Here is a 57,671-nt window from a genome sequence, read left to right as displayed (position 1 = left end):
CTTGTCCATTCTCGTCTAGCTGAACCACTATATCCTGCCCTTGTATGATGGGGCCGGAGCTATTGAATTCAACCTTGTACACTTCAATTTCGGTAATTAACCCACTTGAAAAGCTATAATATGTGCTGGAAGTATTAATACCGGTAAGTGCTTTTAGTGCAGTTGAAGACCTGTAGCCACTTCCGTCTACAGAGTTATAGCTATGCACATTGAAGTAACCACCATCCATGGTGCTGTTAATAAAAATGTCGTGCCCTCCGCCAAAAGTCGGACCATAAGAGCTGGAAGTATAGATGCTGTACTGTGGGTAATAGGTACTCGCCCGTTGGTTGGTAGTCAGGTTGAAGAGAAAAGCATCTTGATTGTGCCGGTAGCCACCGGACGAACTAGACCATGATTCTGGAGAGTAGCCTCCAAAAACGGTTCCATTGTTCAGTTTAAAAATCACCAGAGTAGGCCCCTGACCGTCTACCCTGTTGTGGAAAACAGTCGAGTTCGCCCCATCACGAGATCTTCTGTAGAGCAGTGTACCGGAGGGTGCTATTCCCAGGTCGTCCAGCCAACCTCTGAGTACGGCATTATCGTCTGAGTCAGACATTACAGAACCCGGAAGAATTGGGAAGGTAGTTTGTGCATTAACGTATAAAGCCGATGAGCAAATCATCAGCAGAATTAGATTCAGTTGTATAATTCTTTTCATGGCCTTAGTTGTTAATGGTCAGTTCAAATGCTTTGATGTAATCCGAAAAAGCCACGGGATAGTCATCGTCCTTTTGCTGATTCAGGATTATCCTGGGTGCTTCGTCACATTTATCGAGAAGGGTTGTGCCCGGTGCTAGATTCAAAGAATGCAGTTCATTACTGCTGTTTTTAGTCACTTTAGAAAAAGTTACCGATCTGTTGGAGCTGTTGGAGTTGACAAACTTCAGCTTCAGTGTCTGATGGCCAAACCCGATGGTTGCGGCCTGAAGCGGATCGGGAACCGACTGGCTCTGACAAGCCTCTGGCTGATAAAACACTTTTACCCCGTCACTTTCTTTGAGCAGGGTCCAGTTGTCTTCTTGAGCTTGGGTGGAAATGGAGATGAGCATAAGAGAAAAAATGCCCAATACACCTCGTAAAAAATAAGTAAAGCGATGATCCGATGCCTGTGTGCAAGCACGGTTCGCCCTCCTTAGTGATAAGGGAGAGTTCATATACTACATGTTTTGGTTGCGATGAATTACATCTGAAGTAGAGACAGAAGGGCCACTACGAGTGCTCAGGCGAAGCAAGAATAAATCTAGCCTATATTATTGTGTAGAAAGGATTTATTGTTGTGAACTACCGATGTTTGTATGTGAACTACATTGTCGAGAAATGAGCTATTGATTGAAACGTGTAAATATTTCGGCCTTTTTCGATCGGCCGATAGGAATCTTTTCTCCCTTCAATTCCAGATGATCACTCCCTACTCCGTCCACCATTCCCATATTTACTATGTACGATCGATGAACTCTTAAAAAGGTCTCTTCCGGAAGTAATTCATTAATCTCAGATAGACCAATACGTTGTACATACTTTTTTTGCTCAGTCTTTATTTCAGTATACACGTTGTCGGCCTTTAACCACATAATGTCCTGATGCCTAATCTTAATAAGGTTATAGCCATCTTTTAGCTTCAAGAAGTTTCCTTTACTCTTGGCCAGTTTTATGCGGGCAATGTTGAGGGTTTTATGTACCTCCTCTTCGGTAAAAGGTTTGAGTATGTAAGCAACCGGGTCGAAGCGCATGGCGCTTTCAATGGTTTTGGTATCGGAGTATGAGGTAAGGTATATAAACGGAACCCCCCTCTGCTGGCACATACCGGCCAAATCTATACCGCTCTTTTCGGAATCCAGGTTGATATCGAGAAATACCAAATCGGGCTTGTAGTCTTCCAGATGCTTCGCGAAGTCGTCATTGCCGGAGAAAAGCACATTTACCTCGTGCCCTTTCTTTTCCAGAATGCTCCGAAGATATTCAGCTATGATAATCTCATCCTCTACAAGAGTGATGCTCATGCCAGCAGCCATTACAGTGTTTTGGTTGATAGAAGTAAATATAATTTCTTTTTTTACATTTCAGTCTGCCAGCACATTTGCCCTATGAAAGCCCATAGTAAGAGAAAAATTACCACCTACTTAAACTTTAAAAAGTTCTATTTAATACTTCCCTCTATTTTCACACTCACTACACTAACATCATCTATATCAACGAGTTACAATTCAAACACTCAAGAGGAGTCACTGAGAAAAGAAATAATTGAAAGTAATACTGAAACTGAAAAAACTCTAAAAAATCTGGAGAGGGCTATTGAGCTCACTGACTACGGCAACTACAAAGAAGCCTCGAATTATTATCAGATACTAGATACTTCTGCAGTGATTCAATCGAATGATTCACTGCGAATGGTCATGTTGGAATCGCGGTCTTTTATGAATAAAGTGCTGCAGCGATTTAGCAAGTCGCTGGAAGACCTGTTGGCCATGCTCGATTACTACACCAAGCAAAACGACATGAACAACATAGCAAAAACGGAGACTCTCCTTGCCGAGTTTTACAGGGCCAGAAACCTGAAAGAGCTGGCATTTAAACACCTGGGTTATGCCGAAGAAATTATTGCTCAGGGAGGTGTAGACCCTTGCAATATTGCCTATTGGTTTAGCCGAAGGGCTGCCTGCGAAACACAGTTTCAGCCCAATACAGACAATATTGTTTTCTTCTGTAACAAGGCTCTTGAAATTACCAACACAGAATGCTCAAGCTACACCGAAGCACTGATTTACAATGAGTTAGGATTTACTTACGGTCATACGGAATTTGACAATGAAGAAAAGGTTATCTCCTATTATAAGAAGGCACTGGAAATACTGGAAGAAAGCAACCGCATGCGCGATGTAGCTACGGTAATTCACAATCTAACCACCTACTATGCCCGAAGAGGCTATTTTGACAAAGCATTGGAAGAAGCAGCTCCCATTATTGAACTGGCCGAAACCAATAACTGGCATGGTGTATTGGAAGATTTATACCTTCTTAAAATGACCATTCTCAATGGGCTTGGGCGTTACAAAGAGGCTTATGACTTATCGCGAAAATCGTATCTCTCCAAAGTTCAACTAATGAACGACCAATATGCCATAGATGTAGAAGAGCTACAGGCCGTTCACGACAAAGAGCTGGCCGAAAAGGCCCTTAAAGAGGTACAAATTAAGGCAGAGGCCAACGAAAGGGCACTAGCATACACCGTGGTGAGTAGTGTTCTTTTAGGAGCTTCTACCCTCACCGTGGTGCTACTTTTTTTACGGGTACGAAGAAAAAACCAACAGCTCAACTTACAACAGGCGGCTATTGAAAGTACCAACGAACAGCTATCTCATTCGCTGGAAGAGAAAGAGTTGCTTTACAGGGAACTCAACCATAGAGTAAAAAACAATCTGATGGTTCTCTCGGGCCTCATTTACCTGCAGCAAGAAGAAGACCCTGACGGAAACAATGAGTTATACACAGCTTTAAGAAATCGTATTCAAACCATGGCCATTGTCCATGAAAAGCTATATGGCATTAATAGCTCTAAGAATATTAATTTTCAGGACTACCTGGTGGAGTTGGTCCCTCTGGTGTTTAATAGCTTAAAGAAAGGCAATGGCCACATGCCGTTTACCATTCAGTGCAAGGCACTTTTTCTACCCATAGACAAGGCCATACCTTTGGCTCTCATTTTTAATGAACTCATCACTAACTCCATAAAACACTCTACTCCACAGTCCTTAGAAAAGGGCATTGTTATTCAGTGTAGAAAGGAAAACAACCTGACCATTATTGAATACTCCGATTTTGGCCCTGGTATTAAAGGAAGTGGCCAAAGTGGGGCCACAGGAAGTATGGGAATGCGTATTATTAAGCTCATGGTCATGCAGTTGAAAGCCACTCTAAAGCGGCTCCCAACGCATGAAGGTCTTTCTTTCGAAATCAGGTTTTAGTTTCCTTTTTTAAGAGGTCTTTTCCAGCGAACCGGAGCCGGTGGCTCGGGCTTCAGGATTACGCCCTCTGTTTCTAAGAGCCTAAGAGCTTCTTTTACTGCAGCTTCCAGCTGCGGGTCTTTTCCATCAATAACCAATTTAGGCAGTTGTTCCACATAAATATCAGGAGCTACTCCTACTCCCTCTACATCCCACTCTCCCTCAGTATTGTAGAAACCTCCGCGGGGAGCTACCATACGTCCGTTGTCAATGAACCTTGGTGTATCCCAGGTGCCAACCAGCCCACCCCAGGTTCGGGTACCCACCAGTGGGCCTATCTTCATTTGGCGGAACATAAAGGGCAGCAAATCTCCACCCGATCCGGCCCTCTCATTGATAATCATAACCTTTGGTCCCCAAATACCAGCTCCGGGCGATGGAAAGGGGGTGTTACCCTCTACCCTGCTATTGAAATAGCCATGCAACTCACGAGCCATTACATCTACCATATAGTCGGCTGCGGAACCTCCACCATTGTTCCGTTCGTCAATTACAGCCCCTTTCTTGTGTTGTTGAGCAAAGTAATATCTGTTAAAATATGTATAACCAGGATTACTGGTATTGGGTACATATACATACGCCAACTTGCCTCCCGATAGTTCATCAACCAGCCTTCTATTGCCCTCAATCCAGTCGAACTGGCGCAGGCCATTTTCATTGCTTATGGCCTGTACCAAAACTGTGCGAGCTCCATCTTTTGTGGGCTTATCATTTACCAGCAAAGTCAACTGCCGGTTGGCAAGTCCTTCAAAGTAACTGAAGAAGTTCTGTTTCAAAGAAACATCCTGACCATTGACCTGTAAAATATAGTCTCCCTCCTTAATCTCTATACCGGGCATTGCCAACGGAGCTGTCAGGTTAGGGTTCCAGCTTTCACCGGTATATATTTTTTCAATTTTAAAGCCATGTCGATCGCGCACTATATCGGCTCCTAAAAGTCCAACCCTGTCACTGGTTAGGTCAGGATAGTCTCCACCCGACACATAAGAGTGACCCACGGCAATTTCTCCGCTTATAATGTCTACTATGTAGTTAAGGTCAGAACGATGCCTCACATGCTCTACCCAAGGGGCGTACCACTTCCATACATCGTCCCAGGGAGCACCGTGGGTATTGTCTACATAAAGAAAGTCACGCATAAATCTCCAACCCTCTTTCAGGATTTGTCGGGCTTCTTCCGTAGGGTCTATCTTTGTGCGTATACCCGATATATCAAGTCGTCCATCACCCACTTTCTTTTCCCCTCCTTTGGTAGAAACTATGCCCCAGGTGCTTCCACTTCTATAGAGCAAGTTTTCTCTATCGGCCGAAACCACCCCCTGGGAAATCCCGGATAAGAAGGTAATGGCCTTTTGTTCAGTAAGGCTGTAGCGCTGTAACCTGTTTCCCTGCTGAGGAACAGACTCTATATAAAAGAAATAGCCTTCCGGACCGGGCAACAATTCGGTGTAGTTTCTTGCCGGAACATCTACCGCTACAATACGACTGGCAATTCCGTCAAGGTCAATTTTCACTTCTACCTTCTCCTTGGCTTCTTTTTTATCGCTATCACCCTCCGGCTCTTCGTCACTTTTGGGCAAGAAGGGAGATTTACCATCTTTTTGAAGTACAATCAGGTAAGGCGTATAACTCAACGGTACGTTGTAGGAGCTCATATCGAGCCAACCGCTATTAAGACCATAGTCTGTTGAAGCCAGGAAATAGAGGAATTTACCACTTGCATCCCACACAGGCGATATGGCATCGGCCATGGCATCGGTGAGCAAGTGTGTTTTTCCGGTAGGCACATGATACACTTTCACCGCTTTAAACTGGTTAGGCTGAAGCTGCACATAAGCAATCCATTGACTATCTGGCGACCATTCCGGATTCATGGAGCGATTGGGGTGAGCAAACAAGTCGGTATCAATTTTTCTCGCCTCACCGGTTTCCACATCCACATACCACATATTATAATCTGTATCGGTATAGGCTATGTACTGACCATTGGGCGACCATTGAGGCTTAAAATAAAAGGTAGGGTTGGGCAAGCTTATGAGCTTGGGGCTTTGCAACCCTTTCTGATCTGAAATCATTAACTGATACTCTCCCGACTGATCGGTAAACCAGGCCACCTTGTCTCCTTTGGGCGACCATACCGGAGACCGATCGGCATACAAACTCGTATTGGTCAGGTTTCTCCAGGCACCCTCTTCTTTGGGCACCGTAATAATATCGCCCCTGAACTCAAAGATAGCCCGCTGACCTGTGGGTGATATTTGAGCATTTTGAAGGTCGAAAGCACTCGCTTCTACCCATCGTGGACGTCCCCAATTCATATCTCCGGTCACATGAATTTCGAGTGCCTTCGTGGTTCCGGTAGCCGGATTGAGTAAATGAAGTCTCCCACCTTGTTCATAAACAATTCGGTTGCCACCGGCATCCAGGTTTTTCACATCGAAATCGGTATGAAAGGTCAGTTGCTTTTCTTCTCCCGTCTTGGGGTTGAATTTCCAAATGTTGTTGGCAAAGTCTCTTTCGGATAGGTAATAGACTTCTCCATTCAACCATACAGGGCTGGTGTGTCTTTCGCTATCCGGTTGCGGAGTCATTTTAAGGTCATAGTTCTTTAGGTCAACAATCCATATAGGCTTGGCCTGCCCTCCGCGGTGATTTCTCCACTCAGGATCCCAAAAAGAAATCTGTTGGTAAGCAATCCACCGGCCATCAGCCGATATTTCTCCATCTACTGCTCTGGGTATGGGCAATTCACGCGGGTGGCCACCCTCCGGTGAAACGGCAAAAAACTTAGATTCCTTAGTCGGATGCCCCTTTCTGCCAGAAGTAAAAAGAACCTCTCCTTCTGGGGTCCACCCTGTTACGTTATCAGCCGAAGGGTGCCATGTCAGGCGTTTGGGCTCTCCCCCCTGTGCAGGAATTACGTAGACATCCTGATTGCCATCGTACTGCCCTGAAAAGGCAATTAGTTTACCATCGGGAGAAAAGTGAGGGTTAGTTTCTCCTCCAATGTTGGAGGTGAGCCTGCTGGCCTGACCACCATCCATGCCAACAATCCATAAGTCGTTGGCATAAACAAATGCAATATGCGTATCGGATATGGTGGGTTCTCGGAGCAGCATAGTCCCCTGAGCCCGGGCCTGATCAAAAACCAACCATACCAAACAAAAGGTAAGCACTAATCTTTTCATAGTTTCTTGGATTGAATGTTTGGTTAAAATATGAAAAATAGATTGTCAATCATTGTCGAATCATTCCAACGGATGTATCATTTTTTTAGACATTTTCCATACATTGTACCCCGCAAATTGGAATTGTAGAAGATGCAAAAAATCAAGAAGGTTTGTGTGTATTGCGCTTCGAGCGAAAAAATTGACACGAAGTATTTCGAAGCTACCAAAGTGGTGGCCAAAGCCTTGGTGAAAAACAACACTACAGTGGTTTATGGCGGTGGTGCCCGGGGGCTTATGGGTCAATTGGCCGATACTATTCTGGAAGAAAAAGGCAGAGTAATTGGTATTATGCCTCATTTTATGAAAGAGGTAGAGTTTCATCACAAAGATGTGAATGAGTTTATTTTTACTGCCGATATGCACGAGCGCAAAAAACAGTTTATGGTTGGTGTAGATGCACTCATTACCTTACCCGGAGGTTGTGGAACCTTTGAGGAACTCATGGAGGCCATAACCCTAAAACGCCTGGGCATTTTTACAAAACCAATAGTCATTCTCAACCTGGACGGGTACTACGATCCCTTGCTTAACATGCTTAACAAGGCTATTGAGGAAGGTTTTATGGGAGAAAGACATAGAGAAATCTGGACTGAATTTACAGACCCGGCTAAAGTGCTGGAAGCTATTCAAAGCAGCGCACCCTGGTCGAACGATGCAATTAAATTTGCGCAAGCATAATTTGTGCAATTGCTTCATCTTAAAATTCATAATTGTAATTTGCAGGCCAGAAAGAATCTAGCACTTTACTAGATCTATTGATGAGGTTAGTCAAATTACTGTACTTAATTACATTCATGCTACTATGGGGGGCTTCAACCCCTTTAATAGGCGAGCCGGCTTTTTTCAATAACCTCCACATTTTTAATGAGCACAAAAGCCAGACACTGGATCCACAGCGTATTTTGGTCTACACCGATGAAACCAATAGCCTGGATATTGACGATATCCGGAACATGGCCCCCGAAGACTTTCTGGAAAGCAGTTTTATTACACGCTTTAATAAAGAAGGTACTTACTGGCTGTATTATCAGGTGCAAAACCGATCGAACGAACGGTTGAGTCACTTACTGCGAGGGGGAAGCAATCCTTTCGAAACCTATTACATTCTCATAGACAGTGTAATGACTGAGCAGCGAACGGGCTATAAGTTTGCTGCCAAAAGCAGAAGCATACCACAAGGTTATACCACCAAGGTACTGTTGGACATTCCCCCGCAAAAAACTGCTCATGTGTATGTGAAAGTGCAGAGTGCCGATAACATGCCCATAGACCTTAGGGCCAGCCTTGAGCCTTATTTGGAATGGACCAGGAAGAAAGAAAGCATTAACCTTTTCGAAGGGATGTTTAGCGGATTGTTGCTGGTAATCATGCTCATCTCCTGCTTTCTTTTTGGCTACACCAAGCAAAACGTCTTCATCTACTTTGCCTTCTATGCCCTGCTCAATTTTATCTATTTTCTGCAGGTATATGGTATTATAGAAATTTGGTTTCACCCGGAAACGCCAGACCCACTACCCATTTTGTGGGTGCTACCTATACTGAGCGCAGCAGCCTATTTTATGTTTGCTAAAGAGTTTCTCGAACTCCGAAAAACACACCCGCAATGGAACAACACCCTCATATGGGTGAGCCGGACTGCTTCCCTGGCCTTTATTTTGGTGTGCGTCTATTTTTGGATAACCAGAGACATTCACAACAGCGTTGAGATAATGATCTACGCCATGATAGTGTTGGCCGTTTTTGGCATTGTGTTCCTCATTGCCATTAACAGAAAGTCTACACTCATTATCAGGTACTTTACTCTTGGCACTTTTCTTATGTTATTAGGAGTACTTATTTCGGCTATTTCTCGAGCCACCGGTATCTCTAACGATGTGCCGGTTTATGTTCAGGCAGGGCTTATTGTAGAACTCATTGCTTTCTCGCTGGGCATAAGTCATAAACTGAAACGCGATTACGAAAACCATGAAATAACTCAGCGGTCGCTTATTTTACAATTAAAGAACAACGAACGCCTACAACTCAACATCAATCAGGAACTCACCGAATTGGTAGCTGCCCGAACTCAGGTAATCAAAAAACAAAACAAGGCACTGGAAATTGCTCGCGAAGAGGCAGAAAGAGCCACTAAGGCTAAGTCGGAATTTCTTTCTGTAATGAGCCATGAAATTAGAACCCCGCTCAATGCCATTATCAGCCTGAGCCACATCATGGAAATGGATAATGAAGATGCAGAAATGCAGGAATACATCGATGCACTGAAATTTTCTGCCGAAGGCTTGCATTCACTCATCAACGATGTGCTCGATTATAATAAGATTGAAGCCAACAAACTGGTGTTGGAGTCTATTGAGTTCTCCATAATAGACCTACTACGCAACATTCGCGATAGCTTTAAATACAAAGCGAGAAGCCAGGGAATAGACTTACTCGTAGAAATTGGTGAGCATATGCCGGACAGGGTGATTGGCGACCCCACGCGCCTTACTCAAATCTTTAACAACCTTATTGGTAATGCCATCAAATTCACGCATGAGGGGCACGTACACATTAAAGCCAGCCTGGAAGGCCTGAAAGACGATGTGGCCACCGTAAACTTTGAGGTTAATGATACGGGTATTGGGATACCCAAAGACAAGCTGAAAACGATCTTCGAAGAATATGAACAGGCTGGTAATGAAACCACAAGACAGTATGGCGGTACAGGTTTAGGACTTTCCATTACTCAAAAATTGCTTCGCCTCATGCAAAGCGAAATACGTATTGAATCGGCCGAAGAAGAAGGCACCCAGCTCTCCTTTAGTGTGTCCTTTAAAATCAATCAGGCTTTTGACATGGTCAATCTTCAGGATCAAACCCGCGACAAAGACCTAAAACAGAAGAAGGTTTTGGTAGTGGATGATAACGACATGAACAGGCTGGTACTTAAAAGGCTGTTGGTTAACTGGAACGCCCAGTTTGAGGAGGCCAGCGATGGACAAATAGCCGTAGAGAAGTGTAAGCAAAACGAGTACGACCTGGTGCTAATGGACATAGAAATGAAACCTCTTTCGGGTTTTGCTGCGGCCGAGCTTATCCGAAAGATTGAGATTAAGAACAGCGCCACCCCACTCATTGCCATGAGTGGCTACCTTACTTCAGAGTTTGAAGAAGAGTTCTCCAATTCGCCCTTTCTTACTCTTGTACAAAAACCATTCGAACCCAACGAGTTGTACCGAAAGATTTTAAAACACATTGTAAATAAGTCATGAGTAAAAGAACAAACTACAGCAGTGGAAGCCCCTGGGAAGACGTTGTAGGCTACTCCAGAGCTGTGCGGGTGGGCAACGTAGTTGAAGTTACCGGCACTGTAGCCGATGACAAAGGCGAATTGGTTGGCGGAAACGATCCTTACTTACAAGCCAAATTTGCCCTGCAAAAGATACGAGGCGTTTTAGAACAAGCCGGTGCCCGTATGGAAGACGTGGTGCGTACGCGCATGTTTGTTACCGATATTACACAATGGGAAGCCATCGGAAGGGCACATCAGGAAGCATTCGGCCATATAAAACCCTGCACCACCATGGTTCAGGTTTCACGGTTTATTGATGACAAGTACCTGGTTGAAATAGAAGCCACAGCCATTATTTCCGAATAAGCTGCTCCATTATTGCGGCTAGTTCACTAAGCATCATAGCCGTGGCACCCCATACCACCTCGCCATGCACATCGTAGTAGGGAGAATGAATGGTGAATGGTGGGAATTTCATGGTTTTAACTTTCCGCTGTTCCTCGTTGTACAGTACATCCAGCGACATGGGCAACACGCGCGCCACCTCTATGGGATCAGGAATGAAGTTTGGTTTTTCGTATACCACCCCAATGGTTGGCAAAACTTTAAAGTTACTGGCAATAATAAACAACTCAGACAAGTGCCCCAGTACTTCAATTGCCGATTGCGGAATACCAATTTCCTCTTCTGTTTCTCGGAGTGCCGTGTGCGTTAGGTCTATGTCCATAGGTTCCCAGGCTCCACCCGGAAAACTTACCTGGCCGCTATGGGTGCCATTATATACCGGCCTTTTCATTAAAGGAACATGAATTCTTCCTTCATCAGGGTACAGAAGCACCATTACTCCACCCTTTCTGGGTGGCCTTTCCGGATTTTCATTAAAGCGTCTTTCGTCTATGGGCCGCGGGGCCATTTCTACTTGCGCCTTTTTGCCCGGCAGAGGTTCGGCCAACCGCAGTTTCAATTGCTCCACAAAACTTTCAAAACCTTTACGGGTCACTTCCTAAACTATTACTGGTTTTTGATGCTGTAAAATAATAAACTGTACCTCTAATTAATCGTTCCAAGTAAAGACAACTCCAAAAATTCATGCAAAAGACAATTGGTCTTCTTTTTATCCTTCTATTGAGTGTTAATGCCCATGGGCAATCAGAGCCACTCAAAATAGCAAAACTTCAATATGGAGGTGGTGGCGACTGGTATGCCAATAAAACGGCTCTGCCCAATTTGGCCAAATTTTGTAATGAACAACTGGGTACCAACATCGATGAGCGCGATGCGGTAGTGCAAGTTGGCAGCCCCGAACTCTTCGACTATTCATTTATATATATGACCGGGCATGGCAATGTAGTTTTTAGTGCTTCAGAAGCCGAAAACCTCCGAAAATACCTTACCTCGGGGGGCTTTCTCCATATTGATGATAATTATGGTCTTAATGCCTACATCAGACTAGAGATGAAAAAGGTATTTCCAGAGCTTGAATTTGTGGAACTACCACACGACCACCCGGTGTATAAGCAAAAGTTTGAGTTTCCGCAGGGGCTACCCAAAATTCACGAGCACGATAACAAACCCGCCCAGGGCTTTGGCTTGATTTATGAGGGCAAACTGGTGTGCTTCTATTCCTACGAGTCGGATTTAGGCAATGGCTGGGAAGACCAACGGATTCATAACGACCCGGAAGAAGTAAGAAGAAAAGCCCTGCAAATGGGAGCCAATCTTATAGCTTATGCCTTTACTCAACTCTGAAAAAAATAAACTAACCTATTAGTTTGAAAACTACTCGGATAGTTGTATAATTGATCATTATGTATGTAATAATGTTTGCGATATGAAGGAATTAACTAAGGCTGAAGAGCAAGTGATGCAGATACTGTGGGAAATAGAACAAGGCTTTGTAAAAGACGTTTTGGCCAAAATGCCTGAACCCAAGCCCGCATACAACACGGTATCTACCATAATAAGAATATTAGAAAAGAAAGGATTTGTAGGCTACAAAGCTTATGGAAAAACCCATGAGTACTTTCCTATAGTAGACAAGAAGTCTTATAGTAACTTCTACTTAAAGAACTTTTTAGGAGGCTACTTTGGAGGATCGTTCCAAAAATTGGTGTCCTTCTTTGCCAAAGAAAATGAAATGGATATTCAAGACTTTGAGTCTTTGATGAAGCACGTAAAAAGTGATTTAGACACTGAAGAGCAAGAACAATAAATGAAAAAGCACCCAACAGTAGAACTATTGGAATCGCTCAATGAAGGAGTGATCTACCTGATTGAATCAGCCACTTGTCTGGCTATTCTCTATCTGCTATATCATTTCTTTTTCAGAAACGATAAAAGCTTTCAATACAACCGGTTCTATCTGTTGGCTGCCCTATTCTTGTCAGTGTCTTTCCCTCTCATGGAATTTTCTTACGACCCTGCAACCACTCCGGGGTTCTTCAATTCCATTCATCAGTTTGGCAACGGAGTAGGTAGCGAACCAATCATTGAAGCCGAAAAGGCCTACTCCTATACAATTACGGCCCAATCGGAAAGGCCCTTCTTACTATGGTGGGAAGCACTGCTTATGCTCTATGTTACAGGCGTTGTATACGGCTTGCTGAAACTCTTTATTCAAATACGCTCTTTCAAAGAGGTAATTTGGTATAAACGACACAACACTCGGTTTAAAGACAACTATTTTCTGGTGAGCACCGATGGCACTATGCCCACCTTCTCTTTCTTCAATTACCTTTTCTGGGACAATTCTCAGGAGCATACCGAGGAGCAAAAAGAGCAAATAATCGCTCACGAAAGAGCTCATATTGACCAAAAACACTCCTTTGACATCATATTCATTGAGGTATTAAAGATTATTTTTTGGTTCAACCCGCTTGTATATCTGTACAAGCAACTGCTAGAGGAAGTTCATGAGTATGCGGCAGACCATGCTGTGGTAAGCAAAACCGGTCATAGCCAGTACGCGCACTTGCTGGTTTCTACGGTGTTCAATAAAATGGGACTTAAATACGGTAGCTACTTCGGTAAAAATAAAACCCTCAAGCGGTTAGACATGATGAAGAAAGTAGCCCGAACCAACTACATGAAACTGCTCATCCCCGTACCAGTGATGGCCTTGTTGTTCTTTATTTTCTCTTTTGAGGCACTGCCTGTAGAACAGGTAAATGTAAAAAACTACACCATAGAACCATTAGCCAATAGCATGCAGGAAGTTCCTATGCCCGAAATTGGCATTGAAAACTGGAAGCAGATGCTGGAAGAAAGCATTGAGTATCCTGAAGCAGCCAAGGTAGCCAACACTGAAGGAGAAGTTTTAGTATCGTTTGAGGTAAACCAATTGGGTGCTATTCAAAACCTTAAATTCCACAACCGCCTGGGCTTCGATACTGAAAAAGCTATTATTAATGCGCTCCAGCGCTCCAGCCGATGGAAACCCGCTAAAGCCAACGGCAATGCCGTTACTTCAGTGATCAAACTGCCAATTGAGTTTAAAAAGTCTTAGTGGTACTTTCTTCGGAATATTTCTGAAGCTACAAAGGCCTTCTTTACATCGTCCAGGTTTTCAAACATAGTAGCATAAGAAGACTCCGTTTGTTCCTCTTCTTCCTCTAACTCATATCCTTTTAGATGATCGCTGGTTTTTGATTGTATGCGCTGAACCTCTAATTCAGCTTCCCTCTTCCTTTGAGCAGACTTTTCCTGGGCAATTTCATAAACCGAACGCCTGCTTTGCGAAGCATTTTCTACAACCACGGGCTTTACCGGCTCAACTATTGGTTCAGGATCTTTCTGAGGCTGCTGGCCTGTAAACTCGGCCAATAATTCCTCGAAAGTAGGTCTTCGCTTATTCGATTCCCTGGGCTCATAGGCCTCTTGCTCACCTCTTTGGTTTGAACGCTTCTTCTTGTTTTTACTGCCCGACTGAACAATAAAATAGATTACCGCCAAAACAATGTAAAGTAAGGTGCCGAAGTCGAAATCCATGACAATAGCAAAGCTAGCAAATTGGGGCAAATATGCCAGAGACAACTACAAAAGCCATGCAGCAGACAATGCCACCCTGGCCAACGAAACTCTCTGCATTTTTTTACGCATTACCACTGAATTGTCGGTGTTAATTTTAATTTTGCTAGCTACTCTAATTTTTTGAGGCATATCAGTTCATGCAACTTACCAAGCTAGAAATAAAAGGGTTTAAAAGTTTTGGCGATAAGGTCATCATTAACTTCGATGAAGGCATTACCGGCATTGTTGGCCCCAATGGCTGCGGTAAATCCAACGTGGTAGACTCAATTCGGTGGGTTTTGGGCGAGCAAAAAACCCGGATGCTCCGTTCAGAAAAGATGGAGAACATCATTTTCAATGGCACAAAAAAACGCAAGCCCACGCAGCTGGCAGAAGTATCTCTCACATTTAAAAACACAAAAAACCTTCTTCCTACTGAATATACCGAAGTTACGATTACCAGGCGATACTATCGCTCAGGAGAAAGTGAGTACCTTCTTAACGGTATAAGCTGCCGCCTCAAAGACATTACCAATCTGTTCATGGACACCGGTATAGCATCCAATAGCTATGCAATCATTGAACTGAAAATGGTAGACGACATTCTGAACGACAAAGACAACTCTCGCAGAGCTCTTTTCGAAGAAGCAGCCGGTATCTCCAAGTTCAAAACCAGAAAGAAAGAAACCCTCAAAAAACTGAAGGATACTGACGATGACCTGGACAGGGTTGAAGACTTGCTTTTTGAAATAGAGAAAAACCTTAAGTCGTTGGAAAAGCAGGCCAAGCAGGCCGAGAAGTACTATCGGCTTAAAGATGAATACAAAATTGAGAGCGTTGCGCTGGCTAGAAAAACGGTAGCAGAAAAATCGAACCGCTTCAAACAACTGGAAAAAACCATTCAGCAAGAGCAAGACCGAAAGCTGGAAATCAATCAAATGATCGCCAGCCAGGAAGCTCAGATAGAAAAAGGCAAAACCGACCTCATAACCAAAGAAAAACTACTTGCTTCACGGCAGCGTACCCTCAACGAACATGTCAATAAAATCAGACAGTTTGAGAGCGAGCGCAAGATTAAAAACGAGAGGCTCACTTTTCTGGAAGACAAAAGTGATAACCTCCGAGAGCAACTCGAAGCCGACAAGAAAAGCAACGACAGGGCCTCTTTTAGTCTCGAAAGCCTCCAAAACGAACTGGAAGTAGCCAGTAAAGAACTGGGCATCATTGAGCAAGAGGTGCGTTCGCTGGAAAAGATATATGCCGAACAGAAAGAAGTGGCCCAAAATGCTCAACTCGCTTTCGAAGAACAACGCAAGAGTTTCACCTCCAAGAGAGAGCGCCTGTTCAATCTTAAGAAAGACATTGAGATCAAGGAAATTCAGCTCCAAACACTGAAATCGGAGTTTGAAAAGACCGAAACCGATAGTTCGGAACAATCTGAAACGCTCGACCGCTTTGACGAGAAGCTGACCCTACTGGAAGAACAGCGCGATGAAAAAGGAGCCCTCTTGCAAAAGCGTAAAGCCGAAGAAGAAAGACACCTGAAGGCCATCCAAGACACCAGCGAAACCATAGACATGGTGCGCGATGAAATGACTCAGGTAGGCCGTAAACTCGATAGTAAACGCAACGAATACAACCTTACCAAATCGTTGGTAGAAAATCTGGAAGGTTTTCCGGAAGCCATCAAGTTTCTCAAAAAGAAAGCAAACTGGAATAAGAATGCTCCCCTACTCTCCGACATCATTGCCTGTGACGATAAGTATAGGGTAACCATTGAGAACTATCTGGAGGGCTACATGAACTACTACATAGTAGACACTGAGCGTCAGGCTTTCGAAGCAGTAAATATTCTTAGCGATGCATCAAAAGGCAAAGCCAACTTCTTTGTGCTCGATGCATTCGATAAATATGAAGCTCCTCCTTCCAGACTTTACGATAATGCCATACCGGCTACCGAAATCGTTGAATATGATCCCAAATACAGGCGGCTTATAGGCTACATTCTGGAAAATGTATACATAGTAAAAGGTGGCCCCGGAGATATTCCTATGGATGAGCACGCTATTTTTATTACAGAAAGCGGCAAGTACACCAAAAGAAGATTCAGCGTTTCAGGAGGTTCGGTAGGCCTCTTTGAAGGAAAAAGAATAGGTAGAGCCAAAAACCTTGAAAAGCTTCAAAAAACAATTAAAGAGCTCGAAGCAAAAAGCGTTGATATCAAAGATCGGCTCGACCAAAAACAGCAGGAACTGGCCAGACTTAAATCCAACTCTTTTAAATCAGAAATAGAAGAACTTCAGCGCGAATTCAACCTAATCAATGAAGAGTATATTTCCGTAAAAACACGGAAAGAACAGCTCTCTCAAATGCTCTCCAGCCATGCCAATCGCAAAGAAGAAATAGTCAAGGGCATTGAACGACTAACCACCCAGTTAGAAGACCTGCGTCCACAAGTGGAAGATGAAGAAGCTGTTTTTGAGGAAATAGAGGCAAGTATTGCCGAGTTGGAAGCAAGAGCCAAAACAGAGTCTCAACGACTGTCTGAAAAATCACAGGCCTTTAACGATAAGAACATCGTTTTTCATCAAAAGCAAAACCGGGTAGAATCCATAAAGCAGGAAATAAGTTACAAACAAACTGCTTTTGAAAGCAGCAAGCAGCGCATTGCCAAAAACCAGGAAGAGCTGGAGAAAAACGAACTGGAGATAAGAAAACTCATCGATACTTCAGAAAACAATGAGGATGAGCTCATTGCCATGTATGATGAAAAAGAGGCTATAGAAAAAGGAGTAAATGAGGCCGAAAAAGACTACTACGCACAACGAGGCGATATTGATGTAGCCGAAAAAACACTGAGAGAACTACGCCATAAAAGAGAGCTGGCCGATACGCTCATTATGGAACAGCAAAACAAGCTCAATGAAACCAAACTTGAGCTGAGTGCTGTAAAGGAACGACTGTCGGTAGAGTTTAAAGTAGACCTTGATGCTGTGCTGAGAGAAGAGGCCGAACCTGATGACCGCGCGGTTGAAGAAATTGAACAGGGAGTGCTCAAACTACGCGAAAAAATTGAACGCATTGGCCCAATCAACCCTATGGCCATGGAAGCCTACGATGAAATTAAAGAGCGTCACACCTTCATAACCGAACAAAAGAATGATCTGATTGAGGCCAAAGATTCGTTGTTGCAGACCATTGATGAAATTGACACAGTTGCCCGTGACACCTTCTTGGATGCCTTTGGCAAGATCAAAGAAAACTTTGTCAACGTTTTCCGCTCACTGTTTACTGAAGAAGACGATTGTGACCTGAAACTGGTAGACCCTTCCAACCCGCTGGAGTCTGAAATAGAAATTATGGCTAAGCCAAAAGGCAAACGCCCTCTTACTATCAACCAGTTGTCGGGAGGAGAAAAAACACTAACAGCCACCTCGCTTCTCTTCTCTATTTACCTCCTTAAACCGGCCCCTTTCTGTATTTTCGATGAGGTAGATGCCCCTCTGGACGATGCGAACATTGATAAGTTCAACAATATCATCAAGAAATTTTCAGCCGAATCGCAGTTTATTATTGTAACCCACAACAAACGGACGATGGCTGCTACCGATATCATCTATGGTATTACCATGATTGAACAAGGTGTTTCAAAAGTCGTTCCTGTAGACCTTAGAGAACTGGCCGATTAACAACAAAGGATCAAACCGCCTATGAAAAGTATTTCACTCTGTATAATAGCCTTATTTATGGTCACTGGCTCAACCTTTACCCCCATGAAGAATCAAGAATCTCAACTCCACTATTTGGCCCTTGGCGACTCTTACACTATTGGAGAAAGTGTAGATGAAAACCAACGCTGGCCGGTACAATTGACAAAACGCCTTAATGAGAACGGATTTACCCTTGCCCCACCAAAAATAATTGCCACCACAGGCTGGAGAACCGATGAACTGAAAGCGGCTATTGAAAAAGACGCTGAGCTTTTACCTCAATACGACATGGTTTCGCTGCTAATTGGGGTAAACAATCAATACCAGGGCCGCAGTGTAGAAAGCTTTGCTCCTGAGTTTGAAGAACTACTACAAATGGCCATTGAGCTGGCCGGAGGTAAGAAAAAGCGCGTTTTCGTTCTTTCTATCCCCGATTATGGCAAAACACCTTTTGGGGCTGCCAAAGCTGAGCAAATTGCACGGGAGTTGGATGCCTACAACGAAGTATCTCAACAGATATGCAAGAAATACGGAGTAAAGTATTTCAACATTACTCCTATTTCCAGAAAAGCCGACAAAGACAAGGAACTGGTTGCACCGGATAACCTCCACCCTTCCGGAAAAATGTATAGCCAATGGGTAGACCTGATTGAAAAGGACGTTAAGAAATTGTTGAAGAAATGAGGCGCACTCTGCTCTATGTGTTAGCCCTTAGTGCTTGCCTGCATTTAGTTGGCCAAACCACCGGGCCTGAAAAAGGCCACCTGATTATTGCCGGAGGAGCCCTTGCCGATACCTCCGTATATAATAAGTTTATTGCACTGGCCGGTGGCTCAAAAGCTCATATAGTGGTTATTCCAACCGCAGGAGGCTATGATGTAGACCAAGCGGCTAAAGAGAGAATTACCGCCCAATGGCAACGCAGAGGTGTAGGCAAGGTGAGTATACTCCACACCACCGACCCTAAAATAGCCGATACCGAAGACTTTGCAGCCGTGTTAGATGAGGCAACCGGGGTATACTTTCCGGGAGGACGGCAATGGAGGCTGGCCGATGCTTACCTTGGCACTAAGGTAGAAGGTAAACTGCATGCACTGCTCGACCGCGGAGGCGTCATAGCCGGTTCATCGGCTGGAGCTACCATACAAGGCTCCTACCTTGCCCGAGGAGATAGCAAAACCAATACTATAATGATGGGTGACCATGAAAAAGGCTTTGCCTTTATTGAAAACGTAGCCATCGATCAGCATACGTTGGCGAGAAACCGACAGTTCGACATGTTTGAAATTCTGAAACAATACCCTGATTTACTGGGGCTTTCTATTGATGAAAATACGGCTATATGGGTTCATGGCAATACATTTGAAGTGCTGGGCCAAAGCTATGTATTGGTGTATGACGGCACACATTGGAATCAGAAGGAAGGCCGATTTGTGAAAAACGCCAACGGGCAAGAGCGGTTTCACCTGCTCAGAAAAGGTGCCCGTTACCATATGTTGAACCGAAGAGTGGAAGGTAACTAAAACATGTGTTGAGCTCCACTGGAAATGTTCATCTCGTAAAAAGCTTTCAATATACTTTTGGCTCCGCCTTCTTTTATCACCTCACCAAAATGGAGATCGTCTAGTTTTACATAATCTTCCAACTGGCAAAGATCTTCGTCATGTACCTCTTTGAAGGCCATGGCCCAAGCGCCAAACTCACGCTCTTCAATATCTTCTTCAAAAAGAATAGTCACATTGCGATGACGAACGTCTTTACATATCCTTTTGAACAATCCTTCAACCTCCTTTTTATCGCCCTCAATTACCTGAAGAAAAGTACCATCATGATAAATGAGCAATCCGGAGATTTGTCTTGAATTGTTGTATCGAACACTTTCTTTTAAAATGCTTTTTAATACTTCCTCATTTATCGCGGTATTAGCCGAGCTAGTATAAACCACGCTTTTTAACATAACCCTGAAAATTAATAAACCCTAAAAAGTCTGAATGGCTGAATGCGGAAGAGGTGAATTACAAAGAGAGCGATAGAATGCGAGAATCTTATAGGTGTTTCACCTAATCATTACCAGAATAATTAAAATTTTAGTAGTAAAGGCAAATGCTCACCTCAAGAGTCTCTCTCAATTTAATGAGTCCGAAAAGTTTTTTAGGAGGGCTAAGTTCAAAACTGCTTGTACTAAGCTTAAACTCAGATTTTAAATAAGTATTTCCATGCTTATCAATCTTAATAAAACGCAATTCTAAAAGCTCAGACACTTTTCCGCCCAAAGTCAAGCTTACAGTGCTCAGATAATAGTTTTCTATTTTTCGAAAATTGTCTACACTGATTCCAATACTCGGATGTTCTGCTGCTCTAAGGGTTTCACGGAAATCTTTATTGAGTATTTTATTTCCGCAGTCAAAATCTTCAATCGGCAATTCTAAAAAAAGTACAGGAATTGGGTTGGCGCCATTTCTTATAAAAGCGGCTTTAGGCTGGTGTATTTCGGAGTATGTGCAGGCAAATTTACCGAGCGAAGTTTGCCCCTGAATGGTAATGGATTTCCCGGTTATCAACAGGCTATCTTGAGCACTGACGGACAACGGGGAAACCCACACTAATGCTAAGACCAATAGTCTCATGGTCATTGAGAACGCTTGGTTTTAGAAGCCAATAACCGCCTCCAACACTATACCATTGAACTGTCCGTCCTGGAATCGACTATTGGCAAAACCGGCTCCACTATACTCCTGATTCATATATTCCAACTTAACCAAAACATTGTTGGTCATGAACCACCCTCCGCCAATATTGACCCGGCTAATTTCACGGGTTGATCCGGCACTGGTGGTTTCGCCAGACACAGTGTTGTACCGACCACCAAAATACCACTGCTCTGCATTACCAAAGCGGTACAAGCCCTCCAAACCCAATTGGGTAAAATCTCCTCCTACAGCATCGTTGCCATTAGAAACAAACTCCATCAACCCAAAAAATTCAAAGCCACTAATCTTTATAAACGGATTGATTTGTATGGCTGTTTGGTAAGCAAACCGTGGGTTATATCGGGGATCAAAATCGGAACCGCCATTGGCTACGGTGGCCAACGTTCCGTAGTAGCGTCCTCCTGCCCGGTCTCCGCCATAGAGGTAGTCTCTGGTTCCTTTGTCAGAACTGCTATACAAAGAGCCGGTTAACCGTAGGCGTAAGTCATCATTCACTTGCTTGTCCCATCCTACCTTACTAAAAAACACAAATCCGTCATCGCCTTTTAGTGGGCTTTGGTTGAGTCGTCCATTGGTAAGGCCCACCACAAAAATCCAGTCAGAAGGCATGAGAGTAAGCTCCACAAAAGGCTCGGTGGTAAAAGCATCCATGATGTAATTGCCCACAAAGGGATTATATATGGCCATAGCGTTGTCAGAACGTCTAAACTGTGCATCGCCATAGTTTATCTGGTCCATACCCACTCTAATAGTAGCTATATCCATTAGACCGGAGAGTAATCCCTCCTGAATAAAATCCAACCTGTCGAATTGCAGATAGCCTCCCTTTACATAAGCCTCTGTGTGGTGTCTCGATGAGAGGTAAGTACGCAAATGCATGCGAAGCCCATCGGCCAACTGTGCGTCTATGTTTAAATTGGCTGTGGGCAAATTGAAATTGGAGCCCAGATCTACCAATGGATCTCCAGTTATGGAGTTCTCATGACTAAGCCCCTGAAACTGAAGGGCAAAGTCTCCCCCTACACGCACATGGAACCCCTGGAATTTCACGGTGTCTTTTTTTGAGGTTTCAAAGACGTTAACTCCTTGCTTACCGGGTATTCTATAGTATTGCATTAGCTTTCGCTCATCGGTTTGGGCCAGCGCCACTACACCGGAGAACAGAAATAGAATGAGAAAAGTAAACCTCAGATTTTTCATGGTTATAGAGTTTTGAAAGTTGTGTTGAATTCAATGGTGACATCATCACCTGTTTTTATGGTGCCCATGAGTGCTGTGGGCGGTTCTATGTTGAAATCCGTAAGACGGAAGGCCGTGCGGCCTGTAACTTCTAATATTCCCTCGGTGTATTGCAGCTCTACAGTGAATGATACCTCCCGGCTGGTGCCAGCCAGAAACAGTGTACCCAGTGCTTTGCCTCTGCCTGTTTCATCGATAGAAAGATTTTGGAGCCTAAACTCTATGATTGGGTACTTTTCGGCATAAAGAGCCTTATAGGCGTTTTTATCCATCCCCTTCTTTCCACTCTTCAGGTCTTTGGCCTTAAGCGTTACCCTAGCCTCTTTTATCGTAGGATATTCCCCTTCATTGGCAAGGCACTCCAGAAATCCTTCAGCCACCGAAGTTTCCATGTGCCAGTCGTGTAACGTAGAAGTACCGAGTACTTTAAACTGCGACCGGGCTTGTAAAACAAGGCGTTTTTCCTGGGCCCACAGGGCAGTGCTTTGCATTAGCCAAGCAGCCAGTAGCACACAAAAAACGTAGATAAATCTGCTCATCATGACCTCCTCTTTGAATAACTCAAAGGTACCTTGAGCTAATGGCTCAGCGGCTGATGTGCGTCAACTCAGAAAATGACTTATAGTGGTAAAAAAAGCTGATATAGATCAGTATTAGTCAAAGAGAAACTGGTTCATAAAAATGACTGAAATGGGCAAGCAAATGGGCAACAGATTCCGGCCTTTGGGGCTATTATAAGAAAGTGCATTGACCCACTCCAGAAAAAAGACAGACTCCGAAAAAATCAGTCTTGCCCCCTGTATTCGCGCAGAAGTTGGGCCAAGCGCTCACAATCCTCTATTATGGATGGAACCATTGGACGCTCTTCTTCATGGGCCATAGACTGAATGCATTGCTCTATTCGCTCGGTAAGATCGTTTTGGCCACACATGCGGAAGGTGGTTCTCATTTTGTGCAGTATAAAGTTGGCCGAAGACTCGTCTTTGTTCTTAATGTAGCCGGGAAACTGCTGCACAAATTCTTCCAGATTGAGGATGAAGCTACCCAAAAGGCTATTGGTAAAACGCTCATCACTTACAGAATATGACTTAAGCGATGCCTTTATACTGTCCAAACTTACGTTTACCTGACGGGAGACTTTTTCGCTGGCAACAGGCTCTACCGGACTGGCACTACCTTTTATACTGGCTATAATTTTTTTGTGAAGCTCAGAAGGCATAAAGGGTTTTACCACAATATCGTTCATACCAAACTCCCTGATTCTGTTCATGGTACCGGCATCGGAAGAAGCAGTGAGAGCCAGAATAGGCACTTTCTGAAAATACTCCTCTTCCATTTGTCTAATTTCTTTGCTGGCCGTCAGACCATCTTTCTGCGGCATTTGCAAATCCATCAACACCAAATCGAAGGCTTTCGACTTGATAAGATCAATGGCTTCATTTCCATTTTGCGCAAGGCTCACTTTCACCCCCCACTTTTCTAAAAACTTAGTGGCCACAAATTGATTGGCCTGGTTGTCTTCTACCAACAACACATGAATATTGAGGCTATTGATATCTTTTTGAGATTCATAGTTACCTCCCAAGTCTACCTGGTTTTCGCTTTGTTCTTTGTATGGCACTTTTAATACAAATGAGAAGGTAGAACCTTCGTTTACTTTACTCTTCACTTTTATCTCCCCTCCCATTATTTCTACCAACCGTTTAGTAATTGAAAGTCCTAGCCCGGTTCCGCCAAAACTTCTGGTTATATATGATTCGGCCTGAACAAACCTGTCGAAGATTTTGGCCAGGTTTTCTTCTGATATGCCAATACCCGTATCTCTAATTTCGAATTGCAGCTCTATTTCATCTTTGGTTCGGCTCAACTCTTCTACCTTAATCCGAACACTTCCTTCTCTAGTAAACTTAATGGCATTACTTAGAAGGTTATTCAAAACCTGAGATAAACGCGAGGGGTCACCAATGATAGAACTCGGGATGTCCTTATCGTAAAGCAGCTTCAGCATGATAGACTTTTCATCTGCTTTGTAGGCATGCGTGTGTTTAATGTTATTTACCAGCTCTTCGAGGCTGAATTCTATATTTTCCAAATCTATTTTTCCTGCTTCTATTTTATTATAATCAAGTATATCGTTCACAAGGCTGAGCAGGTTTTCACCGGAAAAGCGAATGAGCTTCAGGCCGTGCAATTGATCTTCTCTTGGATCTTCTTGCATGAGCAAATGAGACATGCCAATGACCGCATTGAGCGGTGTGCGAATTTCATGCGACATTACAGAAAGGAAATTGGCTTTGGCCTGCGAAGCTATCTCCGCTTTTTCCTTGGCCTCTCTCAATTCAATTTCCTGTTCCTTTATTTTGGTAACATCATCGGTGAGCATTATCACTCCACCTATATCTCCTTTTCTATTGTACCATGGCCTCACCTCCCACTTAATCCACTGTATGGAGCCATCTTCCCGCTCAAACCGGTCTTCATCTTTCCTATGGGTTTTACCCTGAAGGCATTCGCTGTGAATTTTTTTCCAGTCATCTCCAATCTCAGGGAATATTTCATAATGGCTCACCCCAATAATATCTCTGCCCTCCAAACCATAAGTTTTAAGCCATTGGCTACTATAGGCCAGATACTTCATTTCAGTATCGAACATGGCTACCGGAGCGGGCGTAGCCAAAACAAACGACTCTAACCGCGACCGTTGATTGTTAATAATGGCCTCTTGCTCCTTACGGATCTGTATGTTGCGGGTAGAAGATCTCAAAGACACTACCTTACCTTCTTCATCTTCTATGGCCGTGGAGATAGACTCGAACCAAAGGTATCGGCCATCTTTATGCCGCAGTCTATACTCAAAGTAGTTTTCCTTCTCTCCCTCTAAAAGGGGTTGATGTGCTTCTTTTTGGGCCCGTTCAATATCTTCCGGATGCATGAGGTCGTAAGGAGAAGTACCGAGTATTTCTTCGGGTGTATAGCCGAGGTTATCGACTACCGAAGGAGAAACGTAAGTATATTCTCCCTTGAGGTTGTGCATACATACCAAATCCTGGGCCGATTCTGAGATGAGCTTATAGAGTTCAGCATTTTCATCGAACTTTCGCTGAAGCTGCACCTCGCGGGTTATGTTTCTCGAAATGGCCGTTACTTTTAGCAGTTCACCTTCCTCATAGATGAGCTTGGACTTTTGCCCAACAATTAGCTCAACCTCCGGATTGCTTTTTATCAGTACCCTAAACTCTATGTAACAATCGTCTGCCCCATTGGCTATCTGCTCCCGATAAAACTCTTTCACTCTGTGCCTGTCATCCGGATGCACCAGATCAGTGTAGTGCATGGTTAGCAACTCTTCGCTGCTAAAGCCCATTTCTTCAGACATTAAAGGGTTGCAATAGGTAAACATGCCCTTGGCGTTAGCCTCAAACACAAAGTCATCTACATTTTCAATAAGGGTTTGGTACTGTCTACGGGCTTTCTCTAAAACCTTATTCTTCTTTCTGAGCTCCAATTGACTTACTACCTGACGCGAAAGTGCTGCAAGTGATTTTTTTTGTTCTTCAGAGAGTTTTTTGCTTACCCTGTCAATTACACATAGGGTTCCCAACAAATGCCCTTCGGGCGAAACCAAAGGTGATCCGGCATAAAAAACTATCCTCGGATCTTCAGTAACTAATGGATTATCATGAAAGCGCTCATCTTTTCGGGCATCGGTAATCTCAAAAATATGCTCCGGGTCGTGTATGGCATGGGCACAAAAACTTACGTCCCGAGAAGTTTGCGGTGCTTCTAATCCCACTCTCGATTTGAACCACTGACGGTCTTTATCTATTAAGCTAATGAGAGCAATTGGTGTGTTGCATATAACCGAAGCAATCTGTGTGATATCGTCAAAATCTCTCTCCGGAAGGGTATCTAATATCTCATACTCTTCTAAGGCTTTTTGCCTCTCTCTTTCGTTGTGTGGAAAGTCCGGTTTAATCATTTTGAGCTTCGGGGCGAAAGGTGAAAATCAAGCACTTAGACACTCTTTTCAAGTCTTGATTTTGCAAGCACGCAAGATACTATTTAATTGACGCATTTTTATGTAGCAAGGTTATTTTTTACCCAAATCGGGAGCTTCTGTCCCATATTGGGATGAATTTGTGACGAACAACATTTATAAGTATCTGAATATCAATGGAAGTTCTCTGAGGCGCGATGATTGTACCATTTTGGTCCATGAAGTGTTCATCGCTCCTCAAACTTTTCTGTCTTCTCCTTTTTGCACTCAATTTTTACGGATGCTCAGGTCTGTATCATCAAACCAACAGACCAGGACTTTTTGGCAAATCTCCAGAAATTGAATTGACAGGAATCGAGGGTAAATGGAGCGGTATTCGACAAGACTATCCAATTGAGAGTTTTCAGTACTATGAGTTTTCCCAAGATGACGAGGGTTGGAAACTTTTGCTCAATAACAAGGAAATGCATACTGAAAGCTTTAGCCGTGTGAATGACCTCACATTTGTAATACGCTATGTAGACCAGCAAGGCATGCCCAACAGTATTCTGGCTCAATTTAAGAGCTACGAAAAATCGGTGCTCAATCTCTTCCATCTTACAGAAATAAGTACCGAGGCTCAAGACATTCGCGCTGTTTCCTTAAAAAAAGACTTCAATAAACATCAGTTAGATCAAGTGGTTGTAGCAACGCGGCTTAAAGGTACCCTCAATAAAATTGACTATTGAGTACCTTTGGCAGCATGCCCAAAAGCGGAGGTGTTCTCAAAAGCTAGGTCAGCGTCACCCTAAACTTGCCTATCGATAGACAAGTTGAGATGACGAATTTTAAGGCTTTTGAGATACCTCTTTTTGTGTTTCATTAACTGGCCCTTCAGTAGCAACCCTACCGCTTTACCGGTGCACGAAGAAATATGTTTAACTTTCTTCAAACTATTTTCTCTCGCTGTTCATCGTAGAACAGGAAGCACAAAGCAATGCGGGAATTCAACCTAATGCCACAAACCAACTTCTTAGTAAAGGCAGCCCAACAAGGCGATGTAATAGCACTTAATCAGCTGGTTAAACAGTGGCAAAAGCGTATATACAACTTCGCCTTCAAATACTTTGGCGATTATGACCAAGCCATGGAGGTAACTCAGAAAACGTTTATTTCCATGAGCAAAAATCTTGGCAGCCTTAAAGACGAATCGAGTTTTAAGCCATGGATTTACCGCATTGCCTCTAATTATTGCCACGAAGAAATTCGTAGGCAAAACAGAAAATGGGTTTTCCCCTTTTTAAAAGTGCAAACCAAAGACGATCAGCGCACCATTGCCGATACTTTTTCCGACTCTAAATCGGATAACCCGGAAAAAGCCTTCGGCAACAAGGAACTCAAAAATGTGCTCACCAAAGCATTGGCTACTTTACCCGAGGAGCAACGTATGGTGGTGATAATGAAAGAGTACGAGGGGCTGAAAATAAGAGAAATAGCAGAGGTGATGGATATCTCTGAAAACACCGTAAAGTCTAGGCTTTATTATGCACTCGGTAGCCTTAGAAAGCTACTGGAGGAGTGGAACATTACGAAAGAAACGGTACACTATGAATTATAAACCGACCAGGGAAATGCTTATCGATTACTTATACGATGAGCTTCCCGAAGAAGAAAAACAGGCCATAGAGGCCTACCTGAAGGAGCATCCGGAGGAGCGAGCAAAGCTGGAAGAAATGCAAGAAACCAGCTTGTTGTTCAGTGAGTTAGAAGATGAAGAAATGCCTCAGCCAATGGCCTTTATTACGCCATCGAAAAACGAAGAATGGCTGTATTGGCGCAAGTACGTGGCTGTTGCGGCCACTTTGCTCCTGGTTTGTGCCTTTGCCTGGTTGAGTAACTTTAGAGTAGAGAAAACGAATGACGGATGGGGGATGGCCTTTGGGCCTGCCCAGTATGGTATGTCTGAAGAAGAGGTAACCGACCTCATTTATCAGGACAGGCTAATGGTTTTGGACTACATGAACACCAGCTTGCGCAACCGCAACGATAGCATCAATCGCAAATTCAGCGCATTACAAGCCAGCCTGAATGATGACACCTTTCTGAAAGAAGCATTTAACAGAGAAAGAGAAGCACTGCTCAATGAGCTGACTGTATTTTCCGAAAAGGTAGGTGAAGATTATCGCGAAATTCTTCATCAAATAGTACTGAACTTCTCAAACAATTTAGAAACACAGCGCATCGAAGATTTAAGAAACATTCAGGCAGCCTTTAGCGCTCTGGAAGACGCCACTGTTAATAGGCAAATTGATATGGAAGAAGCTATCATTGACTTAACAGAACGTGTGAATGCGGTAGCTGCCAACTTATCTAACAACAAATAAAATGGTCAAAAACTCAAATTATCTACTCACTGCCTTTGCACTGGTGTTTCTAACCATAAACACCAGCCAGGCACAAATGAAAAACGGAAAGTTCAGTCCGGTAGAAAGGGATCTGGAAATTAGCCGGGTAACACTGGAGAATTTTCTAAAAAAATGGGAAGGTGCTCCACTGCTCAACCGTATTCAAAAAACGGAAAGTAGCTATACCGAAGGTCAGGGAGCAACTATCTTTATTGAAGCCCCGAATGCACGCATATTTCTTGATGGCCGTATGAATTGGAGCCGAGAACTAGATACGGACTTAATGGATACGTTCTACGACAACGAGATTGTGGCTTTACAACAGCAAAGGCTCAAGAGCAGTCTGGCCCACTTCCTGCATCAGTTTAGTAATTACCTGCCCGGAGTAAAGGCCAACGAATCTATAATCTTTCACTTCGACATTCACGACCCTGTAATTAACCAAGAGGAAGACCCGGCCACAAGCCCAAAACAACCCGAAAGAACCTATCAAATCAGTTTTTCAATAGCACAGACTGATGTATTGAACATTGAAAGTAACAAGCTCTCTGTTGAGCAAATCGAAAACAGAATAAAAACATCTAAAAAATAAATATCTGAATTATGAAAAAGACAACACGAAACATCTTAGTAGCTCTGCTGGCTCTCTTTATTGCCAGTCCGGCAATGGCCCAGCAGTTTGTAGACGTTGCACAGGCTACTGTTAGCGGCTACAGCCACCAAACACAAGACCTTTCCAAACTACCCAAAATGGAAAAAGACATTGTGATTCTTCAAAACGTATTGGGCGACTTATTTAGCGATAGTGAAAACTCCTTCTATTCTTCGCGCAGTGCCAAAGGCATGTACATTCCTGGTAGCGGAGTTATTTTCTCTATGGGCAACTCTTTCTATGGCCGTGTCTTTTTTGGTGTACTGAAAGGAAAAACCGAAGACGATGGTGGCGAAAAAGCTGATGAACTTTCGGCCGAAGAAATGAACAAACAGAATGCAGACCGACTCCGGAAACTATCGAAGGAGTTTTTGGCCAACTATGGGAGTTTGCTCACCGAATTAAAGCCAGGGGAAAAAATAATGCTCAATCTGGACTATACAGACATCATCACGGAAGAGAAGGTAAATACTTCGGCCAACCGTATCTCCTATGCAAGGCCTACCACCCAGAAAAAGAGAATGCAAAGCAGCATATCTCAAAAAACGCTGAGTGATTTCACTTCAGGCAAACTGAGCCTGGAACAGGCCATGAATGCCATTGAAGTAAAAATTAATGAAGATGTTGAAAAAGAAATGACCGATGCAAAAATTCTGGCAGGTATTCTTGATGACTTGCTTCAAAGCAGCATGGACGGAAAGTTTAGAAGAAGAGGCCGAACTAACTGGACATACTTTGATGGTTTCGGACTTATGTTCAACATTCAGTTAAGCACTAGTGTTTCCGGCAACGTGGCGATTCTTAGCCAGACAATTGGCAGCGGCACACGAGTTGTATCTAAAAACTCCGAAGACAAGCAAAAGGAAATTGAAGAAGCCATGAAGGCTGTTGAAGAAGCCTATCCCGATTTTGAAAACATGCTTAAAGAAAATGTAATTCAGTATGGCAGAACCCTAAGAAGCCTTGGCAGCAACGAAAGTGTCATTATCAATGTAGACCTTGGCTCAGCTTACCGAAATACTAATATTCCCAGAAGCATACGTATGGTTATACCCAAGAGCACAATAGATGCCTATGCCAAAGGGCAGAAGTCGCTGGATCAGGTGAAAAACGAAATCGATGTCACTAAAATGCAAACCAGCCTATCCGGCAGCAGTCACTTATGGTCTGTGCAAGATGTAGACTTCTTCCCAACTGTAATAGAAGCGGTTCCATCGCCCCCCGCTCCATTAAAAGGAGCGGTCGGAACATCGAGCAAATCAAACCGCTAAAATTCGCGACTTTAGCAAAAAGCCCGGTTGGTCACCGGGCTTTTTTATTGGCATAGTCATAAACATCTTCACCAAACAAACGATAATTAATAACTTGTGCCAAAATTCAACCCTATGAAGAAAATACTCAAATATATTCTGCTCGTGTTGGTCGTTGGCCTGGTGGTCATCCAGTTTATAAACCGACCGGAGAGAATAAATGAACCGATTACTGACAACGACCTTATAGAAACCCTTCAGGTGAATGCTCAAATGACCGATTTTCTAAAGTCGGCCTGCTACGATTGCCACAGCAACCAGCCACGATACCCCTGGTATGCCAGCATTGCTCCCTTTAGCTGGTCTATTGCCGAACATATAGAGCACGGTCGTGAAGAGCTAAATTTTTCTGAATGGGCCACCTATTCTGCCAGAAGAAGAGATCATAAACTGGAAGAAATGGTAGAAGAGGTAGAAGAGGGCCATATGCCTCTCCCCGGCTACCTTTGGCTGCACAGCGATGCGAAAATAACGGAAGAACGCCTGGAAATGCTCAAAACCTGGGTAGAACAAGAAAGAGCAAAAATTAGTCAAGAGGCCAATTAGTTACTGGCTTAGCCTTTGTTGTCTAAAGCATTGAAGCTACCAATTCTTTAAGAGTGGGTAGCTTTTTTTTGTCAATATCCTACTCAAGCTCAACGCCAAACCGTCTTGTTACGAGTAAAAAAGCCACAAACAACTAAATGTTTCGTTTTGATTTATGAATTATTATTCTACATTTGTAGAAATACATTTACAAAAGTAGAATGAACTTACCTAAGTCAGAAGAGCAACTCATGCAGTACCTCTGGGAAATGGAAAGGGCCTTTATGAAAGACCTGATAGACCGATACCCCGAGCCCAAGCCTGCCTCAACCACAGTAGCCACCTTACTGAAACGCCTACAGAAAAAGAAGGCTGTTCATTTCGAAAGATATGGAAGTGTAAGAGAGTACTTTCCTTTAATCAGCAAAGAGGTCTATTTTTCCAAACAAATGAATGGGGTTATAAAGAACTTCTTCAACAACTCAGTTTCGCAGTTCGCCTCTTTCTTTACCTCAGAAGAGAACCTTAGCGATGAACAATTGAAAGAGCTTCAGCAAATAGTAGAACAACAAATAAACGCACGAAAGAAATGATCGAATACCTCCAGAAATTTATGCTGAGTAGCCTGATGCTTTATAGTATCTACTACTTTTTTTTAAGAAACGATAAAACCTTTCGTTTCAATAGGTTCTACCTGCTTCTTATTCTTCCTCTGTCTCTCACCATTCCGTTAATCACTGTTCAAACGAGCTATATTTATATTCCTATAATACCTCAAAACTCTGCCGACATTCCATTGGAGGACACGTTGTTGTATCATCCTATGGCACCGAATGATGGACAAGAGCAATCCATCACTACAGAAATAGTGTGGAATCAAATACTCACTTACACCTATTCATTGATTTGCCTTATGTTCATAGGCAGGTTTATCATAAACCTTTACAGGCTACATCAATTCAAACGGCAAGGACAAATTATAAAGCTAGAGGGGTATCAGGTATGTCTAAAAGAAAACTTAAAAAGCTCATTTACCTTCCTGAGTACTATTTATACCAATAAAGCCAGATATCTGGTAGGTCTACTCCCTCCAGCAATCCTAGAACATGAAATGGCACATGTATCCCAAAAACATAGCTATGATATAATTGTGATAGAGCTTCTCAGCTCCATTCTATGGTTCAATCCTTTGGTTTACATGGTCAAAAGATCAATTAAGCTGAATCATGAGTTCCTAGCCGATGAAGCGGCTTGCAAAAACTCTTCCTCATTGGCCGATTACCAAAAGACATTAATAAACTATTCCAAAATTAATTCACATAATGAGCCGATGTTGTCTAGTAGGCTAACATTTGGCGAAACCAAAAAACGATTAAACATGATGGTCAAAACAACACACAAAACCACTCAGCGGCTAAAGCAGTCATTAGGTTTGATAGCTATTGCAACCACTGTACTTGCTTTCGGAAATCAGAAAGTCACTGCCAAAGAATTAGGCTCAAATTTAGACCTATCGCAAAATCAACCTTACGAAAATTCAACTTTAGTTGACCAGAAAGCAGTCCCAATAAATCAGCTTTCAACTGATACCAAAGTGAGATTTGTTCAATCGGATGGAGAAACTATTTCGAAACGGCTTGGCGACCTTGAAGAGGAAGAGAGAATTCGATTTATAGATCCTTTATCAAAAGGGGAACTCTTTATAGAAATAGCAAAGACTGACCAGCTCAGTAATAGTGACTGGAACCTTCTACTTGACAAGGAAAAATATGGCATATGGCTTAATGGAGATAGAGTAGACAATCTAAAGCTGCTGAACTACGAACCTTCAGACATCTACAGGTTCAGTATGAGAAAAATGACAACATACACGAGCAACTTAGGCAACTTTGAATATCAATTCTTTGCCCTTACAAAGGAATACGTAGACAAGAAATATAAAATAGGTAATGCCAGAGGTTTTTGGCTGAATTACAACACATATAGAAGAGTTGCTGAGAATATTGAGTTAGTCACTCAAAAAAAAGACACTGTACCAGGGGGTGTTAGATCAATCCATTTAAAACCTAACATATTGGTAAGGTTTCTCAATAAAGACGGAAACACAGTTGAAAAAATCTTTAGAGATCTAAGCCAATCAGAGCTAGAACGGTTCAGACAAAATGAGGCCAGACCTGCTTATTATTCACCGCGACCAGCCAAAATGGATATACCAGAAAATTTTGCTAATATATTTGCTAATGAAAACGAGTATGGAATTTGGCTTGACGGAAGGAGAATTAAAAACTCGGAACTCAAGAATTATTCAGCCAGCGAAATTTATTCTTACCGGAAGAGCAAATTACTCGCCAATGCCAAAAATTATGGGGTTCATACCTTCCAACTAAATATGTACACCACTAAATACTATGAAGGGAAACCGGATGGTCACTGGATTAATTTATTAAACCTTCGTGAGATTGAGGAAGAGGCTAAAAACACACCCTAAATCTACCACAAACAAGCTGTAGCGAATTCAACACAGCAAGAGCACAATGTGTTGTAGCAACAACTTCCTTGACTCAGTCCATCTTTTTGAATTGTAAGCTCTTGTCTTAGAAAGCAGTATTAACCAAGCAATCTATATAATACTCCACAGAGCACCAGTGTTGGTAGAAAAGTACTTCGAAACGTATTGGCTATCTAGTCTATTATAGAGTGAAAGCCACCTGCTCCGATCAATGCTGTTTTAAACTAAAGTGTTACCGGTTTTTAAAGAACCGGTAGCTTTTTTTTTGATTAGGTTTTGGATGGTTTATCCCGCCAAAGCCTTGTGAGCAATCCGGCTGGCAGAATAGTAGGTAATAGAAATAAAAAACCCCGACCATTGGCCGGGGCTCCACTCTACTTTTTAAGGGCTACCGATCGATTGACCCGGTAACACGTTTCATAAATTCATTGAGGGCTTCTTTCTTAGGTTTCCCTTTTCGGATGGACTCATTTACCTCTATGGCGCCATAGAGGTTCGAAATAAGCTCCCCTATCACGTCCAGTTCTTCATCTTTAAGGTTTTCACACTCGGTAAGGTTTTCGAGTGTTTCTATAGCCTCCAAAACAAAGTCCTGATCGTTTTGCTCAATGAATTCTGTAATATGCTTAATTAGCGGCAACCTCATCGACAAGTGCTTTTAGCGATTCGAACTTATTGGTTTGCACCTGATTTACCAGCTTACCACCTTCATAGGCTGCAAAAGTTGGCAGATTGTTCACGTTGGCCAGTTTCCTTGACTCAGGGAATTTCTCCGCATCAACGATCACAAATCGGGCATCTTCTCGTTCTGAAGCCAGCTTTTTAAACTTTGGCTTCATAATTCGGCAGTTTCCACACCAAGAGGCAGAAAACTGAACGAACACCTTTGAGTTCTCGTTGAGAACTTCCTGAAGGTTATCTTCACTCAATTCAACGACCATCGTTCAATCTCTTTTTAATTGTTGCTTAGATAAGAAGTAACCCCTTCTCTGTTGGCTGTCATAGCCTGTTTTCCTTCTTCCCAGTTGGCCGGGCAAACCTCACCATGCTGTTGCACATGGGCGTAAGCATCAATAAGCCTCAAGTATTCTTTCACATTTCTACCTACGGGCATATGGTTGACCCCTTCGTGGAATACAGTACCTTCTTCATCAATCAGGTAAGTAGCTCTGTAAGTCACATTGTCGCCCTCTAACAACTCTACTCCTGTTTCTTCGTCATAGCTCACACCAGTGATATCAAGAATATCCAGTGTTCTGGCGAGGTTTCTATTGCTATCGGCAATCAGGCTGTAGGTTACTCCTTCTATACCTCCGTTGTCTTTCGATGTATTCAACCAGGCAAAGTGCACCTCGGCCGTATCGCAAGAAGCACCAATTACAATAGTGTTTCTCTTTTCAAACTCAGGTAAAGCTTCCTGAAAAGCGTGAAGCTCAGTAGGACATACAAAAGTGAAGTCTTTAGGGTACCAGAAAAGCACTACTTTTTTGTTGTTTTTTCTGGCTTCTTCCAGCACGTTCAACTTAAAAGTATCGCCCATTTCGTTCATGGCGTCCACGGTAATGTTTGGAAATTTTCTACCTACGTAGCTCATATTGAATTTTAGTTTTATAGTGAAATGTATGTTCTGTTAAATAATGCTGCGAAGGTAACCTTCAACAATGAATTAAAGCCTATCCGGCAGATTGGTTTTTTGAATTTCTTATTGACGTTATCAATAAGAAGTAACCAGCTATTTTTGATGAAAATACATTAGCCACTGAGCACTAATCAGTTAAGAACCGATCCGCTCACTAGATGTGAGATGAGATAAAAAAGATTAATTGAGCCATTTTTAGTAGCTTTTCGCCAGGCACAAGACCAAATTGCATATTTCCGAATCTTTGATTACACCTAATACATTCTGCCACACAATCCATTCAATAATTTACCTAATACAAAAGTAAATTTTGTATTTCTATAGATTTCATCAATAAGAATTCGCCTCTCTCACAAAGCACCGCACAAAACCACTGCCCTTTTAAGTTTTAACTAACTTGCCCTAAAGAACAGGAATGAAAGTTATAGAGGACGAAACCATTACGGGTAAAAATCTGAACAACTGGCTAAAGCAGGGTATGCAGTTTGAATACTGCACATTTAAGGGAGCCGATTTTTCCAAGAGCAACCTATCCGGTTTTAGCTTCTTGGAGTGTGAATTTACCGACTGCGACCTTTCGGGTATAGAACTAGTTGATACTGGCTTAAAATCGGTTCGTTTCGACTCCTGCAAACTCATGGGACTCCGGTTTAGCCAATGTAATCCTTTTCTACTCTCCATGCATTTTAAGCGCTGTAAACTCGATTTTTCCAGCTTTTACAACCTTCAGCTCAAAGAAAGTTCTTTTGTTGAATGTAGTTGTCTTGATTGTGATTTTGCCGAGGCAAACCTAACAGGCACCAATTTTAACAAGGCTAATTTACAAGGGGCTGTATTTGTGGGATGTAACCTGCAAAACGCCAATTTTCAGGAAGCTTCGGGGCTAGACATAGACCCCAATAAAAACACCCTAAAGGGTGCTCAATTTGAACTTACGCAACTCCCGGGGCTTCTCAATCAACATCAAATTATAGTCATTTAGGGTCAGTAAGACTTAGCCCTCTTTTCCAACGCCATTCAAACTCACTCTCAAAAACACTTGAAACTAAGAATTGACCAAAAACAAACATTCCCGAAGACCTTGGTTTTCCATGCCTTCGGGAATGCCCTGTATCTATCAGGTGAGAGTATCTAGTTTTGTCCCTTACCCTTTTCCAGTTTAAGGCTGGCTCCTTCGTTTATTTTTTCTTCTGTCTGTTCGTCCACAAGCTCATATCTGAGAGTTCGACCTTTTAGTGTAGCCGGTAGACCATAGGCCATCCATTCCGGCATTGGAGCATCTTTCAGGTAATGATCAAAGAATTGTCCCATGCGCACAGAAAGGTCTTTTCTGTTCTTACGCTCTCTCAGGTTATGGGCTTCATCATTGTACACCACCATCCAGCTGGGTTTTTGTAGCCTTCTCAAAGCCATGTAGAACTCAATACCCTGATACCATGGCACTGCTCCATCGGCATCGTTGTGCATAATAAACAATGGGGTATTAATATTGGGCACACCAAACAAAGGTGAGTTTTCTACATAGAGATCGAATTTATCCCAAAGTGTACCTCCTATTCGAGACTGCGTTTTCTCATACTGGAACATTCGGCTCATACCCGACCCCCAACGTACGCCACCGTAGGCAGAGGTCATGTTGGACACGGGAGCCCCGGCTCCTGCAGCCGCATACATATCGGTCTTGGTCACAATGTAGGCCACCTGATAGCCTCCCCAGCTTTGTCCCTGAATGGCCATTCGCTTTTCGTCTACAAAACCTTTGGCCATTACCGCCTTGGTGGCCGGCACTACATGGTCCATAGCACTTTTGCCCGGATGTCCGATTTCGTATTTAATATCTGGCACCAATACCAGGTAGTCATTACTGACAAAGTAAGGAATATTCACCGTGCTGGCACTTGGCGCAGGACTTGGGTGGCTATGCAATGAGTTAGACCTTCTTTCGTAGAAGTATACAATCATAGGATACTTCTTATTAGGGTCGAAGTTTTCGGGTTTGTAAAGAATGGCCTGCATTACTTCACCATCAAAGCCCGACTCAAACTCTACTAACTCTGCGGTACCCCACTTGTAAGGGTCTTCTTGAGCGTCCATATCCGTTAGCTTGGTCAAACCATCCATTTGCAACGAATTGGCCATATACACCTCAGGATACTCCTCGTAGGTAGACATACGCACCAATACTCTTTCGGCATCTTCAGCTTTTTCTAAACCAAACACGCTCATGTCTTTCATTACAATTACCTCCGGAACTCCCGCACTGGCCATTGAAGCATAGGCATAACCTGAGGCTTTGGTCCACTCATTAAAGACACTTACAACAGCTTTGCCGGAAGTATTCACATATTCTTCCTCACGGTCCATTCGCTGATAACGGTACACCAATTGATTGGCTCTTCCATGCCCCTGAGTCATATTCTGTGCAGCTGAGCGGTTCTCCGGATCGAATTTCCAAATATCATAGCGATCGTACAGATAGAACGCCTCATCACCTTCTGACCAACCCGGGCTACCATAGCTACCGGCCAATGAAGGGCTGTCGTGAAGTTCATCGGCAAAAGACACTTCCATATCGGCTGTAAGGTTGGTTATTTTTCCTGAGGTCACATTCATGGTATAATAATTACCATCCTCCTGATTGAACCATGACAAGTACTTTCCTCCGGGCGATAGTGATGCATAACCAACGGTGCTTTCCAGCAACAACTCTACCCGACCGGTGAGCGCATCTACCTTATAGTAGTCTCTGGGCAATTGAGTATCCCAGGTATACTGCGTTCTGAACCGCTGGTCGTCCATGGCCAGATAAAAACTTCTGTCGTTGTCGGTATCTACATAAACAGATTCAAGGTCGGTTCCTTCCAATTGAACCAAACGCCTGTTGTTTATATGAAAAACGGCCTCATAGGTTCTGTTGCGTTCCCTACCGGCCTGCAATTTTTGCATAGGCTGAATGTATGGATCGTTGTAAGACCACACGTCCACCTCAGGACGCTCCTCTTTGAGTATAGTGGTATCGCTTTCGTATGCATACTTCATGGGCTTGGGAGCCGTACCAAAGTACATGCGCTGGCCCGACTCGGAGAATCGGATGCTGCTATTGTCTCCAACCATCCAGCCTTCCGGTATACCTCGGTTGGTAGAATCTATCCATATTTGAGCCTGTGAGTCTCCGGCCTTCCAGCCCATAATGCTCCAAAACTTTTCTTCATCCTTTTTATCGCTTGCCGTGGCAAAGAAGGCCAGCATATTGCCGTCTTCATGAATGGCCACTTTTTTATAATCGGTCATTCCGGTACTTAGCGTAACCGTTTCTCCGGTCTGTGTATTGTAAGCATAAAGGCCTGATGGATTCAGCGAATCTATTTCATCGAACTCATAAACCAGCAGATTGCCCTTTTCAGAGAAATCGTACTCCATCACCCCTTCAAAGCTCTTCATTTCTCCGGTGCGCATATTAAAAAGCACCAACTCTGTGCCCTTAGACTTGGCCCTTGGATCTTCAACTTCTTCGGGTTCTGGAGTTTCTTTTGGTTCCGGCTGCTTCTTTTTGTTCTTTTTCTTCCTCTTGTTTTTAGCGCCTTCTTCCTCGTTATTCGGCTCTTCCTTCTTTTCTACTTTCTTTTTCTCAGGCAAAGGCTTTTCATATTGCCAGGCCACCCACTCGCTCGATTCGCGCGGAAGCTGATAATTCTTTACCCTTGCAAATTTTTTGATTTCTCCGTTGCTCAAGGAAACAATAAACAAAGAGTCCTTTGGCATTTTACTCGAAGGAGTTTTCTTTAGTTTCAGTGTTCTTTCCTCCTCGTAGGCAGGCTTAATTTCTCCCACCACAAACTCGCTATTGTTAGAAAAAGCATACCTGGAAACCCTGTCGATGACAATGCTATTTGAATTATTCAGGTTGCGCAATTCAAGTTGTGCATCGCCCACTTGTGGAGCAATTCGCCACCCGGCCCAATTGCCATCGTTGCTGATGCTCACTGACTGTATACCTTTCCAGTCATCATAAACATCGTGGGTAAGTGGTTTTTTCTGTGCCCAGGCAATGGACACCAGTACACTAAAAAGTACTGTTAATCTGATTCGTATGGTTGACATGTTCTGATGGTTTAATTATGAAGCCCCACAAATATAATTGTCTAGTCGTCTTAGCAAAGACTTCTTATATTGATGGGAATCATTCAGATAAAACTAAAGCTTCATGAATAAACGATTTTTTCTCATTCTGGTCCTTATGATAGGCTGGCAGGCAGTAAAGGCCCAGAAAAGTATAGAAGAGGCCACTCAAGGCACAGAAAAGAAAGAAGGATTTTTTACCTATTACTGGGACGAAAAGAACGGAAAGGTTTGGCTGGAAATAGACAAACTGGGCACGGAATTTCTCTACGTAAACTCCTTAGCTGCCGGAGTAGGCTCTAACGACATTGGCCTGGACAGAGGGCAACTTGGTGGTACACAAATAGTAGAGTTTAGGCGGGTTGGCCCAAAAATCCTTATGGTACAGCCTAATTATTCATACCGGGCCATTTCAGAAAATGCCGATGAAGTGAGGGCGGTAAAAGAGGCCTTTGCCGAATCAGTACTTCACGGTTTCACGGTGGCGGCCGAATCGGAGGGTAGTGTTTTGGTAGACCTTACTCCCTTGTTGCTCTCCGATGCCCATGGGGTAGCCAATACGCTTAGCCGATCCAGACAAGGCAACTTCAGACCCGATGCAAGCCGGTCGGCCATATACCCACCCATGCTCAAAAATTTTCCAAAAAACTCTGAGTTTGAAGCCACTATTACTTTTACCGGAAGTGGCGCAGGAGGCTATCTTAGAAGTGTAACTCCGTCTTCAGACGCTGTAACAGTGCGCATGCACCACTCTTTTATAGAGCTACCAGACAATGGCTATGAGCCGCGTAAGGCAGACCCCCGTTCGGGCTATGGCACCATCCGATACATGGATTACGCCACCCCCATTCAGGAAAACATTGTCAAGCAGTTTACCCGAAGGCATCGATTGGCTAAGAAAAATCCAAAGGCCAAAGTAAGCGAGCCGGTAGAACCTATTCGCTATTATGTAGACCGTGGCGCACCAGAGCCTATCAAGTCGGCTTTAATTGAAGGTGCCCGATGGTGGAACCAGGCTTTTGAAGCTGCCGGCTATAAAAATGCCTTTATCGTTGAAGAAATGCCTGAAGGAGCCGATCCGCTGGATGTACGCTACAATGTAATTCAATGGGTGCACCGCTCTACCAGAGGTTGGTCGTATGGTTCCTCGGTAACTGATCCCCGAACAGGCGAAATTATTAAGGGCCATGTAAGTCTTGGTTCGCTACGGGTGAGGCAGGATTTTCTGATTGCACAGGGACTTTTAACCCCCTACGAAAACGGCACTACTCCTGACCCACGACTACTGGAAATGGCCCTGGCAAGACTTCGCCAACTTTCAGCCCATGAAGTAGGCCATACCATTGGCTTAATGCACAACTATATTTCCAGCACCAATGGCCGTGCTTCGGTTATGGACTATCCACACCCACTCATTGAATTGCAGAACGGGCAGATTTCGCTTAAAAATGCCTACGATGCAGGTATTGGCGAATGGGACAAAGCAGCGGTAACCTGGGGCTATCAGGACTTTCCAGACAATGTAGATGAAGGCAAGGCGCTGGATCAGCTAATTGAAGATCAATTCAAAAAAGGCCTTCAGTTTATTACTGATTCTGATTCACGCCCCATTGGTAGCAGCCATCCAAGTTCTCACCTGTGGGATAATGGCAAAAGCGCTGTAGAAGAACTCAACCGTTTGTTAGAGGTTAGAAACCATGTACTTAAAAACTTCTCTGAAAAAAACATTCCTGTTGGAGCCCCATTGGCCACTTTAGAAGAGGTGCTTGTGCCCATGTACATGCTCCACCGATACCAACTGGAGGGTGCTGTGAAAGTTTTGGGAGGCACGTATTATAACTACAAACTCCGTGGAGACTCCCAGCCCCTGCCTTCAACCGTATCGAAAGAAGAGCAAGAGGCTGCCCTCAATGCACTTTTGCGGGTAGTGAGCCCGACCCAGTTGGCCTTCCCGGAACATATTCTGAAAATCATTCCTCCCCGACCTCCCGGTTTTGGCCGTTCGCGCGAAACCTTTAACGGACGTACGGGAATAGACTTTGACCCGGTTGCTCCCGGAGAAACTGTTGCCGGAGCTGTGATGAGTTACATCTTCAATGCTCAGCGCGCTACCCGACTGGCTCAGCAGAAGGCTATGAATCCTGAGCAAATTGGCTTAACCGATGTTATCAACACCATCTTTTCTTCTCTTTTTAACGTTACTTACGCCAACCCATACTATCTGCAGCTTAACCATGCAACGCAAAACCAAATGGTGGCTGCTTTGATGGATCTATACAAAAGTAACAGTGCCTCTACCCAAGCCCGGGCCGAAGCTCTCAATGGTTTGCTCAAAATCAAGCAATTTGCAGGCAACAATGCCAACGGCAGCGAAGCAAGCTCCAATGCTCACTACCGATATCTCAATCATTTGATAGAGCTGTTTATTATGAATCCGCAAGAGCTTGAAGTTCAAAATGCTCTTTCTCCACCCGATGGCTCGCCCATTGGTATGGAAGCCGAAAGCTGGTGTAGCTTTAGCGATAATTAATTAACAGTATACAATATCCATCAACCTCAGGGGTTCTTTCATGTGAAATACCCTTGAGGTTGTTTTTTAAAGCCTTTCCAAGTCCGTGTTACCTTTGTTTACTTTGAATCGTCTTGCACAAGAATATAACCTATGAACATCAGAAACATAATTGCCCTGGTATTGATTGTGGTATCGCTAATATGCCTTTATCCCGGGCTCACCTTGCCTATTATTAATATTAACATTGGGGCCAACATACCATTATTGGGTAAATTCGAACTGTACGACCGCACGCAAAGTGTAATTAGCGGCATTAAGTTACTCTATGAATACGACAATCATTTGGTTGCTTCACTCATCCTTTTTTTCTCGGTAATTGTACCAATTCTCAAGGCTGTTCTGTTGTTTATGGTATTGGCTTTCAGGCAATGGAAGTTGCGCCTGAGGGTCTATCAATTTGTGGCTTTAATTGGCAAATGGTCTATGGCAGATGTGTTTGTGGTGGGCGTGTTCCTGATGTACCTGGCCACTTCTTCTGAAGAAAATATTTCTTCCAGCATTTTAGACGGCTTTTACTATTTTACAGCCTACTGTATAATTTCCATAGCTGCCATTCAAGTAATGAGCCTCAAAGACATTACCTCTCAACCCGGCACAAAGTCGGTCGATCCTATTCAGTAATTAGGCCGGCTTGTTCCTAAAAATCAATTGACGCAGAGAGTTGTAGCCTTGAAAATTTAATCTGATCTTACCAAGAAACACAGGTTATGGATCAGTTGAAGGAACTACTGGCTTCTACCCCTAGGTGGGTATATATATTGCTGCTTTTGTTGATCGTGTTTGCGCGAGACATTCTTCAGAAGAAGCATACCATTAGTCACAATTTCCCCATTGTAGGGCACCTGAGGTATTTGCTGGAAAGAATTGGTCCAGAACTACGGCAGTATATTGTAGCCAATAACCGCGAAGAGCTTCCTTTTAACCGAAGTCAGCGCTCATGGATTTACGCCAGTTCAAAGAAACAAAACAACTATCAAGGTTTTGGAACCGATCAAGACCAGAGCGCAGCGGGCTATGTATTTATTAACCCGGCCTTGTTTCCTTACACTCCTAAGCCAGACCACCCCAACGTAATGCACAAAGATCTTGTGCCTTGTGCCAAACTTATGGGTGGGTACAATCAGCGCAAAAGACCTTTCAGACCCCGTTCCATTGTCAATATTTCTGCCATGAGTTTTGGTTCACTGTCGGCCAGGGCCATAGAGTCGCTCAACAGAGGCGCCTACGCTGCCGGAGCTTTTCATAACACAGGCGAAGGAGGCTACTCTCCCTATCATCAGAAGGGAGCCGATACTGTTTTGCAAATTGGTACCGGATACTTTGGGGTTCGCGATGAAAATGGAAACTTCGATCTAAACAAACTCATTGAACTGACCACGGCACATCCTCAAATCAGAGCCATTGAAATAAAACTATCGCAGGGAGCAAAACCGGGAAAGGGAGGTGTTCTTCCGGCTTCTAAAATAACTCGCGAAATAGCGGAAATTCGGCACATTCCCATGGGACAAGATGTGGTTTCTCCCTCCAATCACTCGGCCTTTAGCACGCCCGCGCAACTCTTGGATTTTATAGAATTGTTAGCCGCAGAAACCGGCCTTCCGGTGGGTTTCAAAGCCGCTGTTGGTAAGCTAGAACTTTGGGAAGAGCTTACCGACCTGATGCTAGAGAAAAACATAGGCCCTGATTTTATTGCCATAGATGGTGGCGAAGGAGGCACGGGAGCAGCTCCCCCATCTTTTGCCAACCATGTAGCACTGCCTTTTGTATTTGCCTTTGCGGCCGTTTACAAAATTTTTCAGAAGAAAGGACTCACCAACCGGGTGGTATTTATTGCTTCCGGTAAATTAGGGTTTCCCTCCAATGCACTCATGGCCTTTGCTATGGGGGCCGACCTTATAAATGTGGCCAGAGAGGCCATGATGTCGGTAGGCTGTATTCAGGCGCAATCCTGCCACACCAATACCTGTCCTGCAGGAGTAGCTACTCAAAACAAGTGGCTGCAAAGTGGTATAGATGTTAAGGATAAATCGGCCAGATCTGCTCAATACCTTAAAACCCTTCGAAAAGAAATTTTAGAAATTACCCATGCAGCCGGCTATGAACACCCTTGCCAAATGACAATGGACGATGTAGATGTGGGCATGGGAGATAACAACTATACTACAACACTTACACAGGCTTATAAATACCAAAAAGAACCGGTTCCATTTAGCGGGATGAACAGTCTTATCGAATGCCCACACCTTGGAGCCATCAAGACGGAAAACTAAGCACAGGGCTCTAAGCCCCGGCAATGCCAGGGTATAGAAAGGAGCCTACATACTCCAAATCAGAGACTTGTCGTAAAATTCAGGTTTCGAAGAACTTTCTTTTTAGCTATCTTCCATTCAACCAAAGAATTATGAAGAAGCTATTTTTACTAATTGGCACCTTATTTTTTGCCTGCTCTCCCAACACCGAAAAGTTCGATATTCTTATTCTTAACGGTTCTATATACGATGCCGAGAACCAAAGCTTTTACGAAGCAGACCTGGGGATTAAGGGCGATAAGATTGCGAAAATTGGAGATCTTAAAGACGCTGCAGCCCGCCAAACCATAGATGCTACAGGCCATGTAGTAAGCCCGGGATTTATTGATGTACACTCCCACATAGAAGCTATAATGCGCATGCCCGATGCAGAAAATTTTGTTCGGCAAGGCGTTACCACAGTGCTGGCCGGGCCTGACGGCCGGGGTCCCTCTCCTATGCAGCCCTTTCTTGATTCGTTGAGCACTTACAAACTTGGCCTTAATACGGCCTGGCTTGTGGGACATAATACCATACGAAGGAACATTATGGGTACGGAAAACCGCGCCCCTACCGAAGAGGAACTGGAAGACATGAAGAGTGCCGTAGCCGAGGCCATGCAAAGTGGGGCATACGGACTATCGACCGGACTTAAGTATGTGCCGGGTTCCTTCTCCAACATAGAAGAGGTAATAGCACTTTCCAAAGTAGCTGCCCAGCAAGGAGGCATATATACCTCTCACCTGCGAGAGGAAGGCCTGGGACTGATTGAGGGCGTTCAGGAAGCCATACAAATTGGTAAAGAAGCGGGAATTCCCATTGTGCTTACTCACCACAAAGCCATAGGCAAACCCATGTGGGGAGCCAGCACTAAAACACTGGCTATGGTAGACTCTGCCAGAAACCTTGGCATTGATGTAATGATGGACCAGTACCCTTACACAGCCAGTTCTACGGGGCTTTCGGTACTGATTCCTACTTGGGCCATGGCCGGTGGACAAGAGGAATTTAAAAAGCGAATCGATGATCCGGCTACCCGCAAAAAGATCAAAGAAGAGATTATGTTTAACATAGAGTACGATCGTGGTGGTGCTGACCTAGCGGTAGTTCAGTTTGCCAATGTAAGCTGGAAACCCGATTTAAATGGTAAAACCTTGAAAGACTGGGCCATTGAAAAAGGCCTTGAACCCACCTTTAGCAACGGAGCCGAACTGGTTATAGAAGGACAGTTGAACGGTGGGGCTTCATGTATATTCCATGCCATTGGCGAAGAAGATGTGAAGAGAATTATGCGGCACCCGCTGGCCATGGTTGCTAGCGATGGGGGCCTGGCAAAACCCGGACAGGGACACCCTCACCCAAGAAGTTACGGCACTTTTCCCAGGGTACTGGGGCATTATGTCAGAGATGAAAAAGTAATTTCTCTGGAACTGGCACTGGCCAAAATGACTTCACTGCCTGCGGACCGATTGGGATTAAGCGACCGAGGCTATATCAAAGTAGGTATGCTGGCAGACATCACCATTTTCGATCCAGAAACTGTTGATGAAGGCGGTACATTCGAGGACCCGCATCACTACCCTGTGGGCATTCCTTATGTAATCGTCAATGGCACAATTACCGTAGACCAAGGTGAAATGACTGAAAATAGAGCTGGAAGGGTATTGAGGAAAAAGTAATTATCGAACCTCAGCAATGGAAAGCTTTGCCTGATCAAGTATGGAGACTCTAAGTGTCTTGATAATTTTATTGGTTTCAATATCCTTAATAAGCACTTGATTACGGTTAGAAACATATTCCCATTTGGCCTCATCCATATAATGAGCATCCGCAGGGTGCAGCACCAGGTAGTTTACTGTTCCATCGGCCCGGAAATCATAGACTTGTCTGAAGCGGCTCAAACCAAAGGTTTGAGAATCGCAACCTTTGTATATAGTCTGCCCCTCTTCGTAAGCATGGGTCCAGCAACCGACTAAATCTGGATTTTCCACCTCGCATGAAAAGGTCATCAGTCCTAAAGACATCAGCAAAATAAGCCCCCTCAACAAACCCATTTTCGATTCAAAGCTCATAAACATAAGGACACCCCTTCTCTTCAAAGAGTTGTAAATCAGTTGATCAGCTTTATTCATTTTCTATTCCTCATTTCACTCCATTCAAATTATCAGTTATCTTAAGAGAGTTATTCAACTCATTCAGACCGCATGAAAGCAAGATTTGTCCTTTTCCTTTTCGGATTATTCACCACTACCTTCTTATGCTCACAGTCCGTCTCAGAACAAGCACACACAAAACTACAAGCCTTCGTTGAAAAAACTCAGGTTCCCGGACTAAGTGTTTCCATCAGTCAAAAAGGCGAACTGGTCTTTTCAAAGGGTTACGGATATACCGATCTCGAGAAGAAGACCCCGGTAGACCCGTCCAAAAGTATGTTCAGAATAGGCAGCGTTTCCAAAACATTGACTGCTGCTGGTTTGGCCAAACTCTATGAAGAGGGCAAGGTAGATTTAGATGCCCCTATTGAGCGCTACGTACCCATTTGGCCCGATAAAGGAGCCACCATAAGTTTAAGACAACTGGCCGGACATTTAGCGGGCATCAGGCACTACAAAGGGCTGGAATTTTTAAGCAATGTACATTATGAAGAAGTGGTAGATGGTCTGGGCATATTTATCAACGATCCACTAATTAATACTCCGGGTACGGAATATGTCTATTCTTCCTACGGTTGGAACCTTATCTCGGTGGCCATGGAAAATGCAGCGGCTCCCGAAGCCGGCTTTCTGTCTGATGTAAGTTTTCTTTCCTACATGGAGTCTGAGGTATTTGCGCCTTTAGGCATGAACCATACCCAGCCAGACTATGCCAATCAGGACATATCCAACCGGGTGAGCTTCTATCAGTTTCAAGACGGAAAAGTGGTAGAAGCCCCAACAGTAGACAATAGCTACAAATGGGCCGGTGGCGGATTCATCGGCACCACAGAAGATCTATGCAAATTTGGGCAGGCTCACATGAAAGCAGGCTTTCTCAAAGCTGGTACTCTCAAAGAATGGATGACTTCACAAAAGACCATAGCGGGTAAAGAAACCGGCTACGGAATTGGGTGGCGAATTTTTGAACGCCCGAGCGGAAAAACCTTTTACGGACACAGTGGGGGTTCGGTAGGCGGCATCACCTACTTTCTCATTCACCAGCCAAGCGAAACAGTGCTGGCTATTACCGGCAATATGGATCCGCTCAACTACGGTGGGCTTCAGTTTGAATTGATGGAAATGTTCATAGATAACGCAAAGTAAAAATCGATCAGGCCATTTCACTCGATGACCTATTTTTCAGAATCTATCTGTCAGCGGCAAAGGATGGTTTTGGAAGCATACCGAAAATCCCTTTACGCCCTTTAATCCGGAACACCTTTTGCCGTAACACTCAACTATCTTTCAGCGAGGCTTCTTTTTTATTTCAAAATAAACTAATACATTAGTTCTGAAATTATTTTATTAGTTAATCAATCAACCCTATGAAAAAGTTATTACTACTAGCCTTAGCTGCGTTTGTCTTCTCCTGTTCAGACAGCGAATTATTTATAGAGCCTCAGGAAGATATCTCTGTAGCCTATTTAGAAGTAGAAAAGCCGGTAAGCATCGACCAGGTTTTTACAGTTGTTGATGAACAGCCCATTTACCCCGGAGGTATTGATGCCTGGCACAACCACCTTTTAACCAACCTTACATACCCCGAAAAGGCCAAAGAAAAAGGAGTGGAAGGGAATGTCTACCTAAGCTTTGTGGTAGATAAAACCGGTGAATTGCGCGATTTTAAGGTAATGAGAGGAATTGGAGCGGGCTGTGACGAAGAAGCATTGCGTGTGCTGATGGAATCAGAAAAATGGGTACCTGGCAAGCAACAAGGCGAGCCCGTAAGCGCTAGTATGCAATTACGCATTGCATTCAAGCTCTCGGAAGGAGACAAAGGTCCATCATCAATCAGTGTTGAAGAGGAAGAAGAAATTGTTGAGAACTAGGTTAGTCCTATCGATTATTCCGAAGTCACTTCCCATTGAGTCCAAACGGTCAAAAAACTTTCACTGTCAAAGCAAGCCTCATTATAGGGCTTGCTTTTTTATTCCTCTATAACTGTCAAAAAAGTGCAGTCACTGTTAACTATGGAAGTCTTATACCGGCTTACCACAACATACAGGTTCCGGCTTCATACCCTGGAGGAATTACAGCATGGAACAACTTTCTGAAGGAAAACATCAGATTCCCAAAACTCAGTTAAGAATAGAAGGAAAAGTATTGTTGAATGTGTCGATTGATTCTTCCGGAGAGGTAAGCCATGTTAAAGTAGTTCGGGGTTTACACCCCTTATTAGATGCAGAAGCCAAGAGACTAGTGCTAAGTTCGGGTAAATGGAATCCGGCCACACAGGGAGGCAAGGCTGTCAATGATTCTATTGCTTTTTTCATTTATTTCAGAAACAACCAGATCTCACAATCAAACAGGAACTCTACTATTAGTCACCGTTCGTTGCTCATGCCAGGTTAGATTTACCAAGAACTTTTCGCCAAATTGAACTCATGAACTACGAGACTTTTAACCCCCATCCAGATTTAGAAGCGGTAGTCAAGTGTTATTGGACGTTGGAAGTCCCCAATGGTTCACAGGCACCCAAACAGCGTATTATCCCCGATGGGTGCATTGAAATGTGTTTCATTCTTGGCGATGACATTAAAAGGTTTACTTCCGAAATGGCCTATGTTCTTCAGCCCAGGGCTATGGTCATTGGCCAGATAACCACGCCATATTATGTGCAGCCAACAGGCTATGTCAACTCATTTGCCATTCGCTTCTATCCATACGGCTTTGCTAATTTTATCCGAACCCCTATTCAGGAATTGGCCGACAAAGACACCCCTCTTCATGCTCTTTTCGATGAAGTCTCTATTGGTTCTCTTGAGCAGGACATAATAGAGGCTACTTCAACTAATGAGAGAATAGAAATAGTCGAGCGCTTTCTCAAAAACAGGCTTAACGAATCTGCCGTGGTCGATCAGATTGTTAAGTCAACCATAGATGCCCTCTACAAAACAAAGGGTAAAGCATCTATTGGCACCATACTGGAAGAGGAACCGCACAAGAGGAGAAACCTTGAAAGGAATTTTTCCAGATTGGTGGGAATTAGCCCAAAGCAACTGGGGAAGATTATACGGCTGCAAGCTGCACTGCAGTCTCTTTTGAATAAAAAAAACGAAACACTGACCCAAATAGCCTATGAAAGTGAGTATTACGATCAGGCGCACTTTATCAAAGATTTCAAAGAGTTTACAGGCATAAATCCAAAGGAGTACCTGAATGATGAACAAATGATGCTTTCCTCATTGATTTACTCCGAAAGCTAGGCCTGTCGCATTTTTACAATTCTGTATTTTAAAACTGACCTAACTAGCACCCACATTAAATAGTGTTGACCAATGAAATACCGTACCCTTAGCTCTGCCATACTATTGGTTTTGGGGAGCATAATTATTTACTATGCCGAAAATCGTTTAAACTCTAATCAAATAATCCATCCACAAAACAAACCAGCCATGCAAAAATTTGTCTCTATTGTTGAAATTCCTGCCACCGATATATCGAGAGCCGTAAAGTTTTATCAATCCATACTAGACATACAAATTGAAAGCATAGAGATGCAGGGAACAGAGATGGGAATTTTCCCGGCTGACGGGCAGTCTGCATCGGTTGTAATCACCAAAGGCGAAGGCTATGAGCCATCTGCTACGGGTGTGCTTGTTTATTTGAATGGTGGTGAGGACTTAGAGCCGGTATTAAAAAAGATTGAGAAAAGTGGTGGACAAATATTACTGGCTAAAACCCTAATTGACGAAGAAAACGGGTATTTCGCTCTATTCCTCGATACGGAGGGAAACAAAATGGGCTTGCATTCTATGAATTAATCAACTTGGCCTTTGCAGGCATTGCAAAGGCCAATTAATTTTGATCCTTCACTTCCTATAGAGCACCTGCCTAAGCTTTTACTCAGCCATTGATTTCCTTAGTTCACCAATTCCCCAATCATCCTGCCTTTGACCTCTCCTCTTCCATTTCTTTGAGCTTTCTGCGTAGAATTTTACCCACATTGCTCTTGGGCAATTCATCTACAAACTCAATGTATTTCGGTTTTTTATAGCCGGTAAGTTCTTCTTCACAATAAGTTCTTAGCTCTTCTTCCGTAAGGCTGGCATCGGATTTCACCACAAAGGCCTTTACACATTCAGTAGAACGCGCATCGGGCACCCCAATAACGGCCACTTCCAGTACTTTAGGGTGGTCTACAATCACATTCTCCACTTCATTGGGGTAAACGTTGAAGCCGGAAACATTGATCATATCTTTCTTGCGGTCTACAATCTTGAAGAAGCCCTCTTCATCCATCAGCCCTATATCACCCGTGCGAAACCATCCGCCATCAAAGAAAACACCTTCATTGCTCTGGTTCCAATAGCCACTCATTACTTGTGGTCCCTTAATGCAAATCTCCCCTATTTCTCCCTGCGCCAGTTGTTGGCCTTCATCTGTAAATATAGCCAGTTGGGTAGAGGGCAATGGCAATCCGATGGTTCCCATCTTGTGTGTACCATCTAGTGGATTACAACTGGCAACTGGTGAGGTTTCGCTCAGTCCATAACCTTCTACCAGATCCGAGCCGGTGGTTTCTTTCCACTTGCGGGCCACAAAATCCTGCACGGCCATGCCTCCGCCAATGGCTCCTTTCAAATGGCTCCAGTCTACCTCCTTTACATTCGGTTGGTTTAACAAACCATTAAACAGCGTATTTACTCCTGTAAAAAGGGTAAATGAATGCTTTTTAAGCTCTTTTATAAAACCGGGCATATCGCGCGGGTTGGTAATCAGCACATTTTTGGCTCCAATGTACATCATAAACGTACCGTTGACATTGAGGGCAAAAATGTGATAGAGCGGAATTGCGGTGATCATAACCTCCGTTTGCCCCTTTCTGAGCAATGGCCTGAACCACTCATTAATAATGAGAGTATGAGCCACCACATTATCATGGCTCAAAGTAGCTCCCTTAGAAACACCTGTGGTACCGCCTGTATATTGCAAAAAGGCCGTATCGGCTCCTGAAATATCTACTTTGGTGTATTTCATGCGAGCACCTTCTTTTAGCACTTTTTTAAAGGCCAATGCTTGGGGAATTGAGTAGGCAGGCACCATTTTCTTCACATGTTTCACCACCAAGTTCACAAGAGTACCTTTAAAGCCGCCCAGCATATCGCCCAGCTCGGTAATAATGATGTGCTCTACCTTTATTTTTTTCAAAGCCTCTTCCAGGCTATGGGCAAAGTTGGCCACTATTACTACAGCCTTAACCTGAGCATCGCTAAACTGATGCTCCATTTCCCGATGGGTGTACAGAGGGTTCGTGTTTACCACAACACAGCCGGCCTTGAGAGCACCAATGAGCACTATGGGATATTGCAGGCAGTTGGGCATTTGAATGGCTATTCGATCTCCCTTCTTCATCCCCAGCTTATTCTGTAAATAAGCTGCAAAGAAGTCGGATTGCTGGTCTACCTCATGGTAGGTCAGCGATTTGCCCATATTTTCAAAGGCTTCTTTGCTCCCAAAGTTCTTGAAAGAGGTTTCTAAAAGCTGAATTAGGTTATCCGGCCTTTTGTCAGAAATATTTGCAGGAATTCCTTCAGGGTACCTTTTTACCCAAATGCGTTCACTCATGTAAATTCTAGATTTTGGCTATCTTCAAATATAAAAGAAATGGCAAGTCAATCGATTGCCAGGCTCACATATTTGGATGCGTTTATGGTTTTGCTTTTAAATAACTATCCAACAGCAGTCTGGTTTGCGGATCGGACGGCTTTGGAGCAAAAACGGATATAATCTGAAAAGAAGAATCTAACAACAGGTATCGTGGAATGGTAATAACCTTGTAGTCCGCAAGATCTAACCGGTTGATAGCGTACTCCTTGTCTTTTTCTAATTGGTGTTTCTCCAGATACTGCTGCCATGCCTCCAAATCGGTATCTATAGAAACCGGAACGAAAGCTATCGGATCGTTGGCGTAGTCGTTTTTGAGTTCTTCAAAGGCCGGAAACTCTGCAATACAAGGCCCACACCAGGTAGCCCACAGGTCTACGTAAATCAGTTCACCTTTAAACGAACTCAGGTTTACCTGCTCTCCCAGAGCATTTGTCAATACCACATCGAAGGCCGGCTTACCAGGGTTCAAGGCCTCATAAGACTGCAACTTGGTTTGAATCATAGCTTTGTAGTCTTCGGCTATATTGGAAGCTAACAACTGATTGGTCTCCTGCTCCATTTCCTCGGTTAAACCTGCCAGTTCCAATTGGGTAGACCATGCGCCCATTTTGTCATACTCAATCATGTAGGGGGTAAAGGTCAATTCTGCAAAAATGCCTACCTGCTGCAAAGCCGGATCAACGAGCTCCAGCAGCATGTCCCTAAAGTTGGGGTGCTTCATGTACTTGTCTTGCATAAGGCCAGCAGCCAATGAGTTTATTTCGTCTTTGAGGGGAACCAGTAGTTCTGCTTTTTTCTTTTCAGAATACTCCCAAAAATCTTTGAACGAACCATATATGGGCATTGAAAGAATGGTATTGAGCTGATCCAGCGTTAACCGCATACTCTCCAGCTCCATAAATTCTTCCGTAGCTTCAAGTTCTTGCAGTGCTTTTCTTCTTTCTTCGGTTTTGGCTTTGGCCAATGCCCAAGTTTCAGACACATTGGCACTTTGGAGGTTTCGTCCACCTTCTAAATAAGAACCACTCTTAGGAAACGGCACACCGCTTAAATAGGCCTGCAGAGTAGCACTGGCTCCATTGAACACCGCTGCTTCCGGATCTCGATAATCTACTTCCAGATAAAGTTCATCACCAGGGCTAAGGTAAAGTTTGTTTCTACCTAAGGAAAAATAGCCCGGCTCATTAAGCTCAAAAGAAAGACTAAACTGCCCCTCTTCATTAGTATGTATAAGTTGATCGTTGCCCAAGCCAAAATCGGAGGCAAGGGATCGGTCATTTAAAATTTTGGAAGCATTGCCCCAGTTTACCAGTTTACCGGATAAGCGCACCCGACTGTCTATATTTTCGCTGTTTTGGCAAGAAATCGCCAGAAAAATTAAAGCCATCAAGGCCTGGGCAACCACTGTTTTTCTAAAAATTCGCATGCCTCAAAAGTAGTAAAAGCGATATAAAAGTCATGCCGCTCATAAAATGGCCCGGTTCTCTATTTAAGATCGGCTCAGGGAAGGGGTTTTAAATACGGAAGATTTTGTTGAACTTAGAAAGTATAAACATCACACATCAGTATTATGGATAAACACATACCCCCCAGGTTAGATGTATTTCTAGACATTTCAACTTATCTCACCGGCTTCCCCCTAATCGATCTTCAGAGCACGGGCATGGCCGAGGTCTACTTCAATACTATTGTAGCCCATGTAAACCCGCAAACAATCGATCAATTCTATGATGCTTGCAAGTCCATTCTAAAGCTAAAAAGTACTGAAGCCATAAACGAGGCTATTGAGAAAGAGCTAATTCCTAATGGCAATTATGCCGGATTAGGCCAGAAGATTATTCTTATGTGGTATTTGGGTACCTGGGATGGCAATGTAATTTCAGCCCAGAGCTACACACAAAGTCTGGTGTGGGAGGTTGCCGAAACACATCCGCCAGGAGCCAAACAACCCGGCTACAATTCGTGGAGTGAGCCACCCATTAAAATTAACTGCTAAACACACACTATTATGGAAAATAACACCACTGAATACGATGTAGTTATCGTAGGGTCAGGGATTGGAGGCTCTATTGTGGCCAAAACCTTGTCACAAGCCGGTAAAAAAGTCTTACTTCTGGAAGCGGGACTGGAAGCAGGTATGAGTTTTCAGAAGAAAGAGGCCTTCGATAATTATATGGGCTACTTGAATACTTTTTACGAAAAGGCAGCAAAAGTTCCCAACTCCCCTTATCCCAATTTAAAGGATGCTCCATCGCCCGATGTACTGGATATAGAGCCAATTACTGCCTGCCAACCTTCTACCAAAGGATACCTTGTTCAGGCCGGCCCATTGCCCTTTGGCAGCGATGCCTGGCGGGGTCCCGGAGGAACCACCATGCACTGGCTGGGCTCTACACCGCGCATGTTGCCAAACGATTTCCGAATGAAAACACTCTACGGAGTGGGTGTCGATTGGCCCTTCGACTACAACACACTTAAGCCTTACTATGAGATGGCTGAATTTGAGATTGGTGTATCGGGCAGTGTTTCGGAACAAAAAGGGCCTGACGTAGATGTGGAAAGAGACTATGGTAAAAACTATCAGTTTCCCATGAAAAAAGTACCGCAAAGCTATTTGGACAAGCAAGTGATTGAGAGTGTTCCTTCCGGTTTTAAAGTTTTCTTCAATGGCAAAGAGCATGAACTTCAATTTGTGAGTACTCCTCAGGGAAGAAACTCCATTCCGAATGCCGATTACCCTTATGCTGATATAGTTTGGAACAAAAGCAGTGGTAAGCTACAACTGCAAGCCGAAAAACGCTGGAATACTTTTACCAAAGCCTACGAACATGTAGAACAACGGCATGCCAAATATAGCCCGGTTGGAGCCGTATGGGACGACCATCAAGGACACAGATGTGAGGGAAATGCAAGCTGCGTTCCCATTTGTCCGGTACAAGCCAAGTACAACGCCCTTAAAACCCTGCGCAAATCAGACCCAAAACATATCGCCATCCGCACCCGCTCAGTGGCCTCCAAAGTACTCACCAATGAAGAAACCGGTGAAGTCACTGGTATTGTATATAAAAAATATGAGAACCCATCTTCATCCGTATTCGAAAGTCATGTAGCCAAAGGCAAAATTTATGTATTAGCAGCCAATGCCATTGAAAACGCTAAACTCTTGCTCGCTTCCGGCATAGCCAACTCAAGCGACCAGGTGGGTAGAAATCTTATGGATCACATGGTAATGCTCACTTGGGGCTTGCTTCCCAAAAAGGCCTATCCGTTCAGAGGACCTGGTTCTACCACCAACATACCCACCATGCGCGATGGCGAGTTCCGCAAAGATCATGCAGCCTGCATCTCTCCTATCGACAACTGGGGCTGGGGCTGGCCCAAGTTTTCTCCTGGTTCCGATGTAGAAAATGCGGTGGCTCAAGGCATGTTTGGCGAAAGCCTGCGCAATCACATACACCATATGGTGCCAAGACAACTGTTATTGCACTTTGAGTGTGAACAAACTCCGGAGCCGGAAAACAGGGTAACCATCGACCCCAATTACCTGGATAATCTGGGTAATTACCGTCCGGTAATCCATTACAGTGCCTCGGACTACATGAAAAAGGCCTTTGCTGAATACAAGAAAGTGTCCGATCAGATTTTTAAAGCTGCGGGTGTTCAAGATTTTACCGAATACACAACCGACAATCCCGACCATGTAGAGTATCAGGGCAAAGTCTACAATTTTTGGGGTGCCGGTCATATTGTTGGTACTCACCGCATGGGCAACGATAGCAAAGATTCCGTAGTCAATGAAAATGGCCAAACCTGGGACCATAATAATTTATACCTGGTGGGATGTGGAAACATGCCTACTCTGGGAACCTCCAATCCAACACTCACCATGTCGGCTCTGGCCTTTAAAACCTCTGAAGCAATTCTTAACCACTTGAACAGCTAAATCATGAAACTCTCCTTTCGAAAAAAAGATAATCCAAAACGTCACCTGTTAATTCCTGAAGCTAATCAGTCACGCGGTGAAGACCAGCGTTTCGAACAGTCTATACTCTTAGAGGCTGCAGAACATGCTTCGGAAAAAAAATCTATCGAAGACCTGAAGGCCGATCTGCAAACAGCCATGGACCTGGAGCTTTCTACCATTCCCCCCTACTTATCGGCTCTTTACTCTATAAAAGAAGGTACAAACCTAGAGTCGGTAGAGATAATTAAAAGTGTGGTGATTGAAGAAATGCTTCATATGGTTATGGTAGCCAACCTGCTCAATGCGGTTGGTGGCACACCTAGCATAGGCACTTTTACTCCCAATTATCCATCGCAACTGCCGGGAAATGTAATGCCTCAGCTCATCGTACCCCTGGCTCCATTTTCCATAGACTCTATCCGTACTTTCGAGAAAATTGAGCACCCCGAAGGCGCCTTGCAGTTTCTATCAGAGAAAGATAAGGAGCTGGCAAGAAACAGTGCAGACCCTAGCTTTACCGGCATTGGCGAATTTTACAAAGCCATTAAAGACACACTGATTAAACTGGAAAAAGAAGCTCAAAATAAAGGTGAAAGCATATTTACTCCCAACAGAAACCAGGTGAGCGATGAACAGTACTATGGCTCCGGAGGTAAAATAATTACTGTGAACAACCTGACAGACGCTATTCAGTTAATCGATGAAATAGTTGGGCAAGGCGAAGGTACATTAGGCACTATCTTCTCGCAGGAATACGACCCTAAAGACGATGATTACAAACTATTTGGCCCCGATGTTGAAGAGTATGCCCATTATTTCCGCTTTAAAGAAATAAGGTTTGGCAGATTCTATGCCGTTACCGATTCCGCTCACAGAGACAGCCCCAATAAAGGTCTGCCCACGGGCCAGCCCTTTAAGGTAGACTGGGGAGCCATGTATAACTTCAGGCCAAACCCTAAGCTTTCCGACTATGACAAAGGTTCGGCAGTTTATGAAAAATCATTGGAGTTTAGCAAAACTTACACGGCTCTTCTGAAAAACATCAATTTAGCCTGCAACGGACAACCCGACCAACTCATAAAAGGAGTGACACTCATGTATGATCTTAAATACAAAGCCATGGAGCTGATGAAAATACCACTAGATGACGGAAAGTACACGGCAGGGCCTTGCTTCGAAATTGTAGATTGCGACTAACCCAAGGCAAATCCACCTTTCAAAAGGGTAAAGATGCCCATCTGCTACCTGCAGAACTTCTAGGTGTATCACCTTAAACCGGGCATCTTTTCTACGAAAGACTGACAAGAATTACTATTGGTAAATTTTAACTTGAAGCGGTTGGCTGACTTCCAAAAGCATGGCCTCTGTAACCAGCACATTAAAATGCTGTAGGAGAAGGATTAATCGTACCCACAAGCACGCCCTCATCTCCTCGTGAATCTCCGCTACGCTGCGATTTCGAACCGTTCGAATCCAGAGATTCATTACTTTATTCATGCTGTAGGAGAAGGATTCGAACCCTGTCTGCCGGCAGGCAGGCTTCACGGAGAGGTTAGGCCGATTGGCTTTATCCCAGAGTCTCCACCCTCGAGAAAGGAGGGCACGGCTGCCTGTTTCCTCACTCTAAAACATGAAAGATGCCCGTCTGCTACCTGCAGAACTTCTAGGTACATCACCTTAAACCGGGCATCTTTT

General features: G+C 43.8%; 49 protein-coding genes (1 of these 49 running past the window's edge). 31 read left to right on the top strand and 18 right to left on the bottom strand.

Going from position 1 to position 57,671, the window contains the following annotated elements; genetic code table 11:
- The 3 genes from B3763_RS17405 to B3763_RS17395 form a co-directional block, all read right to left on the bottom strand.
- Nucleotides 1-700 carry the beginning of a TLD domain-containing protein gene (locus B3763_RS17405; protein ID WP_286748138.1) on the bottom strand. 7,946 nt of this gene lie to the left of the window's left edge, so only the first 700 of its 8,646 coding nucleotides appear in the window; its start codon is at nt 698-700; its stop codon lies off the left edge, out of view.
- Nucleotides 701-704: 4 nt separating this feature from the next.
- On the bottom strand, nt 705-1,196 hold the full coding sequence (locus B3763_RS17400; protein WP_286748137.1) for a hypothetical protein: 492 nt from the start codon (nt 1,194-1,196) through the stop codon (nt 705-707).
- Nucleotides 1,197-1,364: 168 nt separating this feature from the next.
- Nucleotides 1,365-2,042, bottom strand: a complete 678-nt coding sequence (locus B3763_RS17395) for a LytR/AlgR family response regulator transcription factor (protein WP_286748136.1) — start codon at nt 2,040-2,042, stop codon at nt 1,365-1,367.
- A gap of 84 nt (nt 2,043-2,126) precedes the next feature.
- On the opposite strand from B3763_RS17395, the gene B3763_RS17390 reads away from it, so the two are divergent.
- The gene (locus B3763_RS17390) at nt 2,127-4,004 is read left to right on the top strand and encodes a sensor histidine kinase (protein WP_286748135.1); all 1,878 of its coding nucleotides are present in this window, start codon (nt 2,127-2,129) and stop codon (nt 4,002-4,004) included.
- Here the strand turns inward: B3763_RS17390 and B3763_RS17385 are convergent.
- Complete coding sequence (locus B3763_RS17385; RefSeq protein ID WP_286748134.1) at nt 4,001-7,231, bottom strand: S41 family peptidase; 3,231 nt, start codon at nt 7,229-7,231, stop codon at nt 4,001-4,003. The two genes, B3763_RS17390 and B3763_RS17385, sit on opposite strands and share 4 nt — an antisense overlap.
- Before the next feature lie 132 nt (nt 7,232-7,363).
- Between B3763_RS17385 and B3763_RS17380 the strand changes: the two genes are divergently transcribed.
- From B3763_RS17380 to B3763_RS17370, 3 genes are all read left to right on the top strand, one after another.
- Nucleotides 7,364-7,951 (top strand): TIGR00730 family Rossman fold protein, encoded by a 588-nt coding sequence (locus B3763_RS17380; RefSeq protein ID WP_189630884.1) that lies wholly within the window; start codon nt 7,364-7,366, stop codon nt 7,949-7,951.
- A 116-nt stretch (nt 7,952-8,067) separates the two neighbouring features.
- Nucleotides 8,068-10,524 carry a hybrid sensor histidine kinase/response regulator gene (locus B3763_RS17375; RefSeq protein WP_189630883.1) on the top strand — a complete coding sequence of 819 codons (2,457 nt, stop codon included), beginning with the start codon at nt 8,068-8,070 and terminating at the stop codon, nt 10,522-10,524.
- Nucleotides 10,521-10,910 carry a RidA family protein gene (locus B3763_RS17370; RefSeq protein WP_189630882.1) on the top strand — a complete coding sequence of 130 codons (390 nt, stop codon included), beginning with the start codon at nt 10,521-10,523 and terminating at the stop codon, nt 10,908-10,910. Before B3763_RS17375 ends, B3763_RS17370 begins: the two co-directional genes overlap by 4 nt.
- Here the strand turns inward: B3763_RS17370 and B3763_RS17365 are convergent.
- Nucleotides 10,897-11,544, bottom strand: coding sequence for an NUDIX hydrolase (locus B3763_RS17365; protein ID WP_229838698.1), 648 nt, complete (start codon nt 11,542-11,544; stop codon nt 10,897-10,899). The two genes, B3763_RS17370 and B3763_RS17365, sit on opposite strands and share 14 nt — an antisense overlap.
- 89 nt (nt 11,545-11,633) lie before the next feature.
- Here B3763_RS17365 and B3763_RS17360 point away from each other — a divergent pair, with 89 nt between their 5' ends.
- The 3 genes from B3763_RS17360 (at nt 11,634) to B3763_RS17350 (ending at nt 14,049) form a co-directional block, all read left to right on the top strand.
- Nucleotides 11,634-12,293, top strand: coding sequence for a DUF4159 domain-containing protein (locus tag B3763_RS17360; RefSeq protein WP_286748133.1), 660 nt, complete (start codon nt 11,634-11,636; stop codon nt 12,291-12,293).
- 82 nt (nt 12,294-12,375) lie between these two features.
- Entirely contained in the window at nt 12,376-12,756 is a 381-nt protein-coding gene (locus tag B3763_RS17355; RefSeq protein ID WP_189630880.1) for a BlaI/MecI/CopY family transcriptional regulator, read from the top strand.
- Nucleotides 12,757-14,049 carry a M56 family metallopeptidase gene (locus B3763_RS17350; RefSeq protein WP_286748132.1) on the top strand — a complete coding sequence of 431 codons (1,293 nt, stop codon included), beginning with the start codon at nt 12,757-12,759 and terminating at the stop codon, nt 14,047-14,049.
- Here B3763_RS17350 and B3763_RS17345 read toward each other — a convergent pair.
- Entirely contained in the window at nt 14,046-14,531 is a 486-nt protein-coding gene (locus tag B3763_RS17345) for a hypothetical protein (protein ID WP_286748131.1), read from the bottom strand. The two genes, B3763_RS17350 and B3763_RS17345, sit on opposite strands and share 4 nt — an antisense overlap.
- A 179-nt stretch (nt 14,532-14,710) precedes the next feature.
- Here B3763_RS17345 and smc point away from each other — a divergent pair, with 179 nt between their 5' ends.
- The 3 genes from smc (at nt 14,711) to B3763_RS17330 (ending at nt 19,785) form a co-directional block, all read left to right on the top strand.
- Nucleotides 14,711-18,241, top strand: coding sequence for a chromosome segregation protein SMC (gene smc / locus B3763_RS17340; RefSeq protein ID WP_286748130.1), 3,531 nt, complete (start codon nt 14,711-14,713; stop codon nt 18,239-18,241).
- An 84-nt stretch (nt 18,242-18,325) separates the two neighbouring features.
- Nucleotides 18,326-18,946, top strand: a complete 621-nt coding sequence (locus B3763_RS17335; protein WP_286748129.1) for an SGNH/GDSL hydrolase family protein — start codon at nt 18,326-18,328, stop codon at nt 18,944-18,946.
- Nucleotides 18,943-19,785 (top strand): cyanophycinase, encoded by an 843-nt coding sequence (locus tag B3763_RS17330; RefSeq protein ID WP_286748128.1) that lies wholly within the window; start codon nt 18,943-18,945, stop codon nt 19,783-19,785. Before B3763_RS17335 ends, B3763_RS17330 begins: the two co-directional genes overlap by 4 nt.
- Here the strand turns inward: B3763_RS17330 and B3763_RS17325 are convergent.
- From B3763_RS17325 to B3763_RS17305, 5 genes are all read right to left on the bottom strand, one after another.
- Nucleotides 19,782-20,219, bottom strand: a complete 438-nt coding sequence (locus B3763_RS17325; RefSeq protein ID WP_189630874.1) for a BLUF domain-containing protein — start codon at nt 20,217-20,219, stop codon at nt 19,782-19,784. The genes B3763_RS17330 and B3763_RS17325 overlap by 4 nt on opposite strands.
- A gap of 130 nt (nt 20,220-20,349) precedes the next feature.
- On the bottom strand, nt 20,350-20,895 hold the full coding sequence (locus B3763_RS17320; protein ID WP_286748127.1) for a hypothetical protein: 546 nt from the start codon (nt 20,893-20,895) through the stop codon (nt 20,350-20,352).
- 15 nt (nt 20,896-20,910) lie between these two features.
- On the bottom strand, nt 20,911-22,173 hold the full coding sequence (locus B3763_RS17315) for a hypothetical protein (RefSeq protein ID WP_286748126.1): 1,263 nt from the start codon (nt 22,171-22,173) through the stop codon (nt 20,911-20,913).
- Nucleotides 22,174-22,175: 2 nt separating this feature from the next.
- A complete protein-coding gene (locus tag B3763_RS17310) occupies nt 22,176-22,754 on the bottom strand; it encodes a YceI family protein (protein ID WP_286748125.1) in 579 nt (192 codons plus the stop codon).
- Nucleotides 22,755-22,996: 242 nt separating this feature from the next.
- Nucleotides 22,997-26,191, bottom strand: a complete 3,195-nt coding sequence (locus tag B3763_RS17305) for a PAS domain S-box protein (protein ID WP_286748124.1) — start codon at nt 26,189-26,191, stop codon at nt 22,997-22,999.
- 362 nt (nt 26,192-26,553) lie between these two features.
- Between B3763_RS17305 and B3763_RS17300 the strand changes: the two genes are divergently transcribed.
- The 8 genes from B3763_RS17300 (at nt 26,554) to B3763_RS17265 (ending at nt 33,568) form a co-directional block, all read left to right on the top strand.
- Nucleotides 26,554-26,937 carry a hypothetical protein gene (locus B3763_RS17300; RefSeq protein ID WP_286748123.1) on the top strand — a complete coding sequence of 128 codons (384 nt, stop codon included), beginning with the start codon at nt 26,554-26,556 and terminating at the stop codon, nt 26,935-26,937.
- Nucleotides 26,938-27,185: 248 nt separating this feature from the next.
- On the top strand, nt 27,186-27,806 hold the full coding sequence (locus B3763_RS17295; protein WP_286748122.1) for an RNA polymerase sigma factor: 621 nt from the start codon (nt 27,186-27,188) through the stop codon (nt 27,804-27,806).
- A complete protein-coding gene (locus B3763_RS17290; RefSeq protein ID WP_286748121.1) occupies nt 27,796-28,572 on the top strand; it encodes an anti-sigma factor family protein in 777 nt (258 codons plus the stop codon). The genes B3763_RS17295 and B3763_RS17290 overlap by 11 nt, the downstream gene beginning before the upstream one ends.
- A 1-nt stretch (nt 28,573) precedes the next feature.
- Nucleotides 28,574-29,185 (top strand): hypothetical protein, encoded by a 612-nt coding sequence (locus tag B3763_RS17285; protein ID WP_286748120.1) that lies wholly within the window; start codon nt 28,574-28,576, stop codon nt 29,183-29,185.
- Nucleotides 29,186-29,196: 11 nt separating this feature from the next.
- Nucleotides 29,197-30,516 (top strand): hypothetical protein, encoded by a 1,320-nt coding sequence (locus B3763_RS17280; RefSeq protein ID WP_286748119.1) that lies wholly within the window; start codon nt 29,197-29,199, stop codon nt 30,514-30,516.
- Between the two features lie 114 nt (nt 30,517-30,630).
- Nucleotides 30,631-31,101, top strand: coding sequence for a heme-binding domain-containing protein (locus tag B3763_RS17275; protein WP_286748118.1), 471 nt, complete (start codon nt 30,631-30,633; stop codon nt 31,099-31,101).
- Between the two features lie 200 nt (nt 31,102-31,301).
- Nucleotides 31,302-31,673: a BlaI/MecI/CopY family transcriptional regulator gene (locus B3763_RS17270; RefSeq protein WP_189630864.1), complete on the top strand. Its 372-nt coding sequence runs from the start codon at nt 31,302-31,304 to the stop codon at nt 31,671-31,673.
- A 203-nt stretch (nt 31,674-31,876) separates the two neighbouring features.
- Nucleotides 31,877-33,568 (top strand): M56 family metallopeptidase, encoded by a 1,692-nt coding sequence (locus B3763_RS17265; RefSeq protein WP_286748117.1) that lies wholly within the window; start codon nt 31,877-31,879, stop codon nt 33,566-33,568.
- Nucleotides 33,569-33,977: 409 nt separating this feature from the next.
- Here B3763_RS17265 and B3763_RS17260 read toward each other — a convergent pair whose 3' ends face one another.
- Genes B3763_RS17260 through B3763_RS17250 form a run of 3 tightly spaced genes read right to left on the bottom strand, consistent with a single transcriptional unit; the run spans nt 33,978 to nt 35,183 of the window.
- Nucleotides 33,978-34,235 carry a DUF6952 family protein gene (locus B3763_RS17260; protein WP_189630862.1) on the bottom strand — a complete coding sequence of 86 codons (258 nt, stop codon included), beginning with the start codon at nt 34,233-34,235 and terminating at the stop codon, nt 33,978-33,980.
- A complete protein-coding gene (locus B3763_RS17255; protein ID WP_189630861.1) occupies nt 34,216-34,530 on the bottom strand; it encodes a thioredoxin family protein in 315 nt (104 codons plus the stop codon). The genes B3763_RS17260 and B3763_RS17255 overlap by 20 nt, the downstream gene beginning before the upstream one ends.
- 14 nt (nt 34,531-34,544) lie before the next feature.
- The gene (locus B3763_RS17250; protein WP_189630860.1) at nt 34,545-35,183 is read right to left on the bottom strand and encodes a peroxiredoxin; all 639 of its coding nucleotides are present in this window, start codon (nt 35,181-35,183) and stop codon (nt 34,545-34,547) included.
- Nucleotides 35,184-35,643: 460 nt separating this feature from the next.
- Here B3763_RS17250 and B3763_RS17245 point away from each other — a divergent pair, with 460 nt between their 5' ends.
- On the top strand, nt 35,644-36,210 hold the full coding sequence (locus B3763_RS17245; protein ID WP_286748116.1) for a pentapeptide repeat-containing protein: 567 nt from the start codon (nt 35,644-35,646) through the stop codon (nt 36,208-36,210).
- 149 nt (nt 36,211-36,359) lie between these two features.
- Here the strand turns inward: B3763_RS17245 and B3763_RS17240 are convergent, their stop codons facing one another.
- Nucleotides 36,360-39,329, bottom strand: a complete 2,970-nt coding sequence (locus B3763_RS17240) for a S9 family peptidase (protein ID WP_286748115.1) — start codon at nt 39,327-39,329, stop codon at nt 36,360-36,362.
- A 103-nt stretch (nt 39,330-39,432) separates the two neighbouring features.
- Here B3763_RS17240 and B3763_RS17235 point away from each other — a divergent pair, with 103 nt between their 5' ends.
- The 4 genes from B3763_RS17235 (at nt 39,433) to B3763_RS17220 (ending at nt 45,886) form a co-directional block, all read left to right on the top strand.
- Entirely contained in the window at nt 39,433-41,877 is a 2,445-nt protein-coding gene (locus tag B3763_RS17235) for a zinc-dependent metalloprotease (protein ID WP_286748114.1), read from the top strand.
- Nucleotides 41,878-42,009: 132 nt separating this feature from the next.
- On the top strand, nt 42,010-42,540 hold the full coding sequence (locus B3763_RS17230) for a paraquat-inducible protein A (protein WP_286748113.1): 531 nt from the start codon (nt 42,010-42,012) through the stop codon (nt 42,538-42,540).
- An 86-nt stretch (nt 42,541-42,626) separates the two neighbouring features.
- Complete coding sequence (locus B3763_RS17225; protein ID WP_286748112.1) at nt 42,627-44,189, top strand: FMN-binding glutamate synthase family protein; 1,563 nt, start codon at nt 42,627-42,629, stop codon at nt 44,187-44,189.
- 131 nt (nt 44,190-44,320) lie between these two features.
- Entirely contained in the window at nt 44,321-45,886 is a 1,566-nt protein-coding gene (locus B3763_RS17220) for an N-acyl-D-amino-acid deacylase family protein (protein ID WP_189630854.1), read from the top strand.
- Here B3763_RS17220 and B3763_RS17215 read toward each other — a convergent pair whose 3' ends face one another.
- The gene (locus B3763_RS17215) at nt 45,887-46,339 is read right to left on the bottom strand and encodes a hypothetical protein (RefSeq protein ID WP_286748111.1); all 453 of its coding nucleotides are present in this window, start codon (nt 46,337-46,339) and stop codon (nt 45,887-45,889) included.
- Between the two features lie 72 nt (nt 46,340-46,411).
- Here B3763_RS17215 and B3763_RS17210 point away from each other — a divergent pair, with 72 nt between their 5' ends.
- From B3763_RS17210 to B3763_RS17190, 5 genes are all read left to right on the top strand, one after another.
- Nucleotides 46,412-47,506: a serine hydrolase domain-containing protein gene (locus B3763_RS17210; protein ID WP_286748110.1), complete on the top strand. Its 1,095-nt coding sequence runs from the start codon at nt 46,412-46,414 to the stop codon at nt 47,504-47,506.
- Between the two features lie 221 nt (nt 47,507-47,727).
- The gene (locus tag B3763_RS17205) at nt 47,728-48,231 is read left to right on the top strand and encodes an energy transducer TonB (protein ID WP_286748109.1); all 504 of its coding nucleotides are present in this window, start codon (nt 47,728-47,730) and stop codon (nt 48,229-48,231) included.
- 208 nt (nt 48,232-48,439) lie between these two features.
- The gene (locus B3763_RS17200; RefSeq protein WP_286748108.1) at nt 48,440-48,754 is read left to right on the top strand and encodes an energy transducer TonB; all 315 of its coding nucleotides are present in this window, start codon (nt 48,440-48,442) and stop codon (nt 48,752-48,754) included.
- A gap of 32 nt (nt 48,755-48,786) precedes the next feature.
- Nucleotides 48,787-49,608: an AraC family transcriptional regulator gene (locus B3763_RS17195; protein ID WP_286748107.1), complete on the top strand. Its 822-nt coding sequence runs from the start codon at nt 48,787-48,789 to the stop codon at nt 49,606-49,608.
- Between the two features lie 72 nt (nt 49,609-49,680).
- A complete protein-coding gene (locus B3763_RS17190) occupies nt 49,681-50,166 on the top strand; it encodes a VOC family protein (RefSeq protein ID WP_286748106.1) in 486 nt (161 codons plus the stop codon).
- A gap of 118 nt (nt 50,167-50,284) precedes the next feature.
- Here the strand turns inward: B3763_RS17190 and B3763_RS17185 are convergent, their stop codons facing one another.
- Together B3763_RS17185 and B3763_RS17180 are read right to left on the bottom strand one after the other, a co-directional pair.
- Complete coding sequence (locus B3763_RS17185; protein WP_286748105.1) at nt 50,285-51,970, bottom strand: AMP-binding protein; 1,686 nt, start codon at nt 51,968-51,970, stop codon at nt 50,285-50,287.
- 82 nt (nt 51,971-52,052) lie between these two features.
- Nucleotides 52,053-53,438 (bottom strand): TlpA disulfide reductase family protein, encoded by a 1,386-nt coding sequence (locus tag B3763_RS17180; RefSeq protein WP_286748104.1) that lies wholly within the window; start codon nt 53,436-53,438, stop codon nt 52,053-52,055.
- 144 nt (nt 53,439-53,582) lie between these two features.
- Here B3763_RS17180 and B3763_RS17175 point away from each other — a divergent pair, with 144 nt between their 5' ends.
- From B3763_RS17175 to B3763_RS17165, 3 genes are read left to right on the top strand one after another with little or no spacing between them, the layout of a single operon-like run.
- Nucleotides 53,583-54,008, top strand: coding sequence for a sugar dehydrogenase complex small subunit (locus tag B3763_RS17175; RefSeq protein WP_286748102.1), 426 nt, complete (start codon nt 53,583-53,585; stop codon nt 54,006-54,008).
- A gap of 12 nt (nt 54,009-54,020) precedes the next feature.
- Nucleotides 54,021-55,955 carry a GMC family oxidoreductase gene (locus tag B3763_RS17170; protein ID WP_286748101.1) on the top strand — a complete coding sequence of 645 codons (1,935 nt, stop codon included), beginning with the start codon at nt 54,021-54,023 and terminating at the stop codon, nt 55,953-55,955.
- Between the two features lie 3 nt (nt 55,956-55,958).
- The gene (locus tag B3763_RS17165; protein WP_286748100.1) at nt 55,959-57,173 is read left to right on the top strand and encodes a ferritin-like domain-containing protein; all 1,215 of its coding nucleotides are present in this window, start codon (nt 55,959-55,961) and stop codon (nt 57,171-57,173) included.
- The last annotated feature ends 498 nt before the right edge of the window (nt 57,174-57,671 follow it).

It is taken from the genome of Roseivirga sp. UBA1976, assembly GCF_002336325.1.
In the GTDB taxonomy this organism is placed as follows: Bacteria; Bacteroidota; Bacteroidia; order Cytophagales; family Cyclobacteriaceae; genus Roseivirga; species Roseivirga thermotolerans.
This window is presented reverse-complemented; position numbering and strand designations above follow the sequence as displayed.

Excerpts from the sequence above, each read along its gene's own strand:
- B3763_RS17400 (WP_286748137.1), bottom strand. The coding sequence starts at position 1,196 with ATGAACTCTCCCTTATCACTAAGGAGGGCGAACCGTGCTTGCACACAG.
- B3763_RS17395 (WP_286748136.1), bottom strand. The coding sequence starts at position 2,042 with ATGAGCATCACTCTTGTAGAGGATGAGATTATCATAGCTGAATATCTT.
- B3763_RS17390 (WP_286748135.1), top strand. The coding sequence starts at position 2,127 with ATGAAAGCCCATAGTAAGAGAAAAATTACCACCTACTTAAACTTTAAA.
- B3763_RS17385 (WP_286748134.1), bottom strand. The coding sequence starts at position 7,231 with ATGAAAAGATTAGTGCTTACCTTTTGTTTGGTATGGTTGGTTTTTGAT.
- B3763_RS17380 (WP_189630884.1), top strand. The coding sequence starts at position 7,364 with ATGCAAAAAATCAAGAAGGTTTGTGTGTATTGCGCTTCGAGCGAAAAA.
- B3763_RS17375 (WP_189630883.1), top strand. The coding sequence starts at position 8,068 with ATGCTACTATGGGGGGCTTCAACCCCTTTAATAGGCGAGCCGGCTTTT.
- B3763_RS17370 (WP_189630882.1), top strand. The coding sequence starts at position 10,521 with ATGAGTAAAAGAACAAACTACAGCAGTGGAAGCCCCTGGGAAGACGTT.
- B3763_RS17360 (WP_286748133.1), top strand. The coding sequence starts at position 11,634 with ATGCAAAAGACAATTGGTCTTCTTTTTATCCTTCTATTGAGTGTTAAT.
- B3763_RS17355 (WP_189630880.1), top strand. The coding sequence starts at position 12,376 with ATGAAGGAATTAACTAAGGCTGAAGAGCAAGTGATGCAGATACTGTGG.
- B3763_RS17350 (WP_286748132.1), top strand. The coding sequence starts at position 12,757 with ATGAAAAAGCACCCAACAGTAGAACTATTGGAATCGCTCAATGAAGGA.
- B3763_RS17345 (WP_286748131.1), bottom strand. The coding sequence starts at position 14,531 with ATGGATTTCGACTTCGGCACCTTACTTTACATTGTTTTGGCGGTAATC.
- smc (WP_286748130.1), top strand. The coding sequence starts at position 14,711 with ATGCAACTTACCAAGCTAGAAATAAAAGGGTTTAAAAGTTTTGGCGAT.
- B3763_RS17335 (WP_286748129.1), top strand. The coding sequence starts at position 18,326 with ATGAAGAATCAAGAATCTCAACTCCACTATTTGGCCCTTGGCGACTCT.
- B3763_RS17330 (WP_286748128.1), top strand. The coding sequence starts at position 18,943 with ATGAGGCGCACTCTGCTCTATGTGTTAGCCCTTAGTGCTTGCCTGCAT.
- B3763_RS17325 (WP_189630874.1), bottom strand. The coding sequence starts at position 20,219 with ATGTTAAAAAGCGTGGTTTATACTAGCTCGGCTAATACCGCGATAAAT.
- B3763_RS17320 (WP_286748127.1), bottom strand. The coding sequence starts at position 20,895 with ATGACCATGAGACTATTGGTCTTAGCATTAGTGTGGGTTTCCCCGTTG.
- B3763_RS17315 (WP_286748126.1), bottom strand. The coding sequence starts at position 22,173 with ATGAAAAATCTGAGGTTTACTTTTCTCATTCTATTTCTGTTCTCCGGT.
- B3763_RS17310 (WP_286748125.1), bottom strand. The coding sequence starts at position 22,754 with ATGATGAGCAGATTTATCTACGTTTTTTGTGTGCTACTGGCTGCTTGG.
- B3763_RS17305 (WP_286748124.1), bottom strand. The coding sequence starts at position 26,191 with ATGATTAAACCGGACTTTCCACACAACGAAAGAGAGAGGCAAAAAGCC.
- B3763_RS17295 (WP_286748122.1), top strand. The coding sequence starts at position 27,186 with ATGCGGGAATTCAACCTAATGCCACAAACCAACTTCTTAGTAAAGGCA.
- B3763_RS17290 (WP_286748121.1), top strand. The coding sequence starts at position 27,796 with ATGAATTATAAACCGACCAGGGAAATGCTTATCGATTACTTATACGAT.
- B3763_RS17285 (WP_286748120.1), top strand. The coding sequence starts at position 28,574 with ATGGTCAAAAACTCAAATTATCTACTCACTGCCTTTGCACTGGTGTTT.
- B3763_RS17280 (WP_286748119.1), top strand. The coding sequence starts at position 29,197 with ATGAAAAAGACAACACGAAACATCTTAGTAGCTCTGCTGGCTCTCTTT.
- B3763_RS17275 (WP_286748118.1), top strand. The coding sequence starts at position 30,631 with ATGAAGAAAATACTCAAATATATTCTGCTCGTGTTGGTCGTTGGCCTG.
- B3763_RS17270 (WP_189630864.1), top strand. The coding sequence starts at position 31,302 with ATGAACTTACCTAAGTCAGAAGAGCAACTCATGCAGTACCTCTGGGAA.
- B3763_RS17260 (WP_189630862.1), bottom strand. The coding sequence starts at position 34,235 with ATGAGGTTGCCGCTAATTAAGCATATTACAGAATTCATTGAGCAAAAC.
- B3763_RS17255 (WP_189630861.1), bottom strand. The coding sequence starts at position 34,530 with ATGGTCGTTGAATTGAGTGAAGATAACCTTCAGGAAGTTCTCAACGAG.
- B3763_RS17250 (WP_189630860.1), bottom strand. The coding sequence starts at position 35,183 with ATGAGCTACGTAGGTAGAAAATTTCCAAACATTACCGTGGACGCCATG.
- B3763_RS17245 (WP_286748116.1), top strand. The coding sequence starts at position 35,644 with ATGAAAGTTATAGAGGACGAAACCATTACGGGTAAAAATCTGAACAAC.
- B3763_RS17240 (WP_286748115.1), bottom strand. The coding sequence starts at position 39,329 with ATGTCAACCATACGAATCAGATTAACAGTACTTTTTAGTGTACTGGTG.
- B3763_RS17235 (WP_286748114.1), top strand. The coding sequence starts at position 39,433 with ATGAATAAACGATTTTTTCTCATTCTGGTCCTTATGATAGGCTGGCAG.
- B3763_RS17230 (WP_286748113.1), top strand. The coding sequence starts at position 42,010 with ATGAACATCAGAAACATAATTGCCCTGGTATTGATTGTGGTATCGCTA.
- B3763_RS17225 (WP_286748112.1), top strand. The coding sequence starts at position 42,627 with ATGGATCAGTTGAAGGAACTACTGGCTTCTACCCCTAGGTGGGTATAT.
- B3763_RS17220 (WP_189630854.1), top strand. The coding sequence starts at position 44,321 with ATGAAGAAGCTATTTTTACTAATTGGCACCTTATTTTTTGCCTGCTCT.
- B3763_RS17215 (WP_286748111.1), bottom strand. The coding sequence starts at position 46,339 with ATGAATAAAGCTGATCAACTGATTTACAACTCTTTGAAGAGAAGGGGT.
- B3763_RS17210 (WP_286748110.1), top strand. The coding sequence starts at position 46,412 with ATGAAAGCAAGATTTGTCCTTTTCCTTTTCGGATTATTCACCACTACC.
- B3763_RS17205 (WP_286748109.1), top strand. The coding sequence starts at position 47,728 with ATGAAAAAGTTATTACTACTAGCCTTAGCTGCGTTTGTCTTCTCCTGT.
- B3763_RS17200 (WP_286748108.1), top strand. The coding sequence starts at position 48,440 with ATGGAACAACTTTCTGAAGGAAAACATCAGATTCCCAAAACTCAGTTA.
- B3763_RS17195 (WP_286748107.1), top strand. The coding sequence starts at position 48,787 with ATGAACTACGAGACTTTTAACCCCCATCCAGATTTAGAAGCGGTAGTC.
- B3763_RS17190 (WP_286748106.1), top strand. The coding sequence starts at position 49,681 with ATGAAATACCGTACCCTTAGCTCTGCCATACTATTGGTTTTGGGGAGC.
- B3763_RS17185 (WP_286748105.1), bottom strand. The coding sequence starts at position 51,970 with ATGAGTGAACGCATTTGGGTAAAAAGGTACCCTGAAGGAATTCCTGCA.
- B3763_RS17180 (WP_286748104.1), bottom strand. The coding sequence starts at position 53,438 with ATGCGAATTTTTAGAAAAACAGTGGTTGCCCAGGCCTTGATGGCTTTA.
- B3763_RS17175 (WP_286748102.1), top strand. The coding sequence starts at position 53,583 with ATGGATAAACACATACCCCCCAGGTTAGATGTATTTCTAGACATTTCA.
- B3763_RS17170 (WP_286748101.1), top strand. The coding sequence starts at position 54,021 with ATGGAAAATAACACCACTGAATACGATGTAGTTATCGTAGGGTCAGGG.
- B3763_RS17165 (WP_286748100.1), top strand. The coding sequence starts at position 55,959 with ATGAAACTCTCCTTTCGAAAAAAAGATAATCCAAAACGTCACCTGTTA.